50 protein-coding genes (1 of these 50 only partly in view) are annotated in these 56,898 nt (G+C 73.8%); 31 read left to right on the top strand and 19 right to left on the bottom strand.

What is annotated here, in order from left to right; genetic code table 11:
• Together BF93_RS06710 and BF93_RS06705 are read left to right on the top strand one after the other, a co-directional pair.
• A protein-coding gene (locus BF93_RS06710; protein WP_084148327.1) for a heavy metal translocating P-type ATPase crosses the window boundary here: on the top strand, positions 1-1,041 show its 3' portion. Its footprint begins 1,176 nt before the window's first position; only the last 1,041 of its 2,217 coding nucleotides appear in the window; its start codon lies beyond the left edge, outside the window; the stop codon is at positions 1,039-1,041.
• A gap of 110 nt (positions 1,042-1,151) precedes the next feature.
• The gene (locus BF93_RS06705) at positions 1,152-1,610 is read left to right on the top strand and encodes a hypothetical protein (protein ID WP_156954068.1); all 459 of its coding nucleotides are present in this window, start codon (positions 1,152-1,154) and stop codon (positions 1,608-1,610) included.
• A gap of 27 nt (positions 1,611-1,637) precedes the next feature.
• On the opposite strand, the gene BF93_RS06700 is transcribed toward BF93_RS06705, so the two are convergent.
• Both BF93_RS06700 and BF93_RS06695 read right to left on the bottom strand, forming a co-directional pair.
• On the bottom strand, positions 1,638-1,886 hold the full coding sequence (locus BF93_RS06700; protein ID WP_051486631.1) for a hypothetical protein: 249 nt from the start codon (positions 1,884-1,886) through the stop codon (positions 1,638-1,640).
• An 87-nt stretch (positions 1,887-1,973) separates the two neighbouring features.
• A complete protein-coding gene (locus BF93_RS06695) occupies positions 1,974-2,183 on the bottom strand; it encodes a hypothetical protein (protein WP_038371551.1) in 210 nt (69 codons plus the stop codon).
• A gap of 66 nt (positions 2,184-2,249) precedes the next feature.
• Here BF93_RS06695 and BF93_RS06690 point away from each other — a divergent pair, with 66 nt between their 5' ends.
• From BF93_RS06690 to BF93_RS06680, 3 genes are read left to right on the top strand one after another with little or no spacing between them, the layout of a single operon-like run.
• Positions 2,250-3,530, top strand: coding sequence for an acyltransferase family protein (locus BF93_RS06690; RefSeq protein ID WP_084148326.1), 1,281 nt, complete (start codon positions 2,250-2,252; stop codon positions 3,528-3,530).
• Between the two features lie 40 nt (positions 3,531-3,570).
• A complete protein-coding gene (locus tag BF93_RS06685) occupies positions 3,571-4,485 on the top strand; it encodes a LysR family transcriptional regulator (RefSeq protein WP_038371548.1) in 915 nt (304 codons plus the stop codon).
• Positions 4,485-5,009 (top strand): hypothetical protein, encoded by a 525-nt coding sequence (locus BF93_RS06680; RefSeq protein ID WP_038371547.1) that lies wholly within the window; start codon positions 4,485-4,487, stop codon positions 5,007-5,009. The genes BF93_RS06685 and BF93_RS06680 overlap by 1 nt, the downstream gene beginning before the upstream one ends.
• A gap of 45 nt (positions 5,010-5,054) precedes the next feature.
• Here BF93_RS06680 and BF93_RS06675 read toward each other — a convergent pair whose 3' ends face one another.
• Together BF93_RS06675 and BF93_RS06670 are read right to left on the bottom strand one after the other, a co-directional pair.
• Positions 5,055-5,345 carry a YciI family protein gene (locus BF93_RS06675; protein ID WP_038371545.1) on the bottom strand — a complete coding sequence of 97 codons (291 nt, stop codon included), beginning with the start codon at positions 5,343-5,345 and terminating at the stop codon, positions 5,055-5,057.
• Positions 5,346-5,386: 41 nt separating this feature from the next.
• Entirely contained in the window at positions 5,387-6,919 is a 1,533-nt protein-coding gene (locus tag BF93_RS06670; protein WP_038371543.1) for a M81 family metallopeptidase, read from the bottom strand.
• A gap of 162 nt (positions 6,920-7,081) precedes the next feature.
• On the opposite strand from BF93_RS06670, the gene BF93_RS06665 reads away from it, so the two are divergent.
• The gene (locus BF93_RS06665; protein ID WP_038371542.1) at positions 7,082-7,606 is read left to right on the top strand and encodes a hypothetical protein; all 525 of its coding nucleotides are present in this window, start codon (positions 7,082-7,084) and stop codon (positions 7,604-7,606) included.
• A gap of 49 nt (positions 7,607-7,655) precedes the next feature.
• Here the strand turns inward: BF93_RS06665 and BF93_RS06660 are convergent, their stop codons facing one another.
• Positions 7,656-9,104 (bottom strand): family 4 glycosyl hydrolase, encoded by a 1,449-nt coding sequence (locus tag BF93_RS06660; RefSeq protein ID WP_038371541.1) that lies wholly within the window; start codon positions 9,102-9,104, stop codon positions 7,656-7,658.
• Positions 9,101-9,871 (bottom strand): DeoR/GlpR family DNA-binding transcription regulator, encoded by a 771-nt coding sequence (locus tag BF93_RS06655; protein WP_038371539.1) that lies wholly within the window; start codon positions 9,869-9,871, stop codon positions 9,101-9,103. Before BF93_RS06655 ends, BF93_RS06660 begins: the two co-directional genes overlap by 4 nt.
• A 132-nt stretch (positions 9,872-10,003) precedes the next feature.
• Here BF93_RS06655 and BF93_RS06650 point away from each other — a divergent pair, with 132 nt between their 5' ends.
• From BF93_RS06650 to BF93_RS06630, 5 genes are all read left to right on the top strand, one after another.
• Positions 10,004-11,365, top strand: a complete 1,362-nt coding sequence (locus BF93_RS06650; RefSeq protein ID WP_038371537.1) for an ABC transporter substrate-binding protein — start codon at positions 10,004-10,006, stop codon at positions 11,363-11,365.
• 159 nt (positions 11,366-11,524) lie between these two features.
• On the top strand, positions 11,525-12,361 hold the full coding sequence (locus tag BF93_RS06645; RefSeq protein WP_038371805.1) for a carbohydrate ABC transporter permease: 837 nt from the start codon (positions 11,525-11,527) through the stop codon (positions 12,359-12,361).
• Positions 12,358-13,164 (top strand): carbohydrate ABC transporter permease, encoded by an 807-nt coding sequence (locus tag BF93_RS06640; RefSeq protein WP_038371535.1) that lies wholly within the window; start codon positions 12,358-12,360, stop codon positions 13,162-13,164. The genes BF93_RS06645 and BF93_RS06640 overlap by 4 nt, the downstream gene beginning before the upstream one ends.
• Positions 13,161-14,276, top strand: coding sequence for a carbohydrate kinase family protein (locus tag BF93_RS06635; protein ID WP_038371533.1), 1,116 nt, complete (start codon positions 13,161-13,163; stop codon positions 14,274-14,276). The genes BF93_RS06640 and BF93_RS06635 overlap by 4 nt, the downstream gene beginning before the upstream one ends.
• A gap of 53 nt (positions 14,277-14,329) precedes the next feature.
• On the top strand, positions 14,330-17,044 hold the full coding sequence (locus BF93_RS06630; RefSeq protein ID WP_051486630.1) for a sugar-binding protein: 2,715 nt from the start codon (positions 14,330-14,332) through the stop codon (positions 17,042-17,044).
• A 151-nt stretch (positions 17,045-17,195) separates the two neighbouring features.
• Here BF93_RS06630 and BF93_RS06625 read toward each other — a convergent pair whose 3' ends face one another.
• Positions 17,196-18,215, bottom strand: coding sequence for a hypothetical protein (locus BF93_RS06625; protein WP_038371532.1), 1,020 nt, complete (start codon positions 18,213-18,215; stop codon positions 17,196-17,198).
• 440 nt (positions 18,216-18,655) lie between these two features.
• Here BF93_RS06625 and dhaK point away from each other — a divergent pair, with 440 nt between their 5' ends.
• The 5 genes from dhaK to BF93_RS06600 all read left to right on the top strand — a co-directional run bounded on the left by dhaK (position 18,656) and on the right by BF93_RS06600 (position 22,391).
• Positions 18,656-19,654, top strand: a complete 999-nt coding sequence (gene dhaK / locus BF93_RS06620; protein ID WP_038371803.1) for a dihydroxyacetone kinase subunit DhaK — start codon at positions 18,656-18,658, stop codon at positions 19,652-19,654.
• A 5-nt stretch (positions 19,655-19,659) separates the two neighbouring features.
• Positions 19,660-20,328: a dihydroxyacetone kinase subunit DhaL gene (gene dhaL / locus BF93_RS06615; RefSeq protein ID WP_038371531.1), complete on the top strand. Its 669-nt coding sequence runs from the start codon at positions 19,660-19,662 to the stop codon at positions 20,326-20,328.
• Entirely contained in the window at positions 20,325-20,744 is a 420-nt protein-coding gene (gene dhaM, locus BF93_RS06610) for a dihydroxyacetone kinase phosphoryl donor subunit DhaM (protein WP_038371529.1), read from the top strand. Before dhaL ends, dhaM begins: the two co-directional genes overlap by 4 nt.
• Positions 20,745-20,939: 195 nt before the next feature.
• Positions 20,940-22,010 (top strand): TerC family protein, encoded by a 1,071-nt coding sequence (locus tag BF93_RS06605; RefSeq protein WP_084148324.1) that lies wholly within the window; start codon positions 20,940-20,942, stop codon positions 22,008-22,010.
• A gap of 42 nt (positions 22,011-22,052) precedes the next feature.
• Positions 22,053-22,391 (top strand): Rdx family protein, encoded by a 339-nt coding sequence (locus BF93_RS06600; RefSeq protein ID WP_038371528.1) that lies wholly within the window; start codon positions 22,053-22,055, stop codon positions 22,389-22,391.
• 134 nt (positions 22,392-22,525) lie between these two features.
• On the opposite strand, the gene BF93_RS06595 is transcribed toward BF93_RS06600, so the two are convergent.
• Together BF93_RS06595 and BF93_RS06590 are read right to left on the bottom strand one after the other, a co-directional pair.
• The gene (locus BF93_RS06595; RefSeq protein WP_038371527.1) at positions 22,526-23,662 is read right to left on the bottom strand and encodes a 3-deoxy-7-phosphoheptulonate synthase; all 1,137 of its coding nucleotides are present in this window, start codon (positions 23,660-23,662) and stop codon (positions 22,526-22,528) included.
• A 278-nt stretch (positions 23,663-23,940) separates the two neighbouring features.
• The gene (locus BF93_RS06590; RefSeq protein ID WP_038371525.1) at positions 23,941-24,720 is read right to left on the bottom strand and encodes an alpha/beta hydrolase; all 780 of its coding nucleotides are present in this window, start codon (positions 24,718-24,720) and stop codon (positions 23,941-23,943) included.
• A gap of 182 nt (positions 24,721-24,902) precedes the next feature.
• Between BF93_RS06590 and BF93_RS06585 the strand changes: the two genes are divergently transcribed.
• The 7 genes from BF93_RS06585 (at position 24,903) to BF93_RS06555 (ending at position 33,980) form a co-directional block, all read left to right on the top strand.
• Positions 24,903-26,288 carry an alpha-amylase family glycosyl hydrolase gene (locus tag BF93_RS06585; RefSeq protein ID WP_038371524.1) on the top strand — a complete coding sequence of 462 codons (1,386 nt, stop codon included), beginning with the start codon at positions 24,903-24,905 and terminating at the stop codon, positions 26,286-26,288.
• A 155-nt stretch (positions 26,289-26,443) separates the two neighbouring features.
• Positions 26,444-26,803, top strand: a complete 360-nt coding sequence (locus BF93_RS06580) for a hypothetical protein (RefSeq protein WP_038371523.1) — start codon at positions 26,444-26,446, stop codon at positions 26,801-26,803.
• Positions 26,804-27,111: 308 nt separating this feature from the next.
• A complete protein-coding gene (locus BF93_RS06575) occupies positions 27,112-28,944 on the top strand; it encodes an ABC transporter ATP-binding protein (protein ID WP_038371522.1) in 1,833 nt (610 codons plus the stop codon).
• The gene (locus BF93_RS06570; protein ID WP_038371520.1) at positions 28,941-30,767 is read left to right on the top strand and encodes an ABC transporter ATP-binding protein; all 1,827 of its coding nucleotides are present in this window, start codon (positions 28,941-28,943) and stop codon (positions 30,765-30,767) included. The genes BF93_RS06575 and BF93_RS06570 overlap by 4 nt, the downstream gene beginning before the upstream one ends.
• A gap of 320 nt (positions 30,768-31,087) precedes the next feature.
• Positions 31,088-31,750: a response regulator transcription factor gene (locus BF93_RS06565; protein WP_038371518.1), complete on the top strand. Its 663-nt coding sequence runs from the start codon at positions 31,088-31,090 to the stop codon at positions 31,748-31,750.
• A complete protein-coding gene (locus BF93_RS06560) occupies positions 31,747-32,958 on the top strand; it encodes a sensor histidine kinase (RefSeq protein WP_038371517.1) in 1,212 nt (403 codons plus the stop codon). Before BF93_RS06565 ends, BF93_RS06560 begins: the two co-directional genes overlap by 4 nt.
• Complete coding sequence (locus tag BF93_RS06555; protein ID WP_038371516.1) at positions 32,958-33,980, top strand: hypothetical protein; 1,023 nt, start codon at positions 32,958-32,960, stop codon at positions 33,978-33,980. Before BF93_RS06560 ends, BF93_RS06555 begins: the two co-directional genes overlap by 1 nt.
• Here the strand turns inward: BF93_RS06555 and BF93_RS06550 are convergent.
• Complete coding sequence (locus BF93_RS06550; RefSeq protein WP_051486629.1) at positions 33,946-35,292, bottom strand: serine hydrolase domain-containing protein; 1,347 nt, start codon at positions 35,290-35,292, stop codon at positions 33,946-33,948. The two genes, BF93_RS06555 and BF93_RS06550, sit on opposite strands and share 35 nt — an antisense overlap.
• Positions 35,289-35,843 (bottom strand): DJ-1/PfpI family protein, encoded by a 555-nt coding sequence (locus BF93_RS06545; protein WP_038371514.1) that lies wholly within the window; start codon positions 35,841-35,843, stop codon positions 35,289-35,291. The genes BF93_RS06550 and BF93_RS06545 overlap by 4 nt, the downstream gene beginning before the upstream one ends.
• 103 nt (positions 35,844-35,946) lie before the next feature.
• On the opposite strand from BF93_RS06545, the gene BF93_RS06540 reads away from it, so the two are divergent.
• The 4 genes from BF93_RS06540 (at position 35,947) to BF93_RS06525 (ending at position 42,177) form a co-directional block, all read left to right on the top strand.
• Positions 35,947-37,614 (top strand): cation:proton antiporter, encoded by a 1,668-nt coding sequence (locus tag BF93_RS06540; protein WP_038371513.1) that lies wholly within the window; start codon positions 35,947-35,949, stop codon positions 37,612-37,614.
• Between the two features lie 332 nt (positions 37,615-37,946).
• Positions 37,947-38,540, top strand: a complete 594-nt coding sequence (locus BF93_RS06535) for a helix-turn-helix transcriptional regulator (protein ID WP_038371512.1) — start codon at positions 37,947-37,949, stop codon at positions 38,538-38,540.
• On the top strand, positions 38,537-39,268 hold the full coding sequence (locus BF93_RS06530; protein WP_038371511.1) for an ABC transporter ATP-binding protein: 732 nt from the start codon (positions 38,537-38,539) through the stop codon (positions 39,266-39,268). The genes BF93_RS06535 and BF93_RS06530 overlap by 4 nt, the downstream gene beginning before the upstream one ends.
• A complete protein-coding gene (locus BF93_RS06525; protein WP_156954067.1) occupies positions 39,265-42,177 on the top strand; it encodes an FtsX-like permease family protein in 2,913 nt (970 codons plus the stop codon). Before BF93_RS06530 ends, BF93_RS06525 begins: the two co-directional genes overlap by 4 nt.
• 22 nt (positions 42,178-42,199) lie before the next feature.
• On the opposite strand, the gene BF93_RS06520 is transcribed toward BF93_RS06525, so the two are convergent.
• A complete protein-coding gene (locus BF93_RS06520) occupies positions 42,200-44,212 on the bottom strand; it encodes a prolyl oligopeptidase family serine peptidase (protein ID WP_038371509.1) in 2,013 nt (670 codons plus the stop codon).
• A gap of 53 nt (positions 44,213-44,265) precedes the next feature.
• On the opposite strand from BF93_RS06520, the gene BF93_RS06515 reads away from it, so the two are divergent.
• A complete protein-coding gene (locus tag BF93_RS06515; RefSeq protein ID WP_038371507.1) occupies positions 44,266-44,742 on the top strand; it encodes a hypothetical protein in 477 nt (158 codons plus the stop codon).
• Between the two features lie 27 nt (positions 44,743-44,769).
• On the opposite strand, the gene BF93_RS06510 is transcribed toward BF93_RS06515, so the two are convergent.
• Positions 44,770-45,738, bottom strand: a complete 969-nt coding sequence (locus BF93_RS06510) for an MsnO8 family LLM class oxidoreductase (protein ID WP_038371506.1) — start codon at positions 45,736-45,738, stop codon at positions 44,770-44,772.
• 50 nt (positions 45,739-45,788) lie between these two features.
• Entirely contained in the window at positions 45,789-46,655 is an 867-nt protein-coding gene (locus tag BF93_RS06505) for a PhzF family phenazine biosynthesis protein (RefSeq protein WP_038371505.1), read from the bottom strand.
• Positions 46,656-46,823: 168 nt separating this feature from the next.
• On the opposite strand from BF93_RS06505, the gene BF93_RS06500 reads away from it, so the two are divergent.
• Positions 46,824-47,450 (top strand): hypothetical protein, encoded by a 627-nt coding sequence (locus tag BF93_RS06500; RefSeq protein WP_156954066.1) that lies wholly within the window; start codon positions 46,824-46,826, stop codon positions 47,448-47,450.
• 169 nt (positions 47,451-47,619) lie between these two features.
• On the opposite strand, the gene BF93_RS06495 is transcribed toward BF93_RS06500, so the two are convergent.
• Positions 47,620-49,026 carry an MFS transporter gene (locus tag BF93_RS06495; RefSeq protein ID WP_038371503.1) on the bottom strand — a complete coding sequence of 469 codons (1,407 nt, stop codon included), beginning with the start codon at positions 49,024-49,026 and terminating at the stop codon, positions 47,620-47,622.
• A gap of 422 nt (positions 49,027-49,448) precedes the next feature.
• Here BF93_RS06495 and BF93_RS06490 point away from each other — a divergent pair, with 422 nt between their 5' ends.
• Positions 49,449-50,867: a sodium:proton antiporter gene (locus BF93_RS06490; protein WP_038371502.1), complete on the top strand. Its 1,419-nt coding sequence runs from the start codon at positions 49,449-49,451 to the stop codon at positions 50,865-50,867.
• 70 nt (positions 50,868-50,937) lie between these two features.
• Positions 50,938-52,281 (top strand): Na+/H+ antiporter NhaA, encoded by a 1,344-nt coding sequence (nhaA, locus tag BF93_RS06485; protein WP_038371501.1) that lies wholly within the window; start codon positions 50,938-50,940, stop codon positions 52,279-52,281.
• Between the two features lie 51 nt (positions 52,282-52,332).
• Here the strand turns inward: nhaA and BF93_RS06480 are convergent, their stop codons facing one another.
• The 4 genes from BF93_RS06480 to BF93_RS06465 form a co-directional block, all read right to left on the bottom strand.
• The gene (locus tag BF93_RS06480) at positions 52,333-53,799 is read right to left on the bottom strand and encodes a type III PLP-dependent enzyme domain-containing protein (RefSeq protein ID WP_084148322.1); all 1,467 of its coding nucleotides are present in this window, start codon (positions 53,797-53,799) and stop codon (positions 52,333-52,335) included.
• Complete coding sequence (locus BF93_RS06475) at positions 53,792-55,456, bottom strand: FAD/NAD(P)-binding protein (protein WP_051486628.1); 1,665 nt, start codon at positions 55,454-55,456, stop codon at positions 53,792-53,794. The genes BF93_RS06480 and BF93_RS06475 overlap by 8 nt, the downstream gene beginning before the upstream one ends.
• Complete coding sequence (sbnA, locus tag BF93_RS06470; protein WP_051486627.1) at positions 55,449-56,495, bottom strand: 2,3-diaminopropionate biosynthesis protein SbnA; 1,047 nt, start codon at positions 56,493-56,495, stop codon at positions 55,449-55,451. The genes BF93_RS06475 and sbnA overlap by 8 nt, the downstream gene beginning before the upstream one ends.
• 205 nt (positions 56,496-56,700) lie before the next feature.
• The coding region (locus BF93_RS06465) for a hypothetical protein (RefSeq protein WP_038371500.1) at positions 56,701-56,898 on the bottom strand (198 nt) is incomplete at its 5' end.

Below are 56,898 nucleotides of genomic sequence, written 5' to 3'. Positions count from 1 at the left end.
GTCTCCATCGCGACCGAGCGGGCGGCCCGCGCGGGCGTGCTGGTGACCGACCGTCTGGCCCTCGAGGCCATGCGCACGGTGGACACCGTGCTGGTCGACAAGACCGGCACCCTCACCCGCGGCGAGCCCGTGCTCTCGCAGATCGCCGCGACGGGCGCCGAGCAGGCCGAGGTCCTGGCCCTCGCCGCGGCCGCCGAGTCCGAGAGCGAGCACCCGCCGGCCCGTGCCATCGTCGAGCGCGCGCAGGCCGAGGGCGTGCAGGTCCCGCAGGCCTCCGAGGTGGCATCGGCCCCGGCCCTGGGCGTGAGCGCACAGGTCGGCGGGCACCAGGTGCGGGTCGGCGGCCCGCGGCTGCTCGAGGAGACCGGCACGCAGGAGGTCGCCGAGGCGGAGGCCTGGCGCGCGGAGGGCGCGATCATCCTCCATGTGCTGCGCGACGGCCAGGTGATCGGCGCCTTCGCGCTCACGGACGAGGTGCGCCCGGAGTCCCGCTCGGCGGTCGAGGCGCTGCATGCGCGCGGCGTGGACGTCGTGATGGTCACCGGCGACGCCGAGGCCGTGGCGCGCTCGGTCGGCGACCAGCTCGGCATCGACCGCGTGTTCGCCGGGGTGCGCCCGGAGGACAAGGCCGATGCGGTCGCCCGCCTGCAGGGGGAGGGCAGGAAGGTCGCGATGGTCGGCGACGGCGTGAACGACGCCCCGGCGCTGGCCCGGGCTGATGTCGGCATCGCGATCGGCGCCGGCACGGACGTGGCGATCGCCTCCGCCGGCGTGGTGCTGGCCGGCTCGGACCCGCGGGCCGTGCTCTCGGTCATCGACCTCTCCCGCGCCGCCTACCGGAAGATGACCCAGAACCTGTGGTGGGCGGCGGGCTACAACCTCGTCTCCGTGCCGCTGGCCGCCGGGGCGCTCGCCGGGATCGGGTTCGTGCTGCCGATGAGCGTGGGCGCGATCCTCATGTCTCTGTCCACGGTGATCGTGGCCCTGAACGCCCAGCTGCTGCGGCGCCTGGACCTGCGCCCGGAGCGCATCGGCGACTGAGCCGCCCGGGGCGGGCGGCGTCGGCGGGCAGTGTCGGCGGGCGGTGCCGGCGGATCGGGCTCGTCGGCGCTGCGGGGTCGCGGGTGCAGGGGCCGTAGGATGCTGGGCGCATGGTCCGACGAGGGGTGGAGATGCCGATGCTGCGCTGCGGGAGAGGTCTCGCGCTGACCGCGATCATCGTCCTGGCGGGCCTGCTGCCCGCCTGCACCTCCGCGGAGGCCCCCGAGGACCCGGCCGTGATGATCCACCTCTACTCCGGCGTGGAGAACCCCGTGATCACCGTCGACCACCGGACGTACGAGGATGCCCTGGCGTGCCTGCGCGAGGCCGGCCCCGGGGACCCCGCGACCGCGATGGGAGGGGACGGCGTGGGCTTCGGGTCCTTCGTCCTCGAGGACGGCGCCGTCTCCTACTACCTCGGCGAGACCTGGGCCACCGAGAGCGGGGGCGAGGCGCTCACCGCCCTGGACGGCTGCACCGAGTGGTTCGCGCCGTTCCACGAGGCGGCGACGGAGCAGCTGCCCGCCGACGTGCTCTCGCACCTCGAGGAGACGCGCGCGCAGTCCTGAGCCAGCCGTCCCCGGCGCGGGGCGTGGTCACCGGAGATCGGTGAAGGTGACGGGCGTGCCCGCGGCCTCGGCGTAGGCGATCTCGCGGCGGGTCGAGGCGCCGATGTACCCGCCGGGGTTGACCACCAGGATCCGGTCGGCCAGGTCGATCTTGCGCAGGTGGAGGGCGTCCAGCGCGGCCTTCTGCTCGGCGGTGATCACCTCGTCGGCATCGGCCTCGCCCGGGGCCAGGACGATGACGCCGGCGAAGGTCAGGTCACGGTTCGCCGCGCGCATCTGTTCCGCAAACCGGAGGGAGCCGCAGAGGCACACGATCTCGGGGCGGCCGGTCACGGCGCGGGCCTCCGGCCGCGATGCCGGGCGTCACCGGGCACGGCGCGGAGCCTGCCGGCCCATCACGAGCAGGAGGAGACCCGGGATCACGAGGCAGGCGCCGAGGGTCACCGCGGCAGGGCTCATGGTCAGGCTGTGCACGGCCAGGCCCAGGAGGACCCCGAGGAGCACCAGCGCGATGCCTGCCCGCCGCCCCGGGACGGCCGGGCGGGCGGAGGGACGCACCGTCGGCTCGCTCATGCCGGGCAGGCTACCGGCCGCGCCGGTCCCCGGTCCAGGGCCGCACGCCCCGTACCCTCGATCGCCATGAGCAGTCGCAGTACCCCGACGCCCGGCGCCCCCGGTCGCCAGCACTGGATGGATCTGCTGCGCGGGACCGCCGTCCTGCTGGTGATCGTCCTGCACGTCCACCTGGTCCAGCAGGCCTGGGACGGGCCGAGCCCTCGCGAGGCCGTCCTCGTCTCCGAGGCGACCACGCCGTTCCGCATGCCGGCCCTGCTGTTCGCCTCCGGGCTGCTGCTGTCGCGGTCGCTGCGCAAGCCCGCAGGCCAGTACCTGTCGGGGAAGGCCCGTGCCCTGCTGTGGCCCTGGCTGCTGTGGTCCCTGGTGATGCTGCCGATCATGGGCTGGAGCTACGGCACGGACCCGCTGTGGTGGGTCAACGGCATGTACACCTGGTTCCTGCTGGCGCTGTTCGCCTACTACGTCGTGGGGCTGCTGACCCGGCGCATCCCGCCGGGCTGGGTGGCGCTGGCGAGCATCGCGGCGTGGACGGTGCTGCCCGTGCTGGGGGTGGACCTCACCACCTCGGGCCTGCGGCCGGACAAGTTCCTCTACTACGCGGCGTTCTTCTTCGCGGGCGCCGCGCTGCGCGGGCGGCTGATGTCCCGCCCGGTGCCCCGGGGCGTGCTCATCCCCTCGATCCTGGTCGCGCTCGCCTGGTCCGCCTACGCCGTGCGCATCGATCGCGCACCCGAGCTGCCGGTCCTCTCGCAGCTCATGGTGCTGGTCGGGGTCCTCGCGGCGATCGGGATCGCGCAGCGCCTGCCGCGCGTCCGGGCCGTCCGGGCACTGGAGTGGGCCGGGCGCAACTCGATCGTGTTCTACCTCGTGCACCTGCCGGTGGCCGAGGTCCTGGCCCGCCACGCCGATCTGCCGCCGGGCCGCGCCGGGTTCCTGCCGTCCCTGGTGATCACCCTCGGTGTCTGCGTGCTCGCCGTCCTGCTGCGGCCGATGACCGGGTTCCTCTACGCATTCCCCGCCCGGCGCCGAGAAGGGGCGGAGGGTGCACGGTCGAGCGCCGACGCCCCGGCCCCCCCGGGTCGCGGCCGCATCCCCCGCCCCCGCGGCGATCGCCGAGCGGGTCCCCCCGCTCGCCCCGCAGCCCGTCCCGCCGGGGGCCGAGGGGGCAACCGCGCCCGCCGGCTCCCGCCGGCCCGTCCCGCCTGGCTGAGCCGGGCTCCGGCCACTCCGGTCACGGCGCATCCGCGCATCCGCGCACCGGCGCATCGGCGCATCGGCGCATCGGCGCATCGGCGCATCGGCTCAAGGTCGGTCCCCTCACAGATCCCCCCCGGAATGCCATAAGTCATAAGCAGGGGTTGGCACCAGCTCGTACGATGGGCGCATGGACCCCAGACGACTGCTGATCTTCCGCACCGTGGTGCGCAACGGCACCATCGGTGCCGGCGCGCGCGAGCTCGGCTGGACGCAGCCGGCCGTCTCCCAGCACCTCGCCGCCCTCGAGAAGGAGATCGGCACCTCGCTGCTGCTGCGCTCCTCCACCGGCGTCACCCCGACCGAGGCCGGCCAGCGCCTGTTCCAGCACGCCGAGGCGATCGCCGCGCAGCTGGACGCCGCCGCGGAGGAGCTCGCGGACCTCACCGCCCTGCGCCGCGGCCGCGTCCGCTTCGGGACCTTCCCCTCCGCCGCCGCGGTGCTGCTGCCTCCGGCGCTGGCGGCCATGCAGGACTCCGCGCCCGGCGTGGACGTCACCTTCGACGAGCTCGAGCCGCCGGATGCCATCGCCGCCCTGCAGGACGGGGACCTCGACCTCGCCCTGGTGTTCCGCTACCCCCTCTCGGACACCGACGGCGAGAACGCCCTGGAGTGGACGCCGCTGCTGGAGGACAGGGTCCTGGCCGTGCTGCCCCGCACCCACCCGCGGGCCGAGGACCCGGACCTCACCCTCGCCGACCTCGCCCAGGACCCGTGGATCGCCGGCTGCGAACGCTGTCGCGCGAACCTGCTGGCCAGCGCGCGTCTGGCCGGGTTCACCCCGAAGATCCGCCACACCACCGACGATGCGACCGTCGTGCAGCGCCTGATCGTCCACGGCGGCGGCACGGCCCTGCTGCCGGAGATCGCCCTGGAGGCCTCGCCCTCCGAGGACGTCGTCGTCCGCTCCCTGCCGGACCTGCAGAACCGCACCATCGGCCTGGTCAACCGCCGGGGGGCCTGCAAGATCCCCGCCGTCGCGGCCCTGCGCGATGCGCTGCGGGCCGAGGCCGACAGCCGCTCCGTCGCGGCGCTGATGATCTGATGGCGCAGCCCACCGATCCCGCGCCCCGGCCGGCCCCGCTGCGCGTCCCGGCGAGCGCCTGGCTGAGGCCGGCGCTGCTGCTGGTCGGCGGCCTGCTGCTCGCCGCGCTCCTGCTGGCCGTGGACCAGCGCGTCGCCGCGCTCGCGATGGCGCTGTTCGCCCTGCTCATGGGCTACTGGACCTCGCCGCTACGCTCGGGGCAGCACACGCCGCTGGCCTCCGCCCTCGCCGCCCGCGGTCCGGGCGACTCGGTGATCCTGTGGGCGCCGGGCGATCCCCTCAGCGCCCGGCTGCAGACGGCGGTGCGCAGCACCCGCACCGATGTGACCTGGGTGAACGTCTACCGCGATGCGGAGGCAGCCCAGCTGCTCGCCGAGCACGGCGGCCGGGAGGCGCTGCCGCTGGTGCTGCTGGGAGACGGCACCGAGGTGCGCCGGGCGAGCGTCGGCGCCTTCCTCGATGCGAGCGCCGCCGCCCAGGAGGCCGCGGGCCGCTCCGACTCCGACGGTCCCGACCCGGCGTGACCCCACCCGGCCGGGCCGACGGCGCGGAGCCGCAGGTCCGGGCGCTCAGGCGGTGCCGAAGCCGCCGATGACCACATTCCAGGGGCGGATGCTCCGCTCGAGCACGACGCCCTCGCGGCGGAACGGGTCCGGGTCCAGCACGGAGAGCACCTCGGCCGCGGTGCCCTCGCCCTGCAGGATCAGCAGCGCCCCGCCGTCCTCGTCGGTGTACGGGCCGGAGGCCAGCAGCGTGCCCTCCGCGTGCAGGGCGCCCAGGAACTCGCGGTGCTCCGGCCGATGCCGGTCCTTCAGCGCGGTGTCATCGGCGTAGAGGTAGGTGACGGCGTAGATCGACATGGGCGGGCTCCTTCGCACGGGTGGTGATGCGGCCGATTCTGTCAGGCGCCGCCGCCGCGCAGGATCCTGTCCGGGGCAGGCGCCGGGATCTCGGCGTCGAAGGGGATCATCGGCCGGTCGATCCGGGCGTGGCCCAGGCGCACCAGGTCCTGGTCGACGCCGCCGGGGGTGAGGGCCAGCAGCCAGTCGGCGGCGGACTCGTACTGGTCCGGCTCGAGGTAGCCCATCTTCACGGTGACGATGTCGAAGCCGGTCATGCTCATGCCCAGGCGCGCGAACATCTCGTGGCTCGCCCACTGCGAGCGGCGCGCCGTGACCACGACGGTCAGGCCGGTGGGGGTGTCGCCGTCCAGCACCCGCAGCGCGGCGGCGCGGCCGGTGCCGGGGGCGTCGTCCAGGGCCGTCACCTCGGCGCGCAGCGCCACCGGGCCCGGATCCCGCGCGTCGATGCGACCGCCGACGGTGAAGTCGCCGCGCCCGCCCACGCCCAGCTCCGTCGCGAGGCCGGCGGAGCCCGGATCGACCAGGGAGACCATCAGGGCGCTGACCTCGCCTGCGCGGATCTCCTCCCGGGCGAGCAGCCGGGACAGGCAGTAGGTGGTGTCATCGGCCCCGCCCGCGCCGGGGTTGTCCCCGGAGTCGGAGATCCAGAACGGGCGCGCCGTGGAGGCGACGGCCCGGTCGAGGCATTCCTCGAAGGTCCCAGTGGGGGCGACGAACTCGAAGTCGTGCCGCGCCTGCCACACGGCGGTGGCCAGCTCGAGCGCGGCGGCGTCGACGGCATCGGCGTCCTCGCCGAAGGCGAGCACGGCGGCCTTGCAGCGGGGCTGGTCCGCCCACGCGAAACCGATCCAGATCGACACGTCCGTGACGCCCTCGCGGGCGGTGAGCCCGGGGATCCGGGCGTACAGGGACTTCGCCGGCTCGATGCGGGTGGAGGTCTTCTCCCCGGGCAGGAGGATCGGCACGTGCACGAGGGCCTTGTGGGGGCGGGCGCCGCCGCGCGAGGCGGCCTCGACCAGGTCGCGCAGTCCGCGCTCGCGGGTCTCCCAGGCGTCGATGTGCGGTGCGTGGCGGTAGCAGGTGAGCAGGTCGCAGTGCTCGAAGAGGACCTCGGAGACGTTGCCGTGCAGGTCCATGGCGGTGCCCACCAGCACGTCCGGGCCGATCACGCCGCGGATCGCGGCGATCAGGTCGCCCTCGGCGTCGTCCAGCCCCTCGACGCTCATGGCGCCGTGGATGTCGAAGAAGAAGCCGTCCAGCGGGGCCTCGGCGAGCGCCGCGCGCAGGCCGGAGAGGATCTCCTCCTTCCACACGGCGTAGTCCGCCCCGACCAGCTGCCCGCCGGGCAGCGCGCGGGCGTGCAGCACGCCGACGTACTCGGCGGCCTCGCGCAGCACCTGACCGGTCTCCGTGCCCCCGTCGGCGACGGGGGCGAAGAAGGGGTAGCGCTCCAGGATCTCGGCGGTGCCGCACCGCACCTCGAAGTCCGCGGCGGAGGAGCGGTAGGGCGTGAACGTGGAGGACTCGATGGCGATCCCGGCGATGGCGATGCGGGGTCGGGGCGTGGTCATGAAGGGGCTCTCCTGCGGATCCCGGCGGAGGGCGGGTCCCTCGCCTCGTGCGTCGTTGCTCAGGGAGGCTATCGGAACATCCGACCTTTGTGGGGCAGCGAGGCCGAGACCGCTCGTCCACAGCCCGAACCGTGACCGGGCAGGCCGACCTATGCTCGGACCATGAGCGAGCTGAGCCCGCCGCCCGATCCCGGATCCGGGAACCTGCACCCGGCGCTGCACGCCCGCGCCCGCACGGGACCGCCGCCGTTCCCGCGGCACCCGACGCCGGACTTCTTCCCCACCACCGCGAGCAACGACGGACGCCTGGCCTGGGCCTTCGGCCTGCTCTCCCTGCTCGCGGTGCCGCTGCTGTCCCTGCTGGTCCCCTCGATCCTGATGCTGGTGGTCGGGCTGGCGCAGCTGGGCCGCAACGCCGTGGCCCGGCGCTCGGGGCTGCGGGCTGCGCTGCTCGGCGGCGCGAACCTGCTGATCGTGGTGCTGTACCTGGTGATGCTGGGGACCCTCACCCGGGTCCTCGGGGGGATCGATGCGCAGGAGCAGCCCGGGGTCTTCTACGGCCTGGCGCTGCCGGGGCTGGTGTACATCTGCGTCCTCGCCCCGCTGGTGAACATCGTGCTCGGGATCGTGGCGCTGGCCCGGCCGGTGTCCCGGCAGCGGGCCGCGCGGATCCTCGCCCAGGGCTGAGCGCCGCACCGCCGAGGGGGAACGCCCACCCTCCAGGGCTGCGCGCCGCCTACCCCTCCAGCAGCGCCGCGATCTCGGGGTGCCCGGCGACGTAGCCGTCCAGAAGGGCCCGCCCCAGCTCGGGAGAGTCGACCAGCGGGTGGGTCGAGAAGCCCTCCCAGGCCTTCTCGCGGGCGAGCGACCGCAGCCGCGCGGCCTCCTCGCCGCCTCGGGCCGATGCCCCCTGACCGTGCCGCGCCGCCTCGAGGATCGCGCGCTCGGCGGCGCGCAGCCGCGCCATCATCCCCAGCTGGCCGAGGCTCACGGGCCCCACCTGCTGGGGGTGGACGCCCTCGCCGTCGACGACGCAGGGGACCTCGAGGACGAGGTCCGGCGGGAGCTCGGGCACGATGCGCCCGCCCCCGGGCCGGCCGTTGCCGACGTCGAGGATCATCCGGGCGGGCGTGCCCGTGGCCAGCGCGGTCATCAGGCGCAGGGCGACCTCCTGGTACCCGCCGCCGGCCACGTCCTCCTCGCGGCGCTCCTCGTCGCGGGTCTCGGCCATGTACGTCGCCTCGCGCTCGTGGAGCGTGGCGCGCCAGGCGGACAGCGGCGAGGCGCAGCAGGAGTCCCCGGCGGCCTCGTAGAAGCGCCCCTGCTGCGCGGCGAGGAACTCGCCGCGGGTCTCCTCCGCGGCGGCGATGCGGGAGCGGGCCTCCTCGGTGAACAGGTAGTAGAAGAGGTACTCGTTGGGCAGGGCGCCCATGGTCCGCACCCAGTCCGGGCCGATCAGCCGCGCCTCCTCGATCGCGTCCAGCGCCGCGTCGTCGGCGAGGATGCCCGGCAGGCGGTCCTCGCCGTCGACGGTGATCGCCCGCAGCCAGCCCAGGTGGTTCAGCCCCACGTAGTCCACGCCGATCCGCGGCGTCCCGTCGGGGCCCATCGCGTCGACATCGGCCCCCAGCAGGCGGCCCACCCGTCGCACCAGGCCGATGGGGGTGTCGCAGATGCCCACCACCCGATCCCCGAGCACCGTGCGCATCGCCTCGGTGACGATCCCGGCCGGGTTGGTGAAGTTGATCGTCCAGGCTATGGGGGCGAGCTCGGCGATGGTGCGGGCGACGTCGAGGGCGACGGGGATGGTGCGCAGCGCGTAGGCGAGGCCGCCAGGGCCGATGGTCTCCTGGCCCAGCAGCCCCAGGTCCAGGGCGACGCGCTCGTCGACCGTGCGCCCCTGGGCGCCGCCCACCCGCACCGCGCTGAAGACGAAGTCGGCCCCGGCCACCGCCTCGCGCAGATCCGTGGTGGGCACCAGGCGCGGCAGCGGGTGCGGGGCGCGGCCCGACGCCGCGAGCTCCTCCCCCAGCTGCGCGGCGACCGCGCCGATGGTGGCCAGGCGCTCCGGGTCCACGTCGTGGAGGGCGACCTCGTCGACGACCAGGCCGGTGGCCCGCGCGGCGACGGCCTCGTACACCAGCGGCACGCGGAACCCGCCGCCGCCGAGGATGGTGAGCTTCATGGGAGCAGGACCTCCAGTTCCTCCCCCTCGGGGAGGTCGATGGCGCTGGGCGGCAGGGGACGGTCGGTGACGATCCCGGCGAAGCGGGCGGCGGGGGCGATCTCGAGGAACCCCGTGCCGGGGAACTTCTCGTGATCGACCAGGAGATAGGAGCGGCCGGCGATGTCCAGCAGGCCGCGCTTGACGGGCACCTCGCTGGGGGTGGAGTCCAGCACGCAGCCGTCGGGGCGCACGCCCGCCGCCCCGAGGAAGGCGACGTCCACCCGCACCTGCCGCAGCGCGGACTCGGTGAGCGTGCCGACCATGGACTGGTAGCTGGGGCGCAGCAGCCCGCCGAGGACCACGAGGTCGATGCCGGGGGCGTCGGCGAGGGCCTGGACCACGGCGAGGGAGGCGGTGACCACGGTCAGCTCGCGATCGCGCAGCTGCGGGCACAGCGCGGCGACGCTGGTGCCGATGTCCAGGGCGACCACGGAGCCGTCCTCGACCAGCGTCGCGGCGCGCGCGGCGATGCCCGCCTTGGCGGAGGACGCGGCGGTGGCGACGTCCGCGAAGGGGCGCGGATCCGCCTCGGGCCGCACGCTGCCGCGGATCGCGGTCGCCCCGCCGCGGACGCGGCGCAGGGTGCCGGACTCCGCCAGCTGGTCGAGGTCCCGGCGGATCGTGGCCTCGGAGACGGCGAAGTCGACGCTGAGGCGCGAGACGCTGGCCGAGCCGCGACGCCGCACCTCGGCGACGATCCCGCGGAGCCGGTCCTCGCTGAGCATGCGCTCACGCTAGCACCTTCCACGCATCTTCCGTCATCTGTGCACAACTCCTGTCATCCCTGCGCAGGATGTGGCATCGTGGGGGTCTGCGCCCTTCCCGGCGCGGCACCGCCCCGTTCTCTGGAGGAGACCATGCGACGACGCGCTTTCCTCGGCCAGGCCTCTGCCGTGGGAGGCCTCGGCCTCCTCGCCGCCTGCGCCCCCGGTTCCGATGCCCCCGAGCCCGGATCCGCCACCGGCCCCGCGGCCGACGAGGTCGACAAGGACGTCGCCGCGCTCGGCGACGTCACCCTCACCGTGTGGGACCAGGAGGTGCGCGGCGCCCAGAACGACGCCATCACCGCCCTCATCGAGTCCTTCCAGCAGAAGTTCCCCAACGTCACGGTGGACCGCCACTCCCAGTCCTTCGACGACCTGCGCCAGCAGACGGCCCTCGCGCTGTCCGGGAACGACGTCCCCGACGTGCTGCAGGTCAACAACGCCCGCGCCGACATGGGCGAGTTCGTCAAGGCCGGCCAGCTCACGGACCTGTCCGGCTACTCCGAGGCCTACGGCTGGGAGGACCGCTTCCCCGCCTCGGTCCTGGCCAAGTCCCGCTACTCGGCCGATGCCGTCACCTTCGGCGAGGGCTCCCTGTGGGGCCTGCCGCAGACCGGCGAGGTGGTCGGCATCTACTACAGCGCCGCCAAGCTCGAGGCGCTCTCCGCCCAGGTCCCCACCACCTGGGACGAGCTGATCGCCCTGGTCTCCGCGGCGCAGGCCGCCGGGGAGCAGCCGCTGGTGCTCGGCAACATCGAGGGCTGGCCGGCTCTGCACGTCTTCGGGCCGCTGCAGGCCCACTACGTCCCGGCGGAGGAGATCGTCTCCCTGGGCATGGGCAACGCCGGCGCGGACTGGACCAGCGAGGGCAACATCCAGGCCCTCACGCAGATGGCCGAATGGGGCGCCTCCGGCGCCTTCGGGGACTCCCCCAACGGCCAGGACTACGACGCCGCCTGGGCCGCGTTCACCGAGGGCACCGGCGTGCTGCTGATCGGCGGCTCCTGGCTGGGACCGGACATGGAGAAGGTCCTCGGCGAGGACCTGCACTTCATGGCGCCGCCCGCAGGCATGGACGGGAAGGTCGCCACCACCGGCGGCACCGGGCTGCCCTTCACCATCCCCGCGAAGGCGAAGAACGCCGTCGCGGCCGCGGCGTACATCGACTTCATCACCAGCTCCGAGGCGATGGCGCTGATCGCCGAGAACGGCGGCATGCCCGTGCTGGAGACGGCGGCGCTCGCACCGGACTCCGGCGTGAACAAGGAGATCTACGAGGCCTTCGACGCCGTCTCGACCTCCGGCACGCTGCTGCCCTACCTGGACTACGCGACCCCCACCTTCGCCGACACGGCCGCGGACACCCTGCAGGGCGTCATCGGCGGGCAGACGGACCCGGCCGCCGCGGCCGACGCCCTCCAAGCCGACTACGGCGAGTTCACCGCCGCGAGCTGATCCGTGCCCACCTCCTCCTCCCCCGCCGCCGCACCGGCGGACCGCGCCCCCGCCCGCGCCGCCACCGGCGCGGGCGGCCCGGCGCAGCCTGCTTCCGGCGCGCCCCGGCGACGGCGCCGGAGGCCCTCGCCGGTCGCCCGCACGGCGGCGACCCCCTACCTGTTCCTGCTGCCCGCCTTCGCGGTCTACGCGGCGTTCTCCCTGTACCCGCTGCTGCGCGCGGCCCAGTTCTCGCTCTACGACTGGTCGGGCTTCGGCCCCTCCACCTTCGTGGGCCTGTCCAACTACCTCGACCTCGCCGGGGACGCCGCGTTCCGCGCCGCCATCGGCCATGCCCTCGTGCTCATCGTGTTCTACGCCGTGCTGCCGCTGATCGTGGGCCTGGTGCTGGCGGCCATCCTGCGGCGCGGGCAGGTGCGCGCCATGGGCATCTTCCGCACGGTCATCTTCCTGCCCCAGGTGATCGCGCTGGTCGTGATCGCCGTGGCCTGGCGGCAGATCTACGCCCCCTCCGGCCCGCTGAACCAGGCGCTGCGCGCCCTGGGCCTGGACTCCCTCGCCCGCGGCTGGCTGGGCGACCCCGGCGCCGCCCTGCCCGCCGTCGGCTTCATCGGCACCTGGCTCGAGATGGGTCTGGTGATGCTGCTCCTGCTGGCCGGGATGAGCCGCATCCCCAACGACCTGTACGAGGCGGTGCGCCTGGACGGCGCCGGTCCCGTGCGCGAGTTCCTCGCCATCACCCTGCCCTCGGTGCGCGGGGAGATCGTCGTCGCCCTCGTGCTCACGATCATCGCGGCGCTGAAGACCTTCGACCTGGTCTACCTCACCACCTCCGGCGGGCCCGGCCGCGCGACCACCGTGCCCAGCTACGAGGTGTACCGGCGGGCGTTCGAGCTCAAGGACGTCGGCTCGGCGAGCGCCGTCGCCATCGTCCTGACCCTCCTCGTCTTCGTGATCAACCTGCTGGTCACCCGCATCGGGGAGCGACCGGCATGAGGGTCTCGCGCGCCGAGCAGATGATGAACTACGCCGTCCTGGCCCTGTTCGCGCTGTTCGCCCTGGCCCCGATCCTCACCATCGTCCGCACCGCCTTCGCCCCGCGGATCGGCGAGTCCCCCGGGCTGCACCCGGAGAACCTCCTGGAGGCGTGGCGCATCGGCGGCTTCGCCGAATCGCTGGGCCATTCGCTGGTCGTCGCGGTCATCGTGGTCACCTGCGCCGTGGTGCTGTCGGTGGGCGCCGGGTACGCCTTCGGGACCATGCGCTTCCGCGGCGCCGGGCTGCTGTTCCCGCTGTTCCTGCTGGGGCTGATGATCCCGGCGGAGGCCGTGGTCATCCCCCTGTTCTTCGATCTGCGCACCCTGGGCCTGACCGACACCTACGCGGCGATCGCCCTGCCGCAGATCGCCCAGTCCATCGCCTTCGGCACCTTCTGGCTGCGGGCGCAGTTCCGCTCCCTGCCGCCCAGCCTGCTGGAGGCCGCGGCCCTGGACGGCGCCGGCCCGCTGCGCGCCCTGACCCGCGTGCTGGTGCCGGCGTCCCTGCCCGCCGTCATCACCCTGGTGGTGCTGGTGTTCATGTGGACGTGGAACGAGTTCCTCATCGCCCTGGTGATGGCGCCCGCCGGCCGCCTGCGCACCGCCCCGCTGGGGCTGGCGACCTTCCAGGGCCAGTACACGGCGGAGAACTCCCTGCTGGCCGCCGGGGCCATCATCGTCGCGCTGCCGATGGTGATCCTGTTCCTCCTGCTGCAGCGACACTTCATCCGCGGAATGCTCGAGGGGGCCTCGAAGGAATGAGCACGCACCCGACCATCGACCCCGACCAGTGGGATCCGCTGGCGGCCACCCGATCGCCCGAGGACCCGCCCCTGGACGTGCTGCTGTCCGGGACGGTCTTCTTCGACATCGTCTTCACCGGCCTGGAGCGTATGCCGCTGCCGGGCCAGGAGCTGTGGTCCAAGGGCCTGGGCTCCAGCCCCGGCGGCATCGCCAACCTCGCCACCGCCACCTCCCGCCTGGGCCTGCGGACGGGGCTGGTCGCCGGCTTCGGGGACGACGCCTACGCGGACTGGATGTGGCAGACGATGAGCGAGGACGAGGGCATCGACCTGAGCGCCTCGCGGCGCTTCCCGTCCTTCCACTCCCCGGTGACCGTGTCGATCGCCGCCCACGACGACCGCGCCATGGTCACCCACGGCCACGACCTGCCCGAACCGCTGTCCTCGCTGATCGACCGGGCGCCCGCCTCCCGCGCCGCCGTCGTCGACCTCGCCGGGGAGACGGCCTGGTGGTCCCGGCTGGCCGCCCGCGGCACGCTGATCTTCGCCGACATCGGCTTCGACGAGACCGAGCGCTGGGACGTGGCGGACCTGGCCCCGCTGGCCCACTGCCACGCCTTCACCCCCAACGCGATCGAGGCCATGGGGTACACCCGCACCGACAGCCCGGACCGCGCGGTGCGCGCCCTCGCCGACCGGGTCCCGCTCGCCGTGGTCACCGACGGCGCCGCCGGCTCCTACGCGATCGACTCCAGCACCGGCGAGGAGGCGTACTGCCCCGCCGTGCCCGTCACCGCCCTGGACACCACCGGCGCCGGCGACGTGTTCGCCGCCTCCATCGTGATGGGCACCCTCGCCGCATGGCCCCTGGTGGACCGGCTCAAGTTCGCCTCGCTGTGCTCGGCCCTGGCGGTGCAGCAGTTCGGCGGCTCCCTCGCCGCCCCCGGTTGGGGAGACATCTCCGACTGGTGGGCCGCCCTGAGCAGGGCGACCGCCGATGGCGACCTGCGCGCCGCCCACACCCGCGACGGCTACCGCTTCCTCGAGCGCGTCGTCCCCGATCACCCCGTCCAGGGCCGCCGCCGCGCTCAGGGCACCTTCGCGCTGCGCTCGGACGCCGGAGCGCACTGAGAAGAGGGGCAGGCGGAACCCCCGCACGGAACACCGCGTTCGAAGGAGAACACATGTCCCCCACCCTGTCCCGCCGATCCCTGCTGCGCGCCGGAGGCCTGCTGGGCGCCGCCGCCGGCGCCGCCACCCTCGACCTGACCCTCCTCACCCCCGCCGAACGGGCCCTCGCCGACGAGGCCGTGAAGCTCGACGTGCTGTACATCGGCGCCCACCCGGATGACGAGGCGTGGACGCTCGCCGCCCTGGGCCAATGGCACGAGCTGCACGGGCAGCAGGCCGGCGTCATCACCATCACCCGCGGCGAGGGCGGCGGCAACGCCGTGGGCCTCGAGGAGGGCCCGCCGCTGGGCCTGATCCGCGAGGAGGAGGAGCGCCGCGCCGTCGGCATCGCCGGCATCGAGCACGTGTTCAACCTCGACGCCGTGGACTTCTTCTACACCCTGTCCGCGCCGCTGTCGCGGGAGGTGTGGGGCGGCCGCGACGTGCTGGGACGCATCGTCCGGGTCATCCGGGCGACCCGCCCCGACGTCATCATCACGATGAACCCCTCCGCGGTGGAGGGGAACCACGGCAACCACCAGCAGGCGGCCATGTACGCCGTCGAGGCCTACCTCCTCGCCGGGGACCCGGAGGCGTTCCCCGAGCACCTCGAGGAGGGCTTCTCCGCCTGGGCTCCGCGCCGTCTGCTGCGCTCGGGCTCCAACGGCACGGGAGGACTGGGACCGGACGCCGTCGAGGCCGGGTACCAGCCCGCCGTGGCCAGCGACCTGGTCTACGGCGCCTGGAACGGGACGCCGAGCGCCGAGCACGGGAAGCGCTGGAGCGCCCTGCGCGACGAGGCGGTCTGGTCGTACCGGACGCAGGGCTGGTCGGTCATCCCGCCCTCGCCCACCGATCCGGAGAAGATCCCCTCCACCTGGTTCACCCTGATCGCCTCGCGCACCCCGCTCGTCGAGCCGACCAGCGGCGACGAGGCCGCCCTGCGCGGCGCGAGCCTGCCCGTGGACGGCGGTCTCGCGCTGGGGACCCTGCTGGAGGCATCGGCCTCGACGTTCACCGTGCTGCCGGGCACGCCGCTGGAGGTCACCGTCTCCCTGAGCTCGCCGGGGCGGGCGACGCCGCAGGCGAGCGTCGACGTCGAGGTGCCCGCCGGCTGGTCGACGAACGGCCCCGTCGACCTGCCGACCTTCCCCGCCGGCCAGACCCGGCAGGTGACCGTCCAGGTCACGCCGGGAGCGGATGCGCAGCCCGGCACGGACGTGCTGCTGCGCGCCCGCGTCAGCACGAAGAACCGCGGCAGCGGCTGGAACGCCGTGCCGGTGCGGGTGGGAGGCCCTCTCGAGGCCGGTCTCGAGAACCGGCCCGAGGTGCTGGACTTCCTGGCCTGGACCGAGGAGCTCGGCATGCAGCACCTCGACGCGCTGGTCCCCACCCGGCGCTCCCTGCCGGTCGGCGGCTCGGACCGCTTCGCGGTGATCGTCCGCAACCATGCCGACGCCCCGCGCAACGGCACCGTCGAGATCGAGCTGCCCGAGGGCTTCGCGGCGGACCCTCCCGTGCTCGACGTCGCCGACGTCCCCGCCGGCGGGACGGCCCGCCTCGAGGTCGAGATCATCAGCACCGACCCGAGCCTGCCGACCGCCAACCGTGCCCCGGACGGCGGGGTCTACCCGGTCTCCGTCCATGCGAGCGCCGACGGGATCACCTCCACCGCCGCCCAGGGCCTGCATCTGGTGCCGCGCCTGGTCGCCTCCCGGACGCCCGGGGCCACGGCCGACGGCGTGCGCGGGGGCGGCGAGTATCCGGGCGAGGCGCTGGACATCGGCACCCTCTGGGAGGGCCAGCCCGTCGAGCCGGCCGATGCCTCCGGGACCGTGCAGGTGGCCTACGACGACGAGGCGCTGTACGTCCACGTCGCGGTCACGGACGACGTGGCCGGGGCCGTGCTCGGGGCCGATGACGACAAGCAGCGCTTCCGCACCGACTCGGTCGAGATCATGATCGATCCGCGCGGGGACTCCCAGCACACGGCCAGCACGTTCATCCTCGGGCTGCTGCCCGCCGTGCTCGAGGCCGATGGCACCACCCGGGTGGGCGGCGGCCGCGACCACGACAACCACCAGGGACCCCTCTCCGAGACGGCCCCGGGGGTGCGGATCGCCTCGCAGGTCACGGACCCGTACACGGGCTACGAGGTGGAGGCGCGGATCCCCTTCGCGGATCTTCCCGATGCGATCCGCCCGGACCGCATGGGCCTGAACGTCGTGGTCTACGACTCCGACACGCAGGACCGCACCGGGCAGTCCCGGATCGGCTGGTCGACGTTCCCGGGCGTGCAGGCCGATCCGTACCGCTGGGGCGTCCTCGAGCTGCCGGGGCTCGCGCAGGAGGAGTCCGATCCGCGCGAGCCGACCATCCCCTCGACCGCCGCGCAGTCCGTCGCCTCCGGCCCGTCGATCGTGCAGGCCTCCGCGGACGGCGTGGGTCTCGGGGGCAGGCCGAGCCTCGGCGAGGACGCGCTCGTGCTGTCCTCGGTGCGCGCCGCAGGCGGGCAGGTCACGGCCCGGGCGCAGCTCGCCTCGGGCGGGACCGTGCGGGCCTTCCTGGTCCGTGACGGCGAGACCGTCGGCGCGGCGGAGCCCGTGGAGTCCGCCGCCGGCGCGGTCGACCTGGCCCTCGACCTCCCGGACGGGGACACCGAGGGCCTCGTGCTGGCCGTCTCCCTCGAGGCCGAGGGCCGCGCCGCCGCGGCGAGCGCGATGCTCTGAGCCGCCCCGCCTTCGGCCTTCGGCCCACGGCCCACAACCCACGGCTACCGGCTACCGGCCGCCGGCTGCCGGAATCGGCCGCCTATACCCGACAGCCGATGCCGGCACCCGACACCGAGTGCCGGCATCCGGCCGTCGGGACATGCGCACGTCACGGGTGCCGGTGCGCCGTGCGCCGCGCCTGCGAGGATGCGGCGGCGCGGATCTGCGCGAGGGACGGTGCCGGAGCTCCCCCGTGCTGGAGAAGGTTCCTCAGGCTCAGGAGCAGCACGAGGGAGTCCCCGAGGTCGTCGGCCGTCGGGCGGAGCAGGCACCAGCCGCTCTCCGCGAGGGCGACCGCGCGGTTCGCGGGCCACAGACGCCTGGCCTGTGCAGGCCCCAGGAGATGGTCCGTATCGATGCCCACGCGCCATGTCGGCCATCCGAGCGCGACCCGGTGCGGCGCCCCTCCGTCGCTCCCGCCGACCACGACGGGCCCGAGCTCCGGGTCGACGAATCCCGCGGCCCGCACCATCAGACGGATCAGCGTCTCCGCACATGAGCGCGACGGGCGTCGAGCACGCCGGGCCGCGCTGCACACCGCCTCCGCCACTGCCGCAGACGCCCGGGTGAGGGCATGCGTGACGACTCCGTCGAGGCTGAGCCCCGGAACGACGGCACCGGGGCGACCGGGGCGGACCAGGCTCTCCAGCATGATCGTCAGGTCCCACGGCAGAAGATCCGGCGCGAGCTGGCAGACCACGTCGTACGGATGGCAGACCTCGATCTCGGCGACGAGGACTCGTGCCACCGGCGGACTCGCGTGCAGCGTGCACCCCGCGACCTGCCGGGATCGATCCCCTGGCTGCACGGCGTGCACGCGCGGCACCTCACCGAGTACGGCGGTCCGGTCGGCATCGGCGCCAGAGGGACCGCACCGGTCCGGGAGGGCGAGCCCGAGGAGAACGGCAGCGCTTTCGTGGCTGATCACAGCGCCGGCTCTCACCTCGTTCTGCAGGACACGGCACGCCGTCTCGAGGGTGGCCGGCCGAGCCGACGGCGTGAAGTATCCGCAGAACACGCGGATGTACCGCTCCGAGGCGAGCTGTCGAGGATGGACGCCCCTGCGCAGCCACTCGCGCCGATGCAGCAGCTGCCCCGAGCCGGCATCGTCCTCCTGGTCATCGCGCACGCTCCGACGCTAGGCGCCGGTCCCCGCCCCGGTCAGTCATGGTGCTCCGATGTGGAGCGCAGTCCCCTGGGGAGGACCAGCACGCGTCCCCCAGGCACGAGGACGACAGGCGCACCTCGGGCCTTCGTCCTGGGCGTCGCGACCGGCGGACGAGACGCCTCCCGGGGCGTTCCAGCGATTGTCCCGTTTTGTTCCACTTTCATCGCCGAAGTGGCTCTGGAGCCTGCAATTTCTCGAGTCCCCGGAACAGATGACCCGGGGTCCTCACCGGACTCTGCCCCGATCCCTTCTTCCCTCGCCCACCGTCACTCCCGTGCTCTTGCCCGGCGCTCACGCGGTTCTTGCCCGGCTCTCGCCCGGCTCTCGCGAGCAGCGAAACCCCCGGACCCGCCCCTCGGAACTGGGTGACGGCGCTCACGTCTCGCGGTAGCGTCGTGGGCATGAAGAAGATCATCGACGCCGTGGACGATGTCGTCGTCGACGCGCTGCGCGGAATGTCCCTGGCACACCCCGATACCCTGCGCGTCGACCTGGACCATCGGCTGGTCCTGCGCGCGCAGCCGAAGGACGACGGCAAGGTCGCGATCATCTCCGGCGGCGGCAGCGGCCACGAGCCCCTCCATGGCGGCTTCGTGGGCCACGGCATGCTGGACGCCGCCTGCGCCGGCGAGGTGTTCACCTCCCCCGTCCCCGATCAGATGACGGCCGCGATCGCCGCCGTCGACCGCGGGGCCGGCGTGCTCCAGATCGTCAAGAACTACACCGGCGACGTCATGAACTTCGAGATGGCCGCCGAGCTGGCCGACGCCGAGTCCGGCATCGCGGTGCGCTCCGTCATCACGAACGACGACGTCGCCGTCGAGGACTCGACCTTCACCGCCGGGCGGCGCGGCGTGGGCGGCACAGTGCTGGTGGAGAAGATCGCCGGCGCCGCAGCGGAGGAGGGCCTGGACCTCGAAGCCGTCACCGCGGTCGCCGAGCGCGTCAACGCCGGGGCCCGCTCGATGGGCGTGGCCCTGACCTCCGCGACCGTGCCCGCCAACGGCAAGCCCTCCTTCGAGCTCGGCGAGGACGAGGTGGAGATCGGCATCGGCATCCACGGCGAGCCGGGCCGCCGCCGCGAGAAGCTCGCCCCCGCGAAGGACCTCGCCCGCACCATGCTCGAGCCGATCCTCGCGGAGCTGCCCGGCGAGGGCCCCGTCCTGCTGTTCGTCAACGGGCTCGGCGGCACGCCCCTGCTGGAGCTGTACATCCTCGCCGCCGATGCCCACGAGATCCTCGCCGAGGCCGGCATCGAGGTGTCCCGCCACCTGGTCGGCAACTTCATCACGAGCCTCGACATGGCCGGCGCCTCCCTCACGCTGCTGCGCCTGGACGAGGAGCTCACCCGCTGGTGGGACGCCCCCGTCTCCACCCCCGCCCTGAGGAAGGGGATCTGATCGCCATGGCCGACGCCCTCACCGCCCTGACCCCATCGGACCTCGCCGCCTGGCTGCGCCGATCGAGCACGCTGCTGGCCGAGCACGTCTCCGCGCTGAACGAGCTGGATGCCGCGATCGGCGACGCGGACCACGGCAGCAACATGAAGCGCGGCTTCGCCGCCGTGGTCACCGCCCTGGACGCCGAGGAGTTCGCCGACATCCCCGCGCTCATGAAGAAGGTCGGCATGACGCTGGTCTCGAGCGTCGGCGGCGCCTCCGGCCCGCTGTACGGGACGTTCTTCCTGCGCCTGGGCACCTCCCAGCCCGGCGCCACGCAGCTGGATGCCGCGGACCTGCTGGCCGCCCTGCGCGCCGGGGTCGGCGGGATCGAGCAGCGCGGCAAGGCGACCGTCGGCGAGAAGACCATGCTCGACGCGTGGGCGCCCGCCCTGGATGCCTTCGAGCAGGCGTCCACCGGCGAGGACGCATCGGACCTCGCCGCGGCCGTCCGCGCCGGAGCGGAGGGGGCGGAGCAGGGCCGCGAGGCCACGACCCCCCTGCAGGCCTCCAAGGGACGCGCCTCCTACCTGGGCGAACGCTCCATCGGGCACGTCGACCCGGGTGCCGCCTCCACCGCGCTGCTGTGGCAGGCCCTGGCGGAGACCGTCGCCGGGCAGGAGGGATCGGCATGACCGGGATCGTCGTCGTCTCCCATTCGCGCGCGCTGGCCGAGGCGGCGGCGGACCTCGCCCTGCAGATGGTCCGCGACGGCGCCCCGCGCATCGAGATCGCCGCCGGCATCGAGGAGCCGGGCGGCGGCACCGCCCTCGGCACCGATGCCGCCGCGATCAGCGCCGCCATCGAGGCCGCCGCCGACGACCAGGGCGTCGTCGTGCTGATGGACCTCGGCTCCGCGATCCTCTCCGCGCAGACGGCGCTGGAGTTCCTCGACCCGGAGCTCGAGGGCCGCGTCCACCTCACCTTCGCACCGCTGGTCGAGGGCCTGGTCGGGGCGGTCGTCACCGCCGCCTCCGGGGCCGATGCCGATGATGTCGCAGGTCAGGCCGAGATCGCCGTGGAGGCCAAGCGCCTCCAGCTGGGTGTGTGACCCCGCCGACGCCGAAGTTCCCGAGCAGGTTCCCAGGAAACGAGCCGCGAGAGCGCGTACCGTAGGCGGTGCAGAGGGAGTACTTCACCTCGGCATGCCCGTCACTTCGGATCCGCCAACGGATACCCGGGCTGTCGGTCCCGCCTCTGGGACGAAGGAGACTCTGGCGCCACGCCACCGTCTCCGGAGGACCCTGTGCAGATCACACCCCTCATCTGGGCGATCACGATCGCCGTCACCATCGCCTTCTTCGTGTACGAGTTCTTCGCGCACGTGCGGAAGCCCCATGAACCGGGCCTCGGCGAAGCCGCCCGCTGGTCCGCGTTCTACATCGTCCTGGCCCTGCTGTTCGGCGTGGGCATCGGTGTCACCTCGGGCTGGGGGTACGGCGGCGAGTACTTCGCCGGCTATCTCACCGAGAAGGCCCTGTCGATCGACAACCTCTTCGTGTTCCTGCTGCTCATGACGAGCTTCGCGGTGCCGCGCGTGCACCAGCAGAAGGTGCTCATGATCGGCATCGTCATCGCGCTGATCATGCGCGGCGGCTTCATCGCGGCCGGCGCTGCGGTGATCGACAACTTCTCGTGGGCCTTCTACGGCTTCGGGGCGCTGCTGCTGGTCCTGGCCTGGCGGCAGGCCTTCGGCGACCACGACGCCGACCCGGCCGACAGCCGGCTGATGCGCCTGGTCCGCCGCGTGCTCCCGGTGACCGACACCTACCACGGCGACCGCCTGACCGTCCGCCAGGACGGGCGCCGCATGGCCACCCCCATGCTGCTGGCGATCCTCGCCCTGGGCGTGGTCGACCTCGTCTTCGCGGTCGACTCCATCCCGGCCATCTACGGCCTCACCTCCGAGGCGTACATCGTGTTCACCGCGAACGTCTTCGCGCTGATGGGGCTGCGCCAGCTGTACTTCCTCATCGGCGGACTGCTGAAGCGCCTGGTGTACCTGGCCCAGGGTCTCGCCGTGATCCTCGCCTTCATCGGCGTGAAGCTGGTGCTGCATGCCCTGCACGTCAACGAGCTGGGGTTCATCAACGGCGGCGAGCCCGTGCTGTGGGCTCCGGAGATCCCGATCTGGCTCTCGCTGCTGTTCATCGGCGCGACCGTGGCCGTCGCGACCGTCGCGAGCCTCGCGAAGACCCGCGGCGCCGCCCCGGGCACGGACGCGGATACGGACACGGACACAGACGCGGACTCGACCGGGCGCTCGGTGCCTCCGTCGGAGCCCGGCACCACGGCGGAGGACGCCGCGCGCCGCTGACCCCCTGCCTCGCGCGGCGCGGGCATGTGGCACCCTGGCCGCATGCCTGCGCCGCGGATCGTCATCACCTACTGCACCCAGTGCCGCTGGCTGCTGCGCGCCCAGTGGTACCAGGGCGAGCTGCTGCAGACCTTCGAGCAGGAGGCCGGCGAGATCGCGCTGGTGCCCGCGACCGGCGGCGTCTTCCGCATCGACGTGGACGGCGCGCACGTGTGGAACCGCAAGCGCGACGGCGGCTTCCCCGACATCTCCGAGCTGAAGCGCCGGGTCCGCGACCTCATCGCCCCGGGCCGCTCCCTCGGCCACGCCGACCGCGCCGCCGCGGCCCCCGCACCGGGCGAGCACGACCGGCCCTCCGGGAGCCCCGCACCGGGAGAGTGACGGGGGCGAGGCTCCCAGCCCGCGCTCCAGCCGAGTGACGGGGCCAGGCGACCTACCAGCGCTCCCTGCGCGCGACGGAACGGGAAGGCCCCGGTCAGTCGCACGACGGACCGGGACGGCCCGGACGACCCCGGTCAGGCGGCGGGACCGCCGAGGCGACGTCGGCGCACCGCGGCGGCGAGGTCCTCGAGGATCCGGGCGGTCTCGTCCCAGCTCATGCAGGCGTCGGTGACGCTGCGGCCGCGCACCAGCGCGGCGGGGCCGGCGGCGACGTCGAGCGTCTGCGCTCCGGGCAGCAGGTTGCTCTCGAGCATGACGCCGCTGATGGCGGAGCCGTCCTCGGCGACCTGGGCGGCGATCTCGCGGGCGACGACGGCCTGGCGCTCGTGGTCCTTGCCGCTGTTGGCGTGGCTCGCGTCGATGATCAGCCGGGGGCTGCGCCCGGCCGCCGCGAGGCGCTCGGATGCGGCGCGCACATGCTCAGGGCCGTAGTTCGGGCCGTCGGCGCCGCCGCGCAGGATCACCGAGGTGTCCGGGTTGCCGGTGGAGGTCACCAGGCTCGCCCGGCCGTCGGCGCCGATGCCGAGGAAGGACTGCGGGGCGGCGCTCGCGCCGAGGGCGTCGATGGCGACCTGCAGCCCGCCGTCGGTGCCGTTCTTGAAGCCGATCGGCATCGACAGCCCGGAGGCGAGCTGGCGGTGGATCTGGCTCTCGGTGGTGCGCGCCCCGATCGCTCCCCAGGAGACGAGGTCCGCCGTGTACTGCGGGCTGATCGGCTCGAGGAACTCGGTCGCGCAGGGCAGCCCGAGCCCGACGACGTCCCGCAGGAACGCCCGGGCGCGGCGCAGGCCGGTGGCGATGTCGTGGCTGCCGTCGAGGCGCGGGTCGTTGATCAGGCCCTTCCAGCCGACGGTGGTGCGGGGCTTCTCGAAGTAGGCGCGCATGACCACCAGCAGGTCGTCGCGGTGGCCGATCGCCTCCCCCACCAGGTGACGGGCGTAGTCGAGACCGGCCTCGGGATCGTGGATGGAGCAGGGGCCGACGATCACCAGCAGGCGGTCGTCCTGGCCGCGCAGCACGGCGCGGACCTCCTCGCGGGTGCGGCGCACGAGGGCGACGTCGGTGGGCTCGGCCGGCAGCTCGGCCCGCACCTGCGCGGGGGTCGGCAGCTCCGTGAAGGCGGCGACGTGCAGGTCCTCGGTGCCGACGGCGACGGCGGGCGCAGCGGGGACGGCGGGCGCGGCGGGGGCGGTGGTGTCGAGAGGGGTCATGGTCTGCTCCTGGGAGAGGGGCGGACCCTGCGCAGAGCCCGCCGGAAACGGCGAAGGGCAGAGCGTTCGCTCTGCCCTGTGGCTCTGGAAGTCGGCGTGCGTCTATGCCCGCTGCGGCCCCTCCAGAGCCGAGCAGTCATACGCATAGCGACGATCGATCACGCGGCGATCGTAGCGCACGCCCCGCCCCGCCGCACCCGACGTCCGTCGGCCGGGGCCCGCAGACCGCGAGCCGCGGCCCCGGTCGACGGCGCCGGCGGCACGCGGGCGGGATCCCCTCAGGCGCGGATCGGCAGCCAGTCCAGGACGTCCTGGATGCTGGTGTCCCAGAAGTCCCAGGTGTGGTTGCCCGGGCGCAGGCGGGACTGCATCGCCACGCCCTTCTCCTCCGCCGCGGCGATGAAGCCCCGGTTCAGCATGACCAGCGGATCCTCGGTGCCGCAGTCGAGGAAGAGGGCCGGCAGCGACTCCGGATCGGCCGCGCGCAGCAGCCCCACCAGGTCGTCCTGGGTGCCATCGGGGCGCTTCCCGCCCCAGATCCGCTCGGCCAGATGCCCCTGATGCACGTCGAGGCCTTCGAGGGCGACGAGGTCCACCACCCCGGACAGGCTCGCCGCGGCGGCGAAGCGCTCGGGATGGTTCAGGGCCAGCTTGAACGCGCCGAAGCCGCCCATCGACAGCCCGGCCACGAAGGTGTCCTCGCGGGCCGTCGAGATCCGGAAGGTCCGCGCGAGCAGCTGGGGCAGCTCCTCGGAGAGGTAGGTCCAGTACGCCTCGCCGAGCGCCTCGTCACAGTAGAAGGACCGCCCGACCTGCGGCATCACCACGGCGATGCCCTTCTCGCTGGCGTAGCGCTCGATCGAGGTGCGCCGCTCCCAGATGGTGCAGTCGTCGCTCAGCCCGTGCAGCAGGTACAGCACCGGCACGCCGTCGCCGTGGGCCGGGGCGGCGTCGTCCCCGCCCATGCCGATGCCGGCGGCCGCCTGCGGCATCAGCACGGTCAGGCTGGTGCCCATGCCGAGGGATTCGGCGAAGATGTCGGTGCGCATGCGGATCATGGAGCCTCCTGAGCCGGGGTGGTGGGGCGGCGGGCTGCCACCCCGGATTCATCCAACCTCATGGGACGGCCGATGGGGAGTCCGTGATCCCGGGAGTCCTGGCTCCGCGCCCCCGCCGCCACGTTCCCGTCCGCCGGGCGCGTGCGGCGGACGCGCCCCGGCGGGACGCCTACGATGGGCTCATGACTGCGAGGACGCCGGCGTGGGTGCGGGATGCGATCTGCTACCAGATCTATCCCCTGGGATTCTGCGGCGCCCCGCAGCACCGCGACGACCTCGTCGCGACGAGCTACGGGCTGACCGACGGCGAGCACGTCGTGCACCGCCTGGGGCGCATCGAGGGGTGGCTGGACCACATCGTCTCCCTGGGGGCGAACGTGCTGATCCTGAACCCCATCGCCGATTCCGTCAGCCACGGCTACGACACCCTGGACCACCAGCGGGTGGACCCGCGGCTGGGGAACCAGGCCGATGTCCAGCGCCTGCTGGCCGCCTGCCACGAGCGGGGCGTGCGGGTCGTGCTGGACGGCGTCTTCAACCACGTCAGCGAGCACCATGCGGTGGTCCGCGCGGCCCTGGCCGGCGGCCCCGACAGCCCGGAGGGGTCGCGGATCCGCTGGGCCGGCGCCCACCCCTACGGCTTCGAGGGCAATCCCGACCTGGTGGAGCTGGACCTCACCGACGAGGCGGTGCAGGAGGCCGTGGTCGAGACGATGAGCGCCTGGCTGCAGCGCGGCGCCGACGGCTGGCGGCTGGACGCCATGTATGCGGCGGGGCCGGAGGCCTGGGCGCCGATCATCGCGCGGCTGCGCGAGCGCCACCCGGAGGCGTGGATCCTCGGCGAGGTGATCCACGGCGACTACCCGGCCTTCGCCGCCGCCTCGGGCGCGGACTCGATCACCCAGTACGAGCTGTGGAAGGGCATCTGGTCCTCGCTGCACGACCACAACCTCTTCGAGCTGCGCCACGCGCTGAGCCGCCACCAGGACTTCCGCGCGGAGGACGGCGGCGCGCTGCCGCTGACCTTCCTCGGCAACCACGACACCACCCGCATCGCCTCCCAGCTGGCCGACGGCCGCGACCTCGCCGCCGCCATCGCCCTGCTGGCCCTACTCCCGGGCGTGCCCGCCCTCTACGCCGGGGACGAGTTCGGGGCCGTCGGCGTCAAGGAGGAGCGCGCCGGCGGGGACGACGCCGTGCGCCCCTCCTTCCCCGACGACCCGGCCGATGCCGCCTCCGCGCTCGCCCTGCTGAAGCCCGAGGCCGCGCCGCGGATCGTGGAGGCGCATCGGCGCCTGCTGGCCCTGCGCCGCCGCGAGCCGTGGCTGATCAAGGCCGATGTCACGGTGCGGGAAGAGACCCTCTCGCACACTTTCGCCGAGATCGTGCTGACCCCCGGATGCCAGCTGCCCATGCCGCCGCTGGTGCTCGCGATCAACCTCGGCGAGGACGAGGTCGCGACCGACCGGGAGGTCCTCGAGGTCGTCTCCGGCGCCGACATGGTCGACGGGACGCAGCGGGTCCGCCCCGGCACCGTCCCCGCCCACGGGATCGCCGTCCTGCGCTGAGCGCGCCCGCGCATCGCGCCCGCGCATCGGGCGCGTACATCGGGCAAGCGCATCGGGCACACGCATCGGGCACGCGCATCGGGCGCGAGCATCGGCCGCGGATGCGCGGGATACCGCATGGCGCCCGCCGGGCCGAGGAGCGTAGGCTCGGAGGCATGAGCACCGCGATGACCCTGAAGCCCGCCCGGAACGTCGCCAGCGCCCCCGTCGTCGCCCTCGGGCTCGTCGGCGGCTGGCTCACCGCGCGGGAGACGGGGATCCGCCCGCTGGGCGGCGTGGTGCTCGCCGCGGCCGGCCTCTATGCCGGCCGCACCTGGCTGGCCCGTCGCGGCCCGGCCACCGCCGCCGCGCTGGGGGCGACGTACGTGCTGGGCTTCGGCCTCTCGCACCCGCTGGCGAAGAAGATCGGCTCCTGGCCCGCGGTGCTCACCGTGACGGCCGCAGCCGCCGGCGCCGCCGCGCTGCTCAGCGACGCCTCCGACCAGGACTGGATCCCCGAGAACCCTCAGCCCTGAGAGCTCGGGCCGCACGGGACCCACGCGCCGCCTCCGGGCGGGCTCCCGGCGGCATCGGACCGGCTCTGCCCGCTCTCCGGAGCCGGTCGCTCCCTGCTCCTCGTCCCGGTCGGTGCTCCCGCAAAGAATCTGCATCGACTGCAAAAGACTCGGCCAGGTTCCGCCCAGAGGTCCGACCTTCTGGATAGGCTTGCTGCTGCGGCACCGACCGCTCCCTTCCACGACCGGCACGGCCAGCGAGCCCTGCCCGGTCTTCTTGCCCCGCACCTTCGCGCGACGCCGCGCTTCCTCGATAGAGGTCTCTCCTCATGATTGCGACCATGGCCCGCCTGTGGCAGACGGTCCGCCCCATTCGCCTCCGACTCCTCCTGGGCCTGCTCAGCGCCCTCATCGCCTCGATCGTCGCCCTGCTCATCCCGCAGGTGCTGGGCGCCGTCGTCGACCAGCTCGACGCCACCCCGACCGCCGCCGTCGTGTGGACGGGCGGCGCCGTCGCCATCGGCCTCGGCCTGGTCGAGGCGTCCCTCATCTACCTGCGCCGCGTCTTCGCCGTCTCCCCGGCGACCCTCATCGAGAAGGGCATCCGGGTCGACTTCTACCGCAAGGTGCAGCACATGCCCGTGGCGTTCCACGACGCCTGGGGCTCCGGACAGCTGCTCTCGCGCATGATGAGCGACATCTCCACCGTGCGCCGCTGGATCGCCTTCGGCCTGATCATGCTGGTCGCGAACTCCGTGACCATCGTGGTGGGCCTGGCGTTCCTGTTCAGCGAGAGCGTCATCCTGGCCCTGATCTTCATCGCCGCCGCCGTGCCGGTCTCGATCATCGCCTACCGCTTCAGCGTCCGCTTCCACACGCTCTCGCGCCTCTCGCAGGACCAGAACGGCGATCTCGCCACCACCATCGAGCAGTCCGTCCAGGGCATCCGCGTGCTCAAGGCCTTCGGCCGCGGCCCCACCGCGCTGGAGGGCTTCGCCGAGCAGGCCGACGAGCTGCGCCGCACGGAGGTCCGCAAGGCCACCGCGATGGCCCGGTTCGACATGTTCATGTTCATGCTGCCCGAGCTGGCCCTGGGCGTCGCCCTGTTCACCGGCATCCACCTCACCGCCCGCGGCAGCATCACCCCGGGCGATCTGGCCGCCTACTTCGCCACGGCGGTGCTGGTCATCGGCCCCGTGCGCATGCTCGGCAACCTGCTGGGCCAGGCGGTCAACACGACCACCGCCCTGAACCGCCACTACGAGGTGATGGACGAGGTCAACACCATCACCTCCCCGGAGCAGCCGGTGGCCATCCCCGCCGGCCAGGCCCGCGGCATCGTCCGCCTCGAGGACGTCCACTACCGCTACCCCGACGCCCCGGACCACATGGACGACGTCATCGACGGCGCCACCCTCGAGATCCGCCCCGGGGAGACGATGGCGCTGGTGGGCGTGACCGGCAGCGGCAAGTCGACCCTGCTGCAGCTGGTGCCGCGCCTGTACGACGTCACCGGCGGCCGCGTCACCATCGACGACGTCGACGTGCGCGACATGGACCTCGAGACGCTGCGGTCGCTGACCGCCGTCGCCTTCGAGGACGCGACCCTGTTCTCCGACTCCGTGCGCTCGAACGTGCTCATCGGCGCGGACCAGTCCCTGTCCGAGGCCGAGGCCGAGGAGCTGCTGGAGCTCGCCCTCGAGACGGCCGATGCCACCTTCGTCCATAACCTGCCCGAGGGCGTGGACACGCGCATCGGCGAGGAGGGCATGAGCCTCTCCGGCGGCCAGCGCCAGCGCCTGGCGCTGGCCCGCGCCATCGCCGCCCAGCCGGCGGTGCTGCTGCTGGACGACCCGCTGTCCGCCCTGGACACCAAGACGGAGGAACGGGTCACCGAGCGCCTGCGCGAGGTGCTGCAGGGGACGACCACGCTGATCGTCGCCCACCGCACCTCGACCGTCGCCCTCGCCGACCGCGTCGCCCTCATGGACGACGGCAGGATCACCGAGGTCGGCACCCACGCGGAGCTCATGCGCCGCTCCTCGCAGTACCGCTACGTCATCGCCCACCAGGCCGAGGAGGCCCGCCGCGACCAGGACATCGAGACCCTCACCGGGGAGCTCGACCTGCGCGCCGTCCAGACCGGGGAGGAGACCCGATGACCACGGCACCCGCCGGGAAGGCCGCCGAGCGCGAGGAGGACGCGGAGAGCCGCGTCCTGTCCGCCGAGGAGAACCGCGAATCCCGCCGCCGGACCCTGCGCCTGCTCGGGGAGCTCCTCGCGCCCGTGAAGGGCCAGTTCGTGATGATGAGCGTGATGGTGGTGATCGCCCAGCTGGCGGTCGTCGCCGGCCCGCGGATCATCGCCTACGGCATCGACCACGCCCTGCCCGCCCTCATCGACGGCGATGCGTCGCTGACGATCCGCGCCGGGCTGCTGTACATCGGCGCCGCGATCGTCGGCGGCGTGCTGACCTTCGGCTACGTCCGCCAGGGCACCGTCGTGGGCCAGCGCATGCTGTTCGGCCTGCGCAAGCGGGTCTTCCGCTTCACCCAGAAGCAGGACCTCGAGTTCCACGAGCGCTACACCTCGGGGCGCATCGTCTCGCGCCAGACCTCCGACATGGAGGCGCTGCGCGAGCTGCTCGACTTCGGGGTCGACATCATCGTCGGCTCCTCGCTGTCGATGGTGTTCACCGTCGTCCTCATCGTCTCGATGGACTGGGTGACCGGCGCGGTCATGCTGCTCATGCTGGTCCCCGGCGTGCTGCTGACGATCTGGTTCCAGAAGCGCTCCCGCGAGGAGTACCGGGCGATCCGCACCCACTCGGCGCGGCTGATCGTCCACTTCGTCGAGGCCATGGCCGGAATCCGCGCGGTGAAGGCCTTCCGCAAGGAGGACCGCAACCAGGCCGCCTTCGACCAGCTCTCCCAGGACTACCGCGATGCGTCGCTGCGCTCCATCCGGGTGTTCGGCATCTACCAGCCGGCGCTGCGCATCCTCGCCAACACCACCATCGCCGTGGTGCTGCTGGTCGGCGGCTTCCGGGTGCTCGACGGCTCCCTGTCGGTGGGCGTGCTCGTGGCGCTGGTCCTGTACTCGCGGCGGTTCTTCCAGCCGATCGACGAGCTGGCCGGCTTCTACAACGCCTTCCAGTCCGGCGTCTCCGCGCTCGAGAAGATCGCCCAGCTCCTGGCCGAGCAGCCCAGCGTGAAGGAGGCCGAGCGTCCCACGCCGCTGCCCGACTCCACCGGCCAGGTCGACTTCGAGGACGTCTCCTTCCGGTACACGGCCGACGGCCCGCTGGTGCTGAAGCCGCTGAGCCTGCACATCCCCGCCGGGCAGACGGTCGCCCTGGTCGGGCAGACCGGCGCCGGGAAGTCCACGGTCGCCAAGCTGATCTCGCGCTTCTACGACGCCACGGAGGGCCGGGTGACGCTGGACGGCGTGGACCTCCGGGACGTGTCGATGGAGGACCTGACGCGCAACATCGTCATGGTCACCCAGGAGGCGTACCTGTTCTCGGGCACGGTCGCCGACAACATCGAGCTGGGCCGGCCCGGCGCCTCCCGCGAGGAGGTCGAGGCCGCGGCCCGGGCCATCGGCGCGGACACCTTCATCGAGGCCCTGCCCTACGGATACGACACCGACGTGAACAAGCGCGGCGGCCGCGTCTCCGCCGGGCAGCGCCAGCTGATCTCCTTCGCCCGCGCCTTCCTCGCGGACCCGAAGGTGCTGATCCTCGACGAGGCGACCAGCTCGCTGGACATCCCCTCCGAGCGCATGGTGCAGGAGGGCCTGACCCGCCTGCTGGGCCGGCGCACGGCGCTGATCATCGCCCACCGCCTGTCCACCGTGATGATCGCCGACCGGGTGCTCGTGGTCCACGGCGGCGAGGTCGTCGAGGACGGCTCCCCCGCGGAGCTGGTCGCCGCCGGAGGCCGGTTCGCGGCGCTGTACCAGGCCTGGCAGGACTCGATGTAGGAAGGACAAGAAGGGGGTACCCGTTTCGGGGGTGCCCGTTTCCGGGTCTGGGAAGTGCGCGCGCGGTCCCGTACCGTCGTTCGCGGGTGGTGCGGGCAGGTGGGCTGCGGCTCACGCTCTGCGCTGCTGCCGGACGCACCGTCCGGCAGCGGCGGAGTTCCGCGCCGCAGGCCCACCCCACCACGTCGCGCGCCCTCCGGGCGCCGCACGTCCCGCCGCCCGGTCCTCCCTGCGGCCGCTCCGGCGCGCCGGTAGACTGACGGCCCGCGGTTCCTCGCCGGGAACCGCTGCCGACATGCCGGCGCGGGCCTCCTGCGCCGGTGAGCTGGGAGGGACACGCCGTGGGCCACACCGTGGGCGCGATCGACGACCACCCCTTCATGGGCACGGTCCTGAGCGAGGTCGTCGCCCGGATCCCCGGCTGCGAGTTCGTGGGCCTGGCCCCGACCGTGGACGACTTCCTGCGCGAGCACCCCCGGGTCGACCTCGCGATCCTCGACCTCCGCCTGCAGGACGGCTCCGCCCCGGACGAGAACATCTCGATCCTGCGCGAGGCCGGGATCGCCACGGTCGTCTACACCTCCGGCGAGAGCCGCTTCCTGCTGCGCGGCGCCGCCCAGGCCGGGGCGGGCGCCGTGGTGCGCAAGTCCGCCCCCGAGGAGGACCTCGTCGCCGCCGTGCAGGCCGTCCTCGCCGGCGGCAACGTCATGACCGCGGATCTCGCCGCCTCCATCGACTCCGACGAGCGCCTGCGCGACGCCCGGCTCAGCCCGCGCGAGCGCGAGGTGCTGGCCATGTACGCCGACGGCCACACCACGGTCTCCGTCGCCCAGCGCCTGGGGCTGTCCGTCCACACCGTCGACAAGTACGTCAAGGACATCCGCGCCAAGTACGTGCGGGTCGGGCGGGAGAGCGGCACCAAGGTCGACCTGTACAAGCGGGCCGTCGAGGACGGGTTCATCGGGGAGCCGGGGGTCTGGTGACCTCCTCCGAGCCGGCGCACGCCTCCATGGAGGACAGCGTCACCCGGGTCCTCACCCTCGGCTACGCGCTCGGCGGACTCACCTTCGGCGCCCTCGGCACGCCCGCCCTGCTGCGCCAGTGGCACGTCTACCACCTGCTGTGGGACGTGTGCTCGATCCTCGTGGTGTTCGTGATGCCCCTGGTCCTGCTCGCCATGACCCGCCGCGCCCCGATCCGGGCCATCCGGCGGACCCTGCTGGGCACCGGGATCGCCGCCTTCGGCCTGCTGGCGACGCTGGTCCCGGCGATGCACTCCCCCGGCACGCTGGAGGAGGCGCCCTGGTTCACGCTCACGGCCGTGATCGGCGTGGCCGCCGTCTGCATCGCCGGGCGGACGGTGCTGGCCTGGATCTCCGCGGTCCTCGTCGGCGTCGGCATCGGCCTGGTGCGGCTGCTGGCCGGCCCGCCGGGACTCGAGGCGCAGGCCACGCAGGACGGCCTGTACCCGATCGTCTTCGGCGGCGTGCTGGTGGGCATGATCCTCCTGTTCCGCGACCTCGCCCGCCGCACCGACGAGGCCACCGACCGGGCGCGCGCCGAGGCCCGCGAGAGCGCGCGGCGCACCGCGGTGCGCGAGGAGGACCAGTGGCTGCGCCAGTTCCTCCACGACGAGGTGCTCAGCGTCCTCGTCCTCGCCGGCCGGGAGGACCCGGCGCTGCGCGAGAGCGCCCGCCAGCATGCCCGCACGGCCCTGCGCACCCTGCAGGACTCGGCCTCCCCGCGCGCGGCGCGGCAGCGCCGCGAGGGAGGGTTCGCGGCGCGGGACTTCGTCGTCCTGCTGCAGGAGACCGTCTACGAGATCAGCCCCGCCGTCGCCTTCACCTCCCAGGTCACCCGCAGCCGCCCGGTGCCCGCCGAGGTGCGCCGCGCCCTGGTGACCGCCGTCGGCGAGGCCCTGCGCAACAGCCTCCGCCACGCCGGCGGCGCGGAGGAGCGCGCCGTGCAGCGGGCCGTCGAGGTCCGCCTGCGCGACGAGCGGATCGACATCCGCGTCCTCGACGACGGCGTCGGCTTCTCGATGGCCGGCGTGGGCTGGGACCGCATGGGGGTGCGCGAGAGCATCCTCGGGAGCATCGCCCGACTCCCCGGCGGCGAGGCACGGGTGATCTCCGCCCCCGGCGAGGGCACGCAGGTGGAGATCTCCTGGACACGGCCGGGGGTGAGGTGATGCAGCCGTGGATCGTCCTGCGCAGCTCCCGGGCCGCCTGGGTGATCGCCGCCTGCCTGGTCCTCACCCACGCCGTGCTCGTCGCGCTGACCCCGGACATCAGACTGATCAGCGTCACCGTGATCGCCGGGCTGCTGGGGCTCGCCGTCGGCGCCGCGATCCTCATGCTCGACGGCGCTCCCCGGATGTCCCGAGCCCGCGCCGCCGCAGTCATCGCCACCGTGGCGCTCACGACCGCCGTCGTGGAGCACGGGCTGCCCTTCTCGGACGATCTGGGCTGGGCCGGCTGGCACTTCGGGGCGCTCACCTTCCTGCTGCTGGCGATGGCCGTGCGCGGCCGCGTCGGCATGGCCTGGGTCGGCCTGGCGGCGATGTTCCTGGTGACCCTCGTGTGGGCGCTGGCCGCCGGAGGGTCGCCCCTCGTCGCGGCCGAGCTGATCGTGCGCCATGCCGGGACGCTGCTGGTGGGCACCTGGGTCGCCATGGGCCTGGATCGGATGGGGCGGCGCCTGGACCGCGTGCGGGGATCGGCGATCGCCCGCGCGGCCACCGAGGTATCGGCCGCGGCCGCCGAGCAGGAGCGCCGCACCCGCATCGACGGGGTGCTGGAGCGGGCGATGCCGGTGCTCGAGGTGATCGCCTCCGAGGGCGGGATCGGCGAGGAGGACCGGGTGCGGGCGCGCGTGCTCGAGGCGGCGCTGCGCGACGAGATCCGGGTGCCCGGACTGGTCCGCCAGCGCGCCTTCACCGACGCGGTCGAGGCCGCGCGCCGCGCCGGCCGCGAGGTCCTGCTGCTGGACGACGCCGAGGACGCCCCGGAGACCCGCCGCGCCCGGGACCGGCTCACCCTCGCCATGGCGCCCGTGCTCGCGCGGGTCACCGATGCCCGCATGACCCTGCGCTTCTCCGGGCGGCCGGGCGCGTACCGCCTGACGCTCGTCTCCGACAGCCACGACGAGGTGCTGCGGTGGAACGACGAGGACGGGGTCAGCGGCGCGGAGGAGGCGGCGCTAACCCGCTGACCGCCGCCGAGGGCCGGTCCGGTGCCGAGGGCAGGTGCGGTGCCGCGGACCGGTGCGGCGCCGGCGCGTCCTCGGCCCCGAGGGCATCGGCGACGGCGTCGGCGACCGCGCGCCGCACCTCCGGCATCCCGGACCGCTCCCGCCGCGGGTGCACGGCGTTGGCCAGCACGATCACGCTCACGCCCGTGCCCGGGTCGATCAGCAGCGAGGTGCCGGTGAAGCCGGTGTGCCCGGCGGTCCGGGGCCCGGCCGCGAAGGACCCGGCGCCGCGGGGCCCAGCCGCGGTGGACGCGACGGTCCCGGCCCCGGCCGCGGAGGACCCGGTGCCGCGGGACCCGGCGCTGCGGGGCCGGGCGAGCGCGCCGTGGCTGGCCGCGGAGAGCTCCGTGCCCAGGCCCCGGCGGGCGCCGTCCGGTCCGGTGATCGCCGCGACGCGGTCGGTGAGCATCGCCGCCACGCTCTCCTCGGAGAGGATCCGCGCCGTCCCGCATCGGCCGCCGTCCAGCAGCGTCTGCGCGAGCACGGCCAGGTCGGAGGCGGTGGAGAAGATCCCCGCGTGCCCCGCGACCCCGTCCAGGGCGCGGGCCTTCTCGTCGTGCACGACCCCGCGCAGCATCGTGCCCGTGTCCGGGTCCCATTCCGTCGCGGCGATGCGGGGCAGGAGCGCCGCCGGGGGCCGATGCATGGTCTCGTCCATGCCCAGCGGCCCGGTGATGCGTGCGCGCACCACCGCGTCCAGGGGCCGGCCGGCGACCTCCTCGACCAGGCAGCCCAGCGCGATCATCCCGATGTCGCTGTAGACGTACTTCTCACCCGGCCCGGCGATCGGCTCGGTCTCCAGGGCCAGCTCCCGCCGGGAGGCGGGATCCGGGCGCTCGCGGTGCAGCGGCCGTTCGGCCGGCAGCCCTCCGGTGTGGGTGAGCAGGTGGTGGACGCGGACGCGGTCCTTGCCGTGCGCGGCGAAGCGCGGCAGATGCTGCGCGATGGGGTCCTCGAGGCCCACCTGCCCGGCCTCGACCAGCTGCAGCACGGCGATCGCCGTGAACAGCTTGGAGATCGAGGCGACGTCGTAGATCGTGTCCTCGCGGGCCGGGACCCGCTGGTCCATCGGCAGCTCGTGCTCGGCGTCGCGCCAGCGCACGGCCCAGCCCTCGGCGCATTCGAGGACGATCCGCCCGTGGCGGGCCACCAGGGCGCTCGCCCCCGCCAGGCGCGGCGGGGATGCCTCGACACCCTCGCGCAGGATCCCCGGGATCCGCGCGAGGGCCTCGGCGTCCAGCCCGACGGCGGCGGGCGTCGCGCGGCCGATCACGCGGCGTCGAGGACGGCGAGGAAGGCCTTCATCCAGGTGCCGTTGTCGGGCCAGGCGCGGGCGGTGACGAGCTTCCCGTCGACCACGGCGCCGCCGTCCTCGAACACGCCCCCGGCGGTCTCCACGTCGATCGCGAGCTCGGGATAGGCGGAGCTGGTGCGGCCCGGCAGGACGCCGGCCGCCGCCAGGATCAGGGGACCGTGGCAGGTCGCCGCGACCGGGGCGTCCTGCGCGAAGAAGTGCTGCACGATCCGCTGCGCCTCGGGGTTGTTGCGCAGGTACTCCGGCGCCCGCCCGCCCGGGACGACGAGGGCGTCGTAGTCGGCGGGATCCACGTCCGCGAGGGCGACATCGGCCTCCCAGGTGTGCCCGGGCTTCTCGGTGTAGGTGTCGAAGCCGTCCACGAAGTCGTGGACGACGAACTGGAGGCGGCGCTTCTCCGGGGCGCCGATGTGCACCTCGTGGCCGGCCTCCTGGAGCCGATGGTAGGGGTAGAACACCTCGAGCGTCTCCGCGGCGTCACCGGTGAGGATGAGGATCTTCTTCGACATGGGAACTCCTCCTGGAGAGTGCTGGGGCACCAGTCTGCGCCGCGCAGGGCCGGCGCCACCACCCCTCCCCCGGTGCCGCCGGGGACGGCGGTAGGGTCGGGACGTGGAGATCATCGTCCTCGTCGTCGCCCTGCTGGCCGTGACGGCGGTCTGCGTGGCCATCGGCGAGCGCTGGAAGCTGCCCTACCCCATCCTCATGCTGGTGGCGACGGCCGCGATCGCCTGGCTGCCGTGGGTGCCGGACTACCTCATCGACGCCGAGCTGATCCTCCCGCTGTTCCTGCCGCCGCTGCTGTTCCAGGCTGCGCGCACCTCGAGCTGGTCGGTGTTCCGCACCCGCTGGCGCACCCTGCTGATGCTGGCGGTGGGCCTGACGGCGGTGACCGCCGCCGCGGTCGCCGGCACCGTGCTGTGGCTGGTCCCCGGCATCGCGCTGCCGCTGGCGATCATGCTCGGCGCCATGGTCGCCCCTCCGGATCCCGTCGCCGTCGAGGCCGTCGCCGGCCCCGCGCGGATGCCGCGGCGCCTGCTCACGGTCCTGCAGACGGAGGGCCTGTTCAACGACGCCGTCGCGATCGTGCTGTTCCAGGCGGCGCTCGGGGCGGTGCTCGCGGGGCAGGACTCCCTCGGCCCCGGGATCCTGCTGGACTTCGTGATCGGCGCGGCGCTCGCGGTCGCGATCGGGTTCCTGGTGGGCTTCCTGTACCGGGTGGCCGATCGTGCCGTGACCTCGGTGGGCGCCCGCACGGCCGTCAGCGTCGTCGCGCCCTTCGCGGCGTACATCCTCGCGGAGGAGGTGCATGCCTCCGGCGTCATCGCCGTGGTCGTCACCGCGCTGGAGACCAACCGCCGCGCCCGCGCCTCCGACGGGGAGGCCCGCGTGACCCGCGCGGCCTTCTGGGACGTCGTGAACCTGATGCTCACGGGCCTGGCCTTCGGGCTGATGGGCATCGAGCTGCGCGCCGTGGTGCTGGCCGAGGGTACCGACATCCTCGGCTACGCGATGCCGGCCGTGGTCGTCTGCGCGGTGGTGATCGCCGTGCGCTTCCTGGGGATGCTGGCGCTGGCCGCCGCCACCCGCCGCACCGACCCGCTGCCGCGGGACTGGCGGGAGTCCTTCGTGCTGACCTGGTGCGGGATGCGAGGCCTGGCGACCCTCGCGCTCGCGCTGTCCGTGCCGACCTTCGCCACCGACGGCAGCCTCATCGCCGATCGCGGCCTGGTGATCGTGCTGGCCTGCGCCGTGCTGCTGGCGACCCTGGTGCCGACGGGCCTCACCGTCGGGCCCGTGCTGCGCCTGCTGGGCCTGCAGGACGACGGCTCCGTCGCCGCCGCGGAGATCCGCGAGCTCACCGGCCGCGCCCGCACCGCCGCGCTGGGGGCGATCCGGGAGCGCTTCGGGGAGTCCGAGGAGCTCTCCGGCGAGCAGATGCGCATGCTCACTAAGCGCTTCGAGGGCATGCGCCGCGAGATCGACACCCAGACCCAGGCGATCCGCGCGGTCCGGCCCGACGGGGAGCCCCTCGACCCCGAGGCGGCGCAGAAGGCCGCGGAGCAGGCGGCGCAGCAGGCCGCGGTGCGGAAGAAGGTCGCCAAGGGCCGCGAGCTCATGGCCGTCGCCCAGACCGTGGGCCTGGACGCGGCGCGCACCGAGATCCTCGCCGCCCGCTCCGAGCCGGGCGTGGACCCGGAGGCGGCCGATCACGTGCTGCGGCAGCTGGACCTGCAGATCATGGCCGCCCCGCCGCGCTCCCGCTCCAAGAAGCACTGACCGCCCCCCGCCCCGCCGGCCCCACCCGCCGCCGGGCCCCACCGGCCCGCCGCCCCACCCCTGTCGCCGCCGTCGCCCCACCCCTGTCGCCGCGAGTGCCGGATGGCGAGCCATCGAAGGCCCTGATTCGGCTCGTAGACCGGCACTCGCCGGCTCGCGGCGGGGGCGTGCGTCCCCGCACCGGGCACGCGGCGGGGGCGTGCGTCCCCGCATCGGTCACGCGGCGGGAGCGTGCGTTCTTCGGGATGCTGGCCGCAGCGGTTGCGCCCGTCCGCCCTCGCCACTACGGTTACCGAGTAACCGTTTCGAAGTAACCCCTTCCGGGAGGCGCGATGTCCGTCAAGCACGCTCTGCTTGCCCTGCTCAGCATGGGCCCCGCGACGACCTACCAGCTGCGCAGATCCTTCGACGAGTCCACCGGGCAGATCTGGCCTCTGAACATCGGCCAGGCCTCCGCGACACTCTCGCGCCTCGAGCGCGACGGCCAGGTCGCCCGTGAGCCCTCAGAGGACGACGACGGCACCCAGGGCAGCTGGTCCCTGACGGACCGCGGCAAGGAGGAACTGGGGCGATGGTGGGCCAACGCAGTCACCCGACCGCAGCCCGAGCGCCACGAGCTCGCCCTGAAGCTCGCCCTGGCAGTGGTGGTGCCCGGCGTCGATGTGCAGGCCCTCATCGACGCGCAGCGCATCGCTGCCATGACCGCGCTCCACGATGCGACCCGCGCCCGCCGCGGCGTCGCGCCGGAGGATCTTCCCAGCATGCTGGTTCTGGACCATCACCTCGCCACGCTGGAGGCGGAGCTGAGCTGGCTCGAGGGGATCGAGGCCACCCTGGCGCGGCACCGGTCCCGTCCGACATCGGCCGCCTCAGATACCGAGGCCTCGCCCACGGCGCGGCGCCGCACCCCGAGCGAGGCCCGATGAACGCGGCGCTGGAGATGCGCGCGGTGCGCCGCGTGCACGGGAGCGGCCCGGGTGCCGTGACGGCGCTGGACGGGATCGACCTCTGTGTCGAGCGCGGAGAGTTCGTCGCCGTGATGGGACCCTCCGGCTCCGGCAAGTCCACGCTCCTGCAGATCGCCGGCGGGCTCTCCTCCCCGACGGCCGGGGACGTCCTCGTCGAGGGACGATCTCTGCCGAGCGCGACCGCAGCGCAGCGGGCGGCGATCCGCCGGTCCAGCGTCGGCTACGTGTTCCAGGACCTCAGCGTGCTGCCATCATTGACCGCGCTGGAGAACGTCATGCTGCCGCTCGAGCTGGACGGGCTGCCCTTCCGGTCGGCGCGGGAAACGGCGCTCGAAGCTCTCGAGGCGGTCGGGATCGGCGATCTGGCGGACCGCTTCCCCGAGGCGATGTCCGGCGGGCAGGCGCAGCGGGTCGCGATCGCCCGCGGCGTGGTCGGTCCGCGCCGCCTGCTGCTGGCCGACGAGCCCACCGGGGCGCTCGACTCACGGACCGGACTGGAGGTCATCGAGCTCCTCCGAGCTCGCGCCGATGCGGGGGCGGCGGTCGTCCTGGTCACCCATGAGCCGCGGTTCGCCGCCTGGGCCGACCGCACCGTGCAGCTACGCGACGGCCGGATCATCGGCCAGGCGTCCCCGACGGACCCCGGGCTGCTGCTCGCCGAGCCGGGCGGAGCGTGGCCGCGATGAGTCGTCGCGGCGGCGCCCTGCGCGCGATCGCGCGCCTCGCCCAGCGCGACGCACGGCGACACCGCGGCCGGACGCTCATCGCCCTGCTGCTGATCGCTGGCCCCATCGCAGCCGCCGTGCTCGCGATCTCCACCACCTCTCTCGCCGCGACCAGCCGTGAGGACGCTCTGGCCGCACTCCCCGAGGGCGCATCGGCCACGATCACCGCCACCGCTGTCGTCGACGCCGGTCAGCCCCTGCCCCAGACCCCGGAGGGCAGCACCGGTCCGTACCAGTCCGATCCGGACACCGTGCCGGCCATGGACGCCCAGCTTCGCGAGGTCCTCGGAGACGACGCCGACCTGCGCGAGTGGTGGCGCTCCCCCACGCTCATCGCGACCACGGACCTGGACCTCGCCCCGGGCGAGCAGTCCTCCGTCAGCGCGACCACCGCGGTCGACGGCCTGGATGCGTGGTCGATGTCTGCGATCGTCCTGCAGGAGGCGGACCCGCAGACCCTCGAGATGCTCCTGCCGCGCCTGGCGGAGGGGACGGCGCCACGCTCCAGCGACGAGATCGTGCTCACGACATCGGCCGCGCAGCGCCTGGATGTCGGGATCGGCGACACCGTCCAGCTCATAGCCCCGCCGTCGACGGGCTGGATGGGCGCGGACGGTCTGATCTCCACGATCGTGGAGGACTCCCTGCGCGGCTACCGGGTCGTCGGCATCGCGGCGCCCGACGAGGCCCGGAACGCGTTCGGGGCTGATTCCGGTGCGACCCCGTTCGCCCCGGAGACCGACGAGCATGCCTGGGCCGGCGCCGAATGGCTCCCGCAGTTCACCGACTCCGCTCCCGGTGGCGTGACCCGTCACCTCATCCTCGCCGGCGAGGAGCCCGTGACCTGGGACCAGGTGCGCGCGCTGAACGAACAGCAGGTCCTGGTCACCTCCCGGTACGTGCTCGAGAACCCCCCGCCGAACTCCGAGCTGTACCCCGTGGCCGTGGACCCGGAGACTGCTGCCCTGCAGGCGGGGATGGCGGCGGCCGCGGGAATCGGATGCGCGGTGCTTCTGATCCTCCTGGTCACGCCCGCATTCCTGGTCGGGGCAGAGCGCCAGCGCCGCATCCTTGGTCTGGCCATCGCCGCCGGCGCGGATCCCGGCATGATGCGCACGATGCTGCTCATCCAGGGCGCCGGTCTGGGACTGCTCGGATCGACCCTGGGCGTGCTCGGCGGCATCGTCCTCGTCCGCATGCTTCCTGCGGTGCTGCCGGGCGAGGCGGGCGCCTTCTTCGCGGCCCGGCTGGGCTCCTCGCCCCTCTGGACGCTCGTCCTTCTCGTGGTTCTGGGCACGGCGCTGGGGACGTTCGCGACGCTGCCGGCGGCGCTGCGTGCCTCCCTCGTCGACCCGGTGGAGGCGATGACGCGCCATCGGCCCCCGACCTCCTCCAGCGGCGCGGTGCGGACGTGGCTCCTCGCACTGCCGCTGTTGTTCATCGGCGGAGCCGGCGCCGCCGGCGCGGTGCTGGGCGGCGGACAGCTAGGGGCGCTGCTGGTCGCCGTATCGACGCTCGCCGCGCTGGCGGCCGCGCTCGTGCTGGTCCCGGCCCTGGTAGAGCTCGTCGCCCTGCTCGCCGCCCGAGCCCCGCTCGCCCTGCGCCTGCCTGCTCGCGAGATCCATCGGGATCGGAGCCGCACCACGCCGGCGATCTGCGCCGTGCTCATCGCCTCGGCGCTGCTGAGCATCTTCAGCGTGGTGATGGGATCCCTGCGCGCCGACCAGCTGGACACGCGCACGGCGGTGGTCGCAGAAGGCCATGCGGTGCTGGGCATCCGGACTCCGCTGAACGACGCGCTCGACGCGGCGATCCTCGAATCCGTGGCGGATCACCTCGAGGAGAAAGGGCTCATCCTCGACAGCCATCCGGTCTTCTCGCACACCTTCGAGACGCGCGTGATGCCGGTGCCGATGCCGGCGCCCGGCGCGGAATGCCCGGGGACGATGGGAGTCTCCCCCGCCTCAGCGGTGCACCCCGGCCGCGAGGTCGAGTGCGTCGATGAGCTGAGCGCGTGGAACCCCGGCCTGCGATTCCCGAGCCCGATCAGCGACCAGATCCTCGTCATGGAGCCGGAGGCCCTGCGGGCATCCGGACACCCCGGGGCGGAGCAGGCCGCCCAGGTGCTGTCCGAGGGCGGAGTCGTCGTCAACGACGTCACGCGCCTGGACACGCGCTCCACCGGCGTCCCGGACCGCGGGACGGTGACCATCCAGATGCAGCGCTGGGACACCGACGGCCCCGGCGTCGAGGTCGTCGAGACGGTGGATCGCCCCGGGATCTTCCTGCACGGGGCGGAGGGATCACTGGTCATGTCCCCGGGAACGGCTCGCGAGCTCAGTATCCCGCTGCGCTACATCGGGGAGGTCCTCGTCGTGCCCGATCCCCTCGATGCGGAGAAGGCGGCTCATCTCGAGGACGCGGCCGCCGAGGTGACGACCCTGTCGTGGCCCGATGCCGCGCCGCGGGGCGAGCTGCTCTGGATGGGAAGGATGCAGATGGCCGCACTCCTGGCCCTGGTCCTCCTCGCCGTACTGGGCTCCGGAGCCTCTGTCGTGCTGGGACGAGGCGAGGCGCAGGAAGACCTGACGATCCTGCGGGCCGTCGGTGCCGCTCCCCGCCGGCTCGCGCTGCACGGCGTCACACAAGCAGGGCTCGTCCTGCTCCTCGGGATGGTCCCCGGGGTACTGGCCGGCGGCGGCATCGGGGTGCTCCTGGTGCTGCGTAACCGCGCGGCGCAGCTGGGCGGAGGCTGGCTGGAGATCGCCCCGCTCTGGCCGGCGCTCTGCCTCGGGATCACGGCGATGGCCGCCAGCGTCCTCGCCGCGGCCCTCATCACCGGGCGCCCACCGCGGGAGCTGCGCGGCTGACCGTCCACGGTACCGCCGGCCCTCAGCCCTCCAGGGACAGCACCGGCACCTCGAGCGGGCAGAACCCGAACACCTGCCCGTAGAACGACAGGCTCGCCTCGGTGGCGCGGATGATCGTCGAGGCCTTGCGGAAGCCGTGCTGCTCGCCCTCGAACAGCAGGTACGCGTGCGGGATGCCCTTGGCGGCGAGCGCGTCGCGGAACATCTCCGACTGGCTGGGCGGGACGATCCGGTCCTCGTCACCCTGCAGCAGCAGCACCGGGCATTCGAGCTCGTCGACGTGGCTGAGCGGCGCCCGCTCGACGTACAGGTCCTTCCGCTCGGGGTACGGACCGACGAGTCCGTCAATGTACCGGGACTCGAAGTCGTGGGTGTCGTGGATGAAGGTCTCCAGCTCGGCGACGCCGAAGCTGGACACGCCGGCGCTGAAGGTGCTCGTGCGGGTGAGGCAGGCCAGCGTCGTCCAGCCGCCGGCGGAGCCGCCCTCGATGCCCAGCCGGGCCCCGTCGGCGATGCCCTCGTCCACCAGGTGCTCCATGACGGCGACGGTGTCGGCGACGTCGACCACGCCCCACTGGCCCTTGAGCCGGTCGCGGTAGGCGCGGCCGTAGCCGCTGGAGCCGCCGTAGTTGACCTCGACCACGCCGATGCCGCGGGAGGTGTAGTAGGCGATGGGCAGGCTGAGCACCGGCGGGACGTGGCTGGTGGGGCCGCCGTGGACGCGGGCGATGAACGGCGGCCTCGCACCCTCGGGGCCGCAGATGCCCTGGTGGCGGGGCCGGAACACGATCGCATGGACCACGCCGCCGTCCGGCAGCGGGACCGCGACGGGCTCCGGGGCGGGCAGGACCCCGGGGTCGGGGGCGTCCTCCCGCGAGGAGCGCAGCACCCGCAGGTCCGCCGCGGCGGCGTCCGCGTCGAGGGCTCCGGCGAGGATCGCGGGGAACGCCGTCGGGGACGCGCCCTCGAGGGTGAGCAGGCCGTCGGCGCGAACGCTCGCCCCGCGGATCGCGGTGAGGTCCAGCGGGATGGCGGCAAGCTCCCCGGTGGACACGCGCAGCACGCCCAGGCGGTCGTCGGCGTGGCCGTGCGTCACCAGCAGGCGGTCGGGGTCCAGGACGGAGTACCAGGTGGTGCCGAGCATCCACATCGGCCCGGCGAACTCCTCCTCGGCCTGCAGCACGGGGCGCGGGGCGCCGCCGTCCCACAGCCACGGGTTCCACCAGCCGGAGGCGTCGGAGAGGAGGACGAGGCGCCGCTCGTCGAGCCACTCGGGCTGCAGCACGGACTCCGCCTCGCCGCCGGCGATCACCTCGCCGGCCCCGGCGCTGCCGCCGACCAGCGGGGCGACGTGCAGCTCGGTCCCGTCCCACGGCATGCGCGGGTGGTCCCAGGTGATCCAGGCCAGGCGCGCGCCGTCGGGGCTCAGCCGGGCGTGGGCGACGAAGCGGGACGGCGGGGTGATGCGGCGGATCGCCGCCGGGTCCTCGGCGGCCGAGCCGTCCAGCGGCACCGCGGCGATGTACCGCTGGATCTGCTCGCCGGTGTGGTCCTCGCACACCCACCACACCTCGGTGGGGCCGCCGGGCGGGGTGACGACCTGCGGGTCCGCCCAGCGCAGGGAGGGCCCGCCGGCGGAGGGCACCTCGGGGCCCAGGGGGCTGAGCGGCCGCGGCCGCTCCCCCTCGCGGAAGGCGTGCACGCGCTGCTCGGCGAAGTCGACGAAGACGATCAGCGGCCCGCCCTGCTCCTGCGGCACGGCCGTCCAGCTCGCCCCGCCGTACTCGTGCACGCGGGAGCGGGCATTGAACGGCGCGGGCAGCACCGTCACCGGTGTCGCGTCGCCCGCGCCGTCGGGGCCGATGGGCCCGGCCGTGCGGACGATGGCCTGCCGGCCGCCCTCCGTCGCGATGCCCTCGGTCCACCACACCTGGTCGCCGACCGCGCAGGGTCCGCCGAGCCGTGTGCCGCCGGTCGCGAGCATCTCGGCGGAGATGGGAGAGGGCCAGGATCCGTAGGGGAGCTTCGTCGCCATGGGGCCAGGGTACGCATACGCTCTCGCAACATCCCTGCACGCAGGATCTCCCCATGCACCGCACCTCGCCCCGCCGCCCCGACCGCGCACCCCTCGTCCTCGCCGCCGCGCTCGGCGCGACCTGGGGGACCGTCTGCATCACGGCGCTCCGGCTCGACGCCCGCGCCGTCGTCACGGTCACCGACGCCTGGTGGTCCTGGGCGGCGGTCCTGGGCGTCCTGGCCCTGCTCTCCCGGAGCCTGCGCGGGAACCTCGCGGCGGTGCTCGCCGGCGGGGGCGCCGCCCTCGGCAGCTACTACCTGCTCAAGGCTGCCTGGTCCGTCGGCTACCCCTCGAGGAGCCACGGCTTCTGGGACCACCTCGCCTCGGCCGCCTGGGGGCAGTGGATGCTTCCGGTGCTGGTCGCGGCGCTCCCCGCCGCGGCGCTCGGGACGCTGATCCGCCGCCTCGCGGCGCCGCCCGCCGGCGTGCCTCTCCGTCCTGCGCAGGAAGCGGAGCGTGCGCTCCGCGTCGATGTGTCTCGATCGTGACCGCCGCGCCGCCTTCTCGTGACCTGGTCAGGCCAGCAGCGCGGCGAGGCGTCGGTCGGAGTCGGCGAGCGCGGCGCGGTCGAAGGTCGCGCCGGAGGCGAGCAGCTCATCGGCCCCGGACGTCTCCATCAGGCGGCCGATGCGGGCGGCGACCGTCCGCTCGCTGCCCGCCCAGGTGCCCTCGAGCGTCTCCTCGAGGCGCTGGGCCTCGCGGGCGTTCCGCGGCTGGTCGCGGATCGCGGCGACGCTCTCCAGCGGCGGGAAGGCGCCGTCGCGGCGGGAGCGGACCATGGCCCAGGCCTCGGGCAGGGCCAGCTCCCGGGCCTCGGCGTCGGTGTCCGCGACGAGGACATCGGCCGAGAGCATCACGTGCGGGACGCTGCCGCGGTGGGGGCGGAAGGCACGGCGGTACGCCCCGAGGCGCTCGGGCAGCTCCGCGGAGCGCAGCACGGGGCCGCCGAGCACCACGGGCAGTCCCAGCCGCGCGGCGATGTCGAGGCCGGAGCCGGTGGCCAGCAGGTGCATCGGCGGCGGCCGATCGGCGGCGGGCCGGGCGGTCACCTCCGCCTCCTCCTCGAGGTGCGCGCGGACCGCGGCGACATCGCGGGCGAAATCCTCGGCGGTGACCTCCTCGCGGCCCAGCGCCCGCCGCACCGGCGCGGTGAAGCCGAGCGAGCGCCCGAGGCCGACGTCGATGCGCCCCGGGGACAGGGACTCGAGCATGAGGAACTGCTCGGCCACGATCAGCGGCCGATGGTTGGGCAGCATCACCCCGCCCGAGCCCAGCCGGATCCGGCGGGTACGGGCACCGATCGCGGCGAGCAGCACGGCGGGGGCGCCGCTGGCGATCCCGGGCACGGCGTGGTGCTCGGCGGCCCAGAAGCGGTGGTAGCCGGCGGCCTCGGCCGCCTCGGCGCGCGCGACCGAGTGGGGCAGGGCCGCGGATTCGGGCAGCCCGGTGCGCGTGCGCGAGCGGTCCAGGAGGGAGAGCCTCATGCGCGGGGCAACGCCGCGGGCCGTCCGGGACTTCCCCGGGCCGGGCCGGCTCACACGGCGAGGGTTCCCGCGATCCGGGTCACCGCGTGCCCGCCGATCCACACGACGGACTCGCCGTCGTCCGCCTCGACCTGGACGTGCACGAGGCCGGAGCGCCCCAGCCGCGCCCCCTGCGAGGCGATCCAGGAGCCGGCCAGCTCTCCGCGCCCGAGCAGCCACTGCGCGACGCCGGCGTTGAGGCTGCCGGTGACCGGGTCCTCGCAGGCGGAGGCGCCGGAGGAGGGGACCGCCCCGAGCAGGGCGCGGACCTCGTAGGCGGCGCCCCGGGGGTGCGGGGCATCGGCCGCGTACCGGCCGATGACCCCGATCTTGATCTCGGGCTCGAGCTGCGGCTCGAGGTCGAGCACGGCCTGGGCCGATGCCAGCTCGACGACCTGCCAGCCGGGGCCGTTGTCCGCCCACGCGTGGCCGACGATCTCCTCGCGCGCGATGCCGAGCGCCGCCGCGATCCGCGAGACCTCGGCCGTCTCGAGGGGCCCGCTGCGCTGCAGCGGCGGCGCCGCGAAGGCGAGCCGCTCGCCGTCCCGGCGCACCGAGACCAGGCCCGCCGCGCATTCCTGGACGATCTTCTCCCCCATCGGCCGCCCGCCGGCCTCGAGCCAGGCGCGGGCGCTGCCGAGGGTGGGATGCCCGGCGAAGGGCAGCTCCCCGGACGTCGTCATGATGCGCACCCGGTAGTCGGCGCCGGGCTGCGTGGGCGGCAGCAGGAACGTGGTCTCCGAGAGGTTCGTCCAGGCGGCGATGCGGAGCATCTGCTCGTCGGACAGCCCCTCGGCGTCGACGATCACGGCCAGGGGGTTCCCGCCGAAGGGCTGGTCGCTGAACACGTCGAGCTGGGCGAAGCGGCGCTGTGACATGGGCCGATCCTTGCACAGCGCCGTCGCAGCCCCGCCCCGACGTCCCCCGCCATGACCGGACGATGGATACTGGCGCCCACGCCTGGCAGAGGAAAGCACGCCTGGCAGAGGAAAGGGGGCGCTGTGCGGAAGCTTCTCGGACATCTCGGGACAGCGGCGGTCTGGATCGTGCTCGGTCCTCTCGTGCTGGCCGCGATCCTCGTCGCCGTCCCGTTCCTCGCGATGGAGCGCGCCATCGGCCTCGTGCTGTCGCGCATGCGGGGCGAGCCGCGCATCGCTCTTCCCCGGACCGGTGTCGTGCTCACGTCGTCGAGCAGCGGGCCCGCGGACCTCGGGGCGATCGCCGAGGCGGTCATCGGCCGATGCGCGAGGACGGTGGAGCGATCGATCCGGGCAGATGGCTCCGTCGAGCTGACGACGGCAGAGACCGCGGGCCGGCCCGTCATCGTCCGGTTCTCCGAGGAGACTCTTCTCGAGGACGACGCCGAGGTCGAGATCGGCCCGTGGTCGGTGCACTGCTCCGAGGGTGCGGACTACGGCGAGGGCGATGCGGCCGTCACCATGGCCGTGGCGTATCTCGATCACGGTCTCACGTGCCGCGTGGTCGGGCGCCGCACCGTCGGCATGCTGCGGCTCGCCGATCCGGGAGTGTGGTGGCGCCCCTCCCTGGACGCCGATTCGGCCTTCGCCCAGACCTGGTTCCCGGAGCTGCCGGGCAGGCCGGCGACCGCCGCGGAACGAGCGGAGTACCTCGCGCGCGCCTCAGCAGGGCCCGACAGCAGCGACACGACCTGATCGCGCGCCGGATCCGAGCTCGCTCCTCGGATCTCGGATCCAGCACATGCGCTCCTCGGCACGAGATGAGCGCATCAGGCGGAACGCACCGCCCCGGGGCCCGGAGCCGACGCTCGGATCCGCCCCGGCGCCCGGCCCGGACACGCGGGGCCGAGCGCTCGCCCCGGGGTCAGCGACCGGCGGCGTCGAGGGCCTCGGTCTCGGCGGTGATGGCCTTGGGGCCGTAGTCCTCCGGCTCGGACTCCGGGATGTCGGTGCCGTGCAGGGAGGCGCCCGCCGTCTCCTTGAGGAAGACCAGGGCGATCATGCCGATCACGCAGCCGATCATCACGTACACCGCCGGGAACTCGAGGAATCCGGTCGCGCTGACCACGCGTTCGTTCAGAGGCGCGGCGGTGCCGCCGAAGATCGAGGTGAACACGTTGTAGGTGACCGCGAAGCCGGCAAAGCGGACGTGGGCGGGGAACATGGCCGGGAAGGTCGCGGAGATCGTGGACAGCTGCGGGATGTACAGCAGCCCCAGCACGGCGAAGCCGAGGATCGCGAAGCCGAAGCCCTGCCCCATGAGCATGTACATCGGCACGGCCATGACGAACAGGCCGACCATCGAGAACCACCACAGCTTCTTGCGGCCCACGCGGTCCGACAGCGCCCCGCAGAACGGGATCAGCGCCATCATCGCCACCTCGCCGATGAGGATCACCGCCAGGGACTGGTTCGCCCCGAGGTCGATCTTCGTCTCGAGATAGCCGGGCATGTAGGTCAGCAGCGTGTAGTTGGCGATGTTCAGCGGGATGACCAGGCCCGCCATCACCAAGATCGGCTTCCAGTAGCGGGCGATCAGGTCGCGCAGCCCGCCCGCGGCGGACTCCTCGACCTCGCCGGCGCCCTCGAGGTCCTGGAACACCGGCGTCTCCTCGAGGCGCGAGCGCAGGTACAGGCCGATCAGGCCCAGCGGCGCCGCGATGAAGAACGGGACCCTCCAGCCCCACGCCGCCATGGCCTCGGTGCCGATGACCAGCTGGAGCAGGAGCACCACGACGGTGCCCAGGGCGAAGCCGCCCAGGGTCCCGAACTCGAGGAAGCTGCCGTACAGCCCGCGGCGCTTGTCCGGGGCGTACTCGGCCATGAAGGTCGCCGCGCCGCCGTACTCGCCGCCGGTCGAGAAGCCCTGGATGACGCGCAGCAGCGCCAGCAGCACCGGCGCCAGCAGCCCCACCTGCTCATAGGTGGGCAGCACGCCGATGAGGAAGGTCGCCGCCGACATGAGGATGATCGTGAGCGCGAGGACATGCTTGCGCCCCAGCTTGTCGCCGAGCGGCCCCCAGACGAAGCCGCCGAACGGCCGCGCCAGGAAGGAGATCGCGAGGAACGCATAGGTCCAGAACAGCCCCTGCTCCCCGGGCGGGAAGAAGTGCTGGGAGATGTAGACGGCCACGACGGCGTAGGCGCCGTAGTCGTACCACTCGGTGGCGTTGCCCATCGCGGAGGCCGCGACGGCCTGGCGGATCGTACGCCGCGGAGGGAGGTCCTCGAAGGCGGTGCCCTCCCCCGGGGTGCTGGCAGATGATGACACGGGATACCCGTCCTCTCGGTCTGCGGCCCGGCGCCGGCATGCGCGCGGGCCCTCTCCACGCTAGGCAGGCGCGCGGCCCATCGCCAGGCGATGCGCTCGGGCTCCCGACCATCGGGCCAGGTCATCGGCCGATAGGGAGATTGCGTGACCGGTCGGTCGGCCCGACGCGCCCCGTCCCGGCTCGCGGGCTCCCGGCTCCCGTCCGGGTGCATCATGAGACACTGGCGGCGGAGAGCCGGGAAGTCTGGTCGGCACGGGAACGTTCCCGTCCGCACCTCGACGCGCCCCGCGAAGGACCTCCATGCGCCTCCTGTCCATCATCCGCACCGTCGGCGTACGCCGCTCCACCCGGTCCCCCACCGCAGCGGGGTCTCCCCCGTGGTCCGGTCGGCGTCGGCGCCGACCCGAAGGTGCCGTACGCGATGTCGTTCCCCGCCTGGACCCTGGTCCCCTTCGTGGCGATGCTGCTGGGCATCGCGATCTTCCCGCTGGTGCCGGCGCTGGCCCATCACTGGGAGCGGCCCCGCAACCAGCTGATCTACGCGCTCGTGCTCGCGGTGCCGGTGGCGATCGGCCTGCTGGTGGTCGCGCATCCGGAGCTGCTGGCGCACGCCCTGATCGAGTACGCCCAGTTCATCGTGCTGCTGCTGTCGCTGTTCGTGGTCTCCGGCGGGATCGTCCTGCGCGGCGACCTGGCCGCGACGCCCCGGGTGAACACGATCTTCCTCGCCGTCGGCGGGGTGCTGGCGAGCTTCATCGGGACCACCGGCGCGGCGATGCTGCTGATCCGGCCGCTGCTGAACACCAACTCCGAGCGCCGCTACCGTGCGCACACGGTGGTGTTCACGATCTTCGTGGTCGCCAACTGCGGCGGGCTGCTGACGCCGCTGGGCGACCCTCCGCTGTTCCTGGGCATGCTGCGCGGGGTCCCGTTCACGTGGACGTTCTCGCTGTTCCCGCAGTGGCTGTTCGTCCTGGCGCTCCTGCTGGCGACGTACTGGGCGCTGGATCGCCGCATGTATGCGCGGGAGAAGCCCGAGGCGATCGCCCTGGACATGACGCGCCAGACGCCGCTCAGCATCGGCGGGGCGGGCAACCTCGTCTTCTTCGCCGTGATCATCCTGGCCGTCGCCCTGGTGCCCTCGCTGGACATCGACGCCGTCGCCCACGGCCATCTGGAGCACCTGAACTGGGTGCCGTGGCGGGAGCTCGTGATGCTCGCCGCGGCCGGGGCGTCCTTCGCCCTGGGCTCCAAGACGGTCCGCTTCACGGAGAACGAGTTCACCTTCGCGCCGATCGCCGAGGTCGCGGCCCTGTTCATCGGCATCTTCGTGACGATGGTGCCGGCCCTGCAGGTGCTGCGCGCGCTGGCGCCCTCGCTGCCGCTGAACGAGATCACGCTGTTCTTCCTCACCGGCGGGCTCTCCGCGGTGCTGGACAACGCCCCGACGTATGCGACGTTCTTCGAGATGTCCACGCAGGTGGCCGGCGAGCCGCGGGTCGCCGACGTCCCGGAGGCCCTGCTGGTGTCGATCTCGCTGGGCGCCGTGCTCTGCGGGGCCATGACCTACATCGGCAACGGCCCGAACTTCATGGTGAAGTCCGTTGCGGAGAACGGCGGCGTCTCCATGCCGACGTTCTTCGGCTACGTCCGCGAGGCCTTCGTCTACCTGGCGCCGGTGCTGCTGGCCATGCTGCTGCTGTTCATCGCGCAGCCGTGGTGGGCGAAGGCGCTGGGTGCGCTGACCGTCCTGCTGATCCTCGCCCGGGCCGCCCGGCAGGCCACCTCCCGTCCCCCGCAGCTGGTCGCCCGCGGGGCGGGCCGCCCCCGCACCCCCTGAGCCGCGCCGCTCGGCGGCGCCGCCCCCTGTCACGATCGTCCCGAGCCCCCCGACTCCAGGAGGAGCGCCCATGAGCACTGCACGACCCAAGAACGAGCAGGACGCCGTCCTCTCCCGCGGGACCTACCGCGAGCTCAGCCGCATCGAACGCATCCTCACGGCGGAGACGACCGGCGGCCTGATCCTCGTCATCGCCGCGGGCCTGGCCCTGCTGCTGGCGAACTCCGGCGCCTCTGAGGCGTATGCCTCCTTCCGCGACGCCCACATCGGCTTCCACATCGGCCCGTTGAACCTGGACCTGTCCATCGGGCACTGGGCGGCCGACGGCCTGCTGGCGATCTTCTTCTTCCTCGCCGGGCTGGAGCTGAAGCAGGAGTTCGTCCACGGCGATCTGCGCGATCCCGGCCGGGCCCTGGTGCCGGTGGCCGCCGCCGCGGGCGGCGTGGCCGTGCCGGCGCTGGTGTTCGTCGCGATCACCCTGCGCGGCCCCGAGGGCGCGCTCAGCGGCTGGGCCATCCCCGCCGCGACCGACATCGCCTTCGCCCTGGCGGTCCTCGCCCTGGTGGGCACGCACCTGCCCTCGGCGCTGCGGACCTTCCTGCTGACCCTCGCGATCGTCGACGACCTGCTGGCGATCCTCATCATCGCGATCTTCTACACCAGCGACCTCCAGCCGGTGTACCTGCTGGTGGCCCTGGTGCCGATGGCGATCTTCGCCCTGCTGGCGCAGAAGGCGCAGTCCTGGTTCCACCGCTCGTTCACGGCGGCGTGGATCCTGCTGCTGCCGCTGGGCCTGATCACCTGGGCGCTGTTCCTGAACTCCGGCATCCACGCGACCATCGCCGGCGTGGCCCTCGCCTTCCTCGTCCCCGCCACCGCCCGGGAGAAGGACGGCGTGCGCTACTCCCTCGCGGAGACCTTCGAGCATCGTTTCCGGCCGCTGAGCTCCGGCTTCGCGGTGCCGGTGTTCGCCTTCCTCAGCGCCGGCGTCGCCGTGGGCGGGTTCTCGGGCCTGGTGGCCTCATGGGCCTCCCCCGTCGCGCTGGGCATCATGGCCGGCCTGGTGGGCGGCAAGATCCTCGGCATCGTCGGCACCACGTTCCTCATCACGCGGCTGCGCCGCGCGAACCTCGACCCCGCGATCCGCTGGGTGGACCTGGTGGGCATGGCCGCCGTGGCCGGCATCGGCTTCACGGTGTCGCTGCTGGTCGCGGAGCTGAGCTACGACTCCGGCGATCCGTTGCACGACATCGCCAAGGTCGGCGTGCTCACTGCCTCGCTGCTCGCGGCGATCGTCGGCGCGCTCATCCTCATCCCGCGCAACGCCCGCTACCGGCGCATCGCCGAGGAGGAGAAGGTGGACACCAATCTCGACGGCGTCCCGGACGTGTTCACCGACGACAGCTCCCGCTGACGGGCCCGCCCTCCGGGGACGGGGGCGTGCCCCTGCGGGGGCGCGCCCCTCTCACCAGGGGCGCACCGCCGGCTGCGCGTCGATGCGGTCGCGGACGAAGCCCCCGTCCCCGGAGACGAGGTTCGAGGCGAGCGGCAGCTGGTGGGAGGCGCTCTCGAGGATGTGCATGAGGTATCCGGCCGTGTTCGGCAGGGCGATCACGTCCCCGATCCCGACCCCGCGGGGGAACGTGAGCCGGCGCCGCAGGATCAGCTCCGCCTCGATGCAGTAGGCGCCCACCAGGAAGCCGGTCATCGGCGGGGAGGGCTCCGCGGAGCCGCGCACCAGGATCGGGTCGACCAGGAAGTCGTCCGAGGTCGAGCGGCACTGGGTCCGGTTCATCTCCAGGCCGACCAGCCCCACGCCGTCGCTGGTGGTGGTCCGCTGCACCACGGAGGCCAGGGTCATGCCGCAGCCGTCCAGGAGGGAGCGCCCGGGCTCGCAGCGCAGCTCCAGGGCCCGGTCGGCCAGCGCCGCGGCGACGCTCACCCCCGGGGCGATCTCCCCGGCGAGCACGGCGCGGAGCCAGGGACCGCGCACCGTCGACTGGTGGTAGGGGTAGAACTGCCGCAGCGGCTCGTCGCGCCAGGTCAGCGGGCCGCCGTCGGAGGCGGCGCCGTCCTCGCGGGCCGCGAGGAACGCCGCCCACTGCGCGGCGTCGTCCAGGTAGGACATGGGGATCCCGCCGCCGATGTCGAGGAACGCGGGCCGATGCCCGAGGGCCCGCAGGGCATCGAGCAGCTGGATCGCCTCGCCGATGGCGCGCACCCGCGCGGCGGCGTCGTAGCCGTGCAGGTGCAGGTGGACGCCGTCGATGCGCAGCGGGTCCGCCGCACCGGCGCGGTCCTGCCCGGCGCGATCCTGCTGGGCACGGGCCTGCGCCCAGTGCGTCCACGTCGCCGCCGATTCGCCGAACCGGGTGGGGGCGATCAGCTCGTCAGGGCTCGGCGCGAGGCGCAGCGCGACGGGGTGGGCGGCGCCGGCGCGCGCGGCGCCGGGGTCGGCGGCCAGGCGGTCCACCGCAGCGGCCTCGTCGAGATTGTCGAGGGCGAGGGTGACGCCGGAGTCCAGGGCCAGGCGCAGCAGCGGCTCCGGCTTCACGGCGGCGGTGACGATGATGTCCTCGGGGGCGATGCCGAGGTCGAGGGCCTGGGAGAGCTCGCGGTGGCTGCCGAGGTCGAGGCCGAGCCCCCGGGCGCGGGCCGCCTCCATGAGGCCGAGCGTCTTGTTGGCCTTCCGGGCCGCGAAGATCCGCAGCGGCGTGCCGGTCGCGGCGGCGGCCTCCTCCAGCTCGGCGGCATTGCGGGACAGGGCCGCGAAGTCGTGCAGGTTCACGGGGCTGCCGTGCCGCGCGAGGAGATCGGCGCACGCCGCAGGATCCGCGAGCAGCTCCTGCATCCACGGCTCGAGCCGGGCGTCCAGCGGCGGCAGGCCGCGGCAGCCCTCGCGCAGCATCGTGGGGGCGGGGTTCTCATGCATGCTCTCGTACCCTTCCTGCCAGGCGCAGGGCCCAGTGGTCGATCTCGTCGTGGAGGTGCCGGTTCAGGGTGTCATGGCCGATCACGTGGTCCTCGGTGGGCCGGCCGATGAGCACGAGACCCTCCACGCGCCGCCCCACGGCGTCGAGCGCGGTGCCGTCCTCGTCGACCACGGCCCCGCGCCGTCCGGGACGGATGTGCAGGTGCCCATCGGCCCGCAGCTGCTCCAGGAGCGGGTCGTGGAGCCGGCGCACGCCGGGCGGGGCCAGCACCGCGTCGACGACGACATCGGCGGCCGCGGCCCCGGCGGGGACCCCGGTGATGCGGCGCGGCCCGATCCGGGTGCCCGCCTCGAGCCAGGAGAGGTCCACGGCGCCGGAGTCGAGCATCGCCAGGAGCTTGCGGGCGGTGATCAGCGGCGGTCCGAAGGCGAAGCGCTCGAGCACCTGGGCGGCGTCGCGGAGCTCCCGCCACACGGGCTCGGGCGCGCCGCTGCCCCGCAGAGCCCGGGTGATCTGCGGGTACAGCCCGGACCAGGCCCGGCCCAGGGCCCAGGCGGGACCGGGCACGACGATGCCGGCGGCGACGTCGACCGCGCGGCGCAGGGCCCGCTCCGCACTGCCGGGCCCCTCGGCCAGGTCCGGTTCGCGGCCCGTGGCGAGCGTCCGCACGACGTCCTCGCGGGCCGATGCCGCGCCGCCGAGCAGCGCCGCGGCCGTGTCCTCGACGATGCCGATCACCTGCGGGATGGAGGCCGCGACGGCCCCGGGCCGCGCCTGCGCGAGACGCCGCCGCCCCTGGTCGATCGCTGCCCGGGCGTCGTGGGGCAGGACGGTCCCGGGGGCGGGCTTGGGGTGCAGCAGCAGGCCATGGCGTGCGGTGGGAAGGATGGTCGCGGGCTCGTCCGCGCCGCGGCGGTGCACGAGGGCGCCCGATCCGGGGTCGGCGACGAACCTCCCGCCGCGCTCCTCGGTGAGCACCAGCGCGGCGTCGAGGAAGGTGAGCGCGGCGCCGCGCACCGCGACGCGCGCGCCGGGCGGCACCGAGGCGGGATCCAGCATGGTCCCCACGGGGTGGACGGCGGGCACGAGGCGCTCCGGCCCCTCCCAGGCGGCGGCGAGGGCGCCGCGGTGCGTGCCGGCGTGGCCGGTGGCCAGCAGCAGCTCGTCGCAGGCCAGCTCCTCGGGATGCGCCGCGCCCGGGGCGAGGACCTGCACCCTCCAGCCCTCACCGTCCCGGCGGGCGCCGACGGCCGTGCCCTGCCGGTGCACGAGGGGGCCGATGCCGCGCCAGCGCTCGCGGCAGTGCTTCCATCGCTCCAGGAGGTAGTCCCCGACGACGGCGCGCGGCGGGTACGGATCCTCCGCGAGCTCGGGACGGTGCTCTCGCACCCACGCGGCGAAGGAGCCGGCGGCGCCGCTCGCGGGCGCATCGAGGATCGCCACGTCGACGTTGAGGCGGACGGCATCGGGCTGGTCCGTCGCATACCCCGCGCCGGGGCCCGGCCGTTCCTGCGGGTCGACGACGGTGACGTGCAGCGGCGGCCCCTGCTCGGGGTCCAGGCGGGAGGCCAGGGCCTCGAGCGCGAACAGCGCCTTGGGCCCGCCGCCGACGACCACGAGCCGGCGCGGCGCGGCGGCCGATGCGGGCTCAGCCACGGTCGGCGGTCCTCCGCAGCGCGGCGGTGCCGTGGTCGAGGTCGGCCGATGACGCCCCGAGCTCCGCGGCGACCCAGTCGTCGTCGTAGACGGTCTCGAGATAGGGCATGCCGCCGTCGTGGATCACGAGGACCACCCGGGTGCCGGGGTCGAGGCGGGGCACGAGCGTGCCCAGCGCGTGGACGATGCCGCCGGTGGAGGCGCCGGCGAGGATCCCCTCGGCGCGGGCCAGCAGACGCGCGCCGATCACGCACTCCACGGCCTCGACCCGGATCACCTCGTCCGGGCGGACGGTCTCGGAGATCGGCGTGACCACGCCCGCGCCCATGCCCGGCAGGGGGCGCCGTCCGGACGTCCCGCCGAACAGGACGCTGCCCACGGCGTCGACGGCGACGGTCCGCGTGCGCAGGCCCTGCTCGCGGATGTACTGGCTGCACCCGGCGAGGGTGCCGGTGGTGCTCACCGCCGCCATCAGCACGTCGAGGTCGCCGTCGAGGGCCTCGGCGATCTCGCGCATGGTGCCGTCGCGGTGCGCCCCGGGGTTGGCGGGGTTGCCGTACTGGTGCAGGTTCACGGCGCCGGGGATCTGCGCCAGCAGGTCCTGGACGCGGGCCAGCCGTGCGGTGAGGAAGTCGCCCGTGGCCTCGTCCGGTTCGGCGACCAGGGAGATCTCCCCGCCCAGCGCGCGGATCGCCGCGACGGTGGAGCGGTTGGTCCGCGCATCGACCACGCACACGAAGCGCAGCCGGTGGGCGGAGCAGACCCGTGCCAGCGCCAGGCCGAGGTTGCCGGAGCTGGACTCGACCACCGTCCCGCCCGGGGCGAGCACGCCGTCGGCGAGGGCGCGCCGCACCATGGCGAGGGCCGGCCGGTCCTTGGTGCTGCCGCCGGGGTTCAGCGTCTCGAGCTTGGCGAGGATCTCGACGTCGGAGCCGGGGAACAGCTTCTCGAGACGGATCAGCGGTGTGCCCCCCACGGCGGCAGAGACGTCCGGCAGGATCCTGTGGGCGTCGGTGCCGGTCTCACGCATCATGTGCATGGCGCCACGCTATAGCTCAGCGCCCGCCGTGGGCAGGTGCCCGCCGACCGAGCGGTCGGCGGGGCCGCCGGCGATCCCGGCGACGCCGCAGGTCAGCGGCATTCCCCCGGGTCGGGCGCGAGGCGTTCCCGCGGGAACGCCGGAGGCCGGCGCCCCGGGAACGATGCTCCCGGGACGCCGGCCTCCGATGCGGATCGGGCGGGGATCAGCGGCGCCCCTTGCCCTTGCCGGGCTTGCCGTGGGACCCCTTGAGGATCTGGATGACGGAGGGGCGGGGGCCCGTGCCGTCGTAGTCCGGGAAGTAGGAGCGCTGGGCGCCGAACTCGCCGTCCTCGCCCGGGTGCTGGACGGAGACGAAGGCGGTGCGGTCCTGGTCGCGGATGATCGGGCCGCAGGTCTCGGC

Source organism: Brachybacterium phenoliresistens, assembly GCF_000576425.1.
In the GTDB taxonomy this organism is placed as follows: Bacteria; Actinomycetota; Actinomycetes; order Actinomycetales; family Dermabacteraceae; genus Brachybacterium; species Brachybacterium phenoliresistens.
The sequence above is the reverse complement of the archived record's forward strand: the minus strand, read 5'-3'. Positions and strand labels throughout refer to the sequence as shown.

Coding starts and splice junctions, on each gene's coding strand:
- BF93_RS06675 (WP_038371545.1), bottom strand. CDS start 5,345: ATGTCGATCTACGCCGTCACCTACCTCTACGCCGATGACACCGCGCTG.
- nhaA (WP_038371501.1), top strand. CDS start 50,938: ATGAGCACTGCACGACCCAAGAACGAGCAGGACGCCGTCCTCTCCCGC.
- BF93_RS06535 (WP_038371512.1), top strand. CDS start 37,947: ATGTCCGTCAAGCACGCTCTGCTTGCCCTGCTCAGCATGGGCCCCGCG.
- BF93_RS06665 (WP_038371542.1), top strand. CDS start 7,082: ATGAGCGAGCTGAGCCCGCCGCCCGATCCCGGATCCGGGAACCTGCAC.
- BF93_RS06705 (WP_156954068.1), top strand. CDS start 1,152: ATGGTCCGACGAGGGGTGGAGATGCCGATGCTGCGCTGCGGGAGAGGT.
- dhaM (WP_038371529.1), top strand. CDS start 20,325: ATGACCGGGATCGTCGTCGTCTCCCATTCGCGCGCGCTGGCCGAGGCG.
- BF93_RS06635 (WP_038371533.1), top strand. CDS start 13,161: ATGAGCACGCACCCGACCATCGACCCCGACCAGTGGGATCCGCTGGCG.
- BF93_RS06510 (WP_038371506.1), bottom strand. CDS start 45,738: ATGAGGCTCTCCCTCCTGGACCGCTCGCGCACGCGCACCGGGCTGCCC.
- BF93_RS06690 (WP_084148326.1), top strand. CDS start 2,250: ATGAGCAGTCGCAGTACCCCGACGCCCGGCGCCCCCGGTCGCCAGCAC.
- BF93_RS06600 (WP_038371528.1), top strand. CDS start 22,053: ATGCCTGCGCCGCGGATCGTCATCACCTACTGCACCCAGTGCCGCTGG.
- BF93_RS06570 (WP_038371520.1), top strand. CDS start 28,941: ATGACCACGGCACCCGCCGGGAAGGCCGCCGAGCGCGAGGAGGACGCG.
- BF93_RS06590 (WP_038371525.1), bottom strand. CDS start 24,720: ATGATCCGCATGCGCACCGACATCTTCGCCGAATCCCTCGGCATGGGC.
- BF93_RS06575 (WP_038371522.1), top strand. CDS start 27,112: ATGATTGCGACCATGGCCCGCCTGTGGCAGACGGTCCGCCCCATTCGC.
- BF93_RS06695 (WP_038371551.1), bottom strand. CDS start 2,183: ATGAGCGAGCCGACGGTGCGTCCCTCCGCCCGCCCGGCCGTCCCGGGG.
- BF93_RS06680 (WP_038371547.1), top strand. CDS start 4,485: ATGGCGCAGCCCACCGATCCCGCGCCCCGGCCGGCCCCGCTGCGCGTC.
- sbnA (WP_051486627.1), bottom strand. CDS start 56,495: ATGCACATGATGCGTGAGACCGGCACCGACGCCCACAGGATCCTGCCG.
- BF93_RS06700 (WP_051486631.1), bottom strand. CDS start 1,886: ATGCGCGCGGCGAACCGTGACCTGACCTTCGCCGGCGTCATCGTCCTG.
- BF93_RS06515 (WP_038371507.1), top strand. CDS start 44,266: ATGCACCGCACCTCGCCCCGCCGCCCCGACCGCGCACCCCTCGTCCTC.
- BF93_RS06630 (WP_051486630.1), top strand. CDS start 14,330: ATGTCCCCCACCCTGTCCCGCCGATCCCTGCTGCGCGCCGGAGGCCTG.
- BF93_RS06545 (WP_038371514.1), bottom strand. CDS start 35,843: ATGTCGAAGAAGATCCTCATCCTCACCGGTGACGCCGCGGAGACGCTC.
- BF93_RS06660 (WP_038371541.1), bottom strand. CDS start 9,104: ATGAAGCTCACCATCCTCGGCGGCGGCGGGTTCCGCGTGCCGCTGGTG.
- dhaL (WP_038371531.1), top strand. CDS start 19,660: ATGGCCGACGCCCTCACCGCCCTGACCCCATCGGACCTCGCCGCCTGG.
- BF93_RS06480 (WP_084148322.1), bottom strand. CDS start 53,799: ATGCATGAGAACCCCGCCCCCACGATGCTGCGCGAGGGCTGCCGCGGC.
- BF93_RS06530 (WP_038371511.1), top strand. CDS start 38,537: ATGAACGCGGCGCTGGAGATGCGCGCGGTGCGCCGCGTGCACGGGAGC.
- BF93_RS06595 (WP_038371527.1), bottom strand. CDS start 23,662: ATGACCCCTCTCGACACCACCGCCCCCGCCGCGCCCGCCGTCCCCGCT.
- BF93_RS06650 (WP_038371537.1), top strand. CDS start 10,004: ATGCGACGACGCGCTTTCCTCGGCCAGGCCTCTGCCGTGGGAGGCCTC.
- BF93_RS06670 (WP_038371543.1), bottom strand. CDS start 6,919: ATGACCACGCCCCGACCCCGCATCGCCATCGCCGGGATCGCCATCGAG.
- BF93_RS06655 (WP_038371539.1), bottom strand. CDS start 9,871: ATGCTCAGCGAGGACCGGCTCCGCGGGATCGTCGCCGAGGTGCGGCGT.
- BF93_RS06525 (WP_156954067.1), top strand. CDS start 39,265: ATGAGTCGTCGCGGCGGCGCCCTGCGCGCGATCGCGCGCCTCGCCCAG.
- BF93_RS06490 (WP_038371502.1), top strand. CDS start 49,449: ATGTCGTTCCCCGCCTGGACCCTGGTCCCCTTCGTGGCGATGCTGCTG.
- BF93_RS06505 (WP_038371505.1), bottom strand. CDS start 46,655: ATGTCACAGCGCCGCTTCGCCCAGCTCGACGTGTTCAGCGACCAGCCC.
- BF93_RS06520 (WP_038371509.1), bottom strand. CDS start 44,212: ATGGCGACGAAGCTCCCCTACGGATCCTGGCCCTCTCCCATCTCCGCC.
- dhaK (WP_038371803.1), top strand. CDS start 18,656: ATGAAGAAGATCATCGACGCCGTGGACGATGTCGTCGTCGACGCGCTG.
- BF93_RS06640 (WP_038371535.1), top strand. CDS start 12,358: ATGAGGGTCTCGCGCGCCGAGCAGATGATGAACTACGCCGTCCTGGCC.
- BF93_RS06555 (WP_038371516.1), top strand. CDS start 32,958: ATGCAGCCGTGGATCGTCCTGCGCAGCTCCCGGGCCGCCTGGGTGATC.
- BF93_RS06585 (WP_038371524.1), top strand. CDS start 24,903: ATGACTGCGAGGACGCCGGCGTGGGTGCGGGATGCGATCTGCTACCAG.
- BF93_RS06580 (WP_038371523.1), top strand. CDS start 26,444: ATGAGCACCGCGATGACCCTGAAGCCCGCCCGGAACGTCGCCAGCGCC.
- BF93_RS06685 (WP_038371548.1), top strand. CDS start 3,571: ATGGACCCCAGACGACTGCTGATCTTCCGCACCGTGGTGCGCAACGGC.